General features: G+C 67.1%; 54 protein-coding genes and 1 riboswitch (2 of these 55 running past the window's edge). Of the genes, 26 read left to right on the forward strand and 28 right to left on the reverse strand.

All coding sequences use genetic code 11. The features are described from left to right. The 10 genes from sdhC to AC4AMJ_RS14960 all read left to right on the forward strand — a co-directional run. Positions 1-293: the 3' portion of a succinate dehydrogenase, cytochrome b556 subunit gene (gene sdhC / locus AC4AMJ_RS14915; RefSeq protein WP_489913023.1), read on the forward strand. 115 nt of this gene lie to the left of the window's left edge; 293 of the gene's 408 nt are visible here — the last part of the coding sequence; its start codon lies beyond the left edge, outside the window; the stop codon is at positions 291-293. Positions 294-303: 10 nt separating this feature from the next. Next, complete coding sequence (locus tag AC4AMJ_RS14920; protein ID WP_489900400.1) at positions 304-762, forward strand: succinate dehydrogenase hydrophobic membrane anchor subunit; 459 nt, start codon at positions 304-306, stop codon at positions 760-762. A gap of 16 nt (positions 763-778) precedes the next feature. Next, positions 779-2,533: a succinate dehydrogenase flavoprotein subunit gene (sdhA, locus tag AC4AMJ_RS14925; RefSeq protein ID WP_489900399.1), complete on the forward strand. Its 1,755-nt coding sequence runs from the start codon at positions 779-781 to the stop codon at positions 2,531-2,533. Further along, positions 2,533-3,321 (forward strand): succinate dehydrogenase iron-sulfur subunit, encoded by a 789-nt coding sequence (locus AC4AMJ_RS14930; RefSeq protein WP_489913025.1) that lies wholly within the window; start codon positions 2,533-2,535, stop codon positions 3,319-3,321. Before sdhA ends, AC4AMJ_RS14930 begins: the two co-directional genes overlap by 1 nt. Before the next feature lie 271 nt (positions 3,322-3,592). Further along, positions 3,593-4,963: an aspartate aminotransferase family protein gene (locus AC4AMJ_RS14935; protein WP_489913027.1), complete on the forward strand. Its 1,371-nt coding sequence runs from the start codon at positions 3,593-3,595 to the stop codon at positions 4,961-4,963. A gap of 2 nt (positions 4,964-4,965) precedes the next feature. Beyond that, positions 4,966-6,012, forward strand: a complete 1,047-nt coding sequence (locus AC4AMJ_RS14940) for an adenosine deaminase (protein ID WP_489913029.1) — start codon at positions 4,966-4,968, stop codon at positions 6,010-6,012. Further along, positions 6,009-7,235, forward strand: coding sequence for a PucR family transcriptional regulator (locus AC4AMJ_RS14945; RefSeq protein ID WP_489900395.1), 1,227 nt, complete (start codon positions 6,009-6,011; stop codon positions 7,233-7,235). The genes AC4AMJ_RS14940 and AC4AMJ_RS14945 overlap by 4 nt, the downstream gene beginning before the upstream one ends. Positions 7,236-7,485: 250 nt before the next feature. Beyond that, entirely contained in the window at positions 7,486-9,186 is a 1,701-nt protein-coding gene (locus AC4AMJ_RS14950; protein WP_489913031.1) for a PHA/PHB synthase family protein, read from the forward strand. A 10-nt stretch (positions 9,187-9,196) separates the two neighbouring features. Continuing rightward, a complete protein-coding gene (locus AC4AMJ_RS14955; protein ID WP_489913033.1) occupies positions 9,197-10,087 on the forward strand; it encodes an alpha/beta fold hydrolase in 891 nt (296 codons plus the stop codon). A 158-nt stretch (positions 10,088-10,245) separates the two neighbouring features. Next, a complete protein-coding gene (locus AC4AMJ_RS14960; protein ID WP_489918441.1) occupies positions 10,246-11,490 on the forward strand; it encodes a D-alanyl-D-alanine carboxypeptidase family protein in 1,245 nt (414 codons plus the stop codon). Between the two features lie 22 nt (positions 11,491-11,512). Here the strand turns inward: AC4AMJ_RS14960 and AC4AMJ_RS14965 are convergent, their stop codons facing one another. From AC4AMJ_RS14965 to AC4AMJ_RS14975, 3 genes are all read right to left on the reverse strand, one after another. Next, on the reverse strand, positions 11,513-12,565 hold the full coding sequence (locus tag AC4AMJ_RS14965) for a YhjD/YihY/BrkB family envelope integrity protein (RefSeq protein WP_489918442.1): 1,053 nt from the start codon (positions 12,563-12,565) through the stop codon (positions 11,513-11,515). Positions 12,566-12,613: 48 nt separating this feature from the next. Next, positions 12,614-13,648 (reverse strand): tryptophan--tRNA ligase, encoded by a 1,035-nt coding sequence (trpS, locus tag AC4AMJ_RS14970; RefSeq protein WP_489900390.1) that lies wholly within the window; start codon positions 13,646-13,648, stop codon positions 12,614-12,616. 98 nt (positions 13,649-13,746) lie between these two features. Beyond that, positions 13,747-14,583 (reverse strand): exodeoxyribonuclease III, encoded by an 837-nt coding sequence (locus AC4AMJ_RS14975; RefSeq protein WP_489913035.1) that lies wholly within the window; start codon positions 14,581-14,583, stop codon positions 13,747-13,749. A 114-nt stretch (positions 14,584-14,697) separates the two neighbouring features. Here AC4AMJ_RS14975 and AC4AMJ_RS14980 point away from each other — a divergent pair, with 114 nt between their 5' ends. Both AC4AMJ_RS14980 and bfr read left to right on the forward strand, forming a co-directional pair. Next, positions 14,698-14,880 (forward strand): (2Fe-2S)-binding protein, encoded by a 183-nt coding sequence (locus AC4AMJ_RS14980; RefSeq protein ID WP_489913037.1) that lies wholly within the window; start codon positions 14,698-14,700, stop codon positions 14,878-14,880. A gap of 102 nt (positions 14,881-14,982) precedes the next feature. Continuing rightward, positions 14,983-15,468 carry a bacterioferritin gene (gene bfr, locus AC4AMJ_RS14985; RefSeq protein WP_489900385.1) on the forward strand — a complete coding sequence of 162 codons (486 nt, stop codon included), beginning with the start codon at positions 14,983-14,985 and terminating at the stop codon, positions 15,466-15,468. A gap of 22 nt (positions 15,469-15,490) precedes the next feature. On the opposite strand, the gene AC4AMJ_RS14990 is transcribed toward bfr, so the two are convergent. Further along, entirely contained in the window at positions 15,491-16,738 is a 1,248-nt protein-coding gene (locus AC4AMJ_RS14990) for an MFS transporter (protein WP_489900383.1), read from the reverse strand. Positions 16,739-16,893: 155 nt separating this feature from the next. Next, a complete protein-coding gene (locus AC4AMJ_RS14995) occupies positions 16,894-18,861 on the reverse strand; it encodes a PE-PPE domain-containing protein (RefSeq protein ID WP_489913039.1) in 1,968 nt (655 codons plus the stop codon). Positions 18,862-19,108: 247 nt separating this feature from the next. Further along, positions 19,109-19,228: riboswitch (SAM riboswitch) on the forward strand. A gap of 62 nt (positions 19,229-19,290) precedes the next feature. Between AC4AMJ_RS14995 and AC4AMJ_RS15000 the strand changes: the two genes are divergently transcribed. Beyond that, positions 19,291-20,613, forward strand: coding sequence for a bifunctional o-acetylhomoserine/o-acetylserine sulfhydrylase (locus AC4AMJ_RS15000; RefSeq protein ID WP_489913041.1), 1,323 nt, complete (start codon positions 19,291-19,293; stop codon positions 20,611-20,613). A 44-nt stretch (positions 20,614-20,657) separates the two neighbouring features. Continuing rightward, on the forward strand, positions 20,658-21,809 hold the full coding sequence (gene metX / locus AC4AMJ_RS15005) for a homoserine O-acetyltransferase MetX (protein ID WP_489913043.1): 1,152 nt from the start codon (positions 20,658-20,660) through the stop codon (positions 21,807-21,809). 12 nt (positions 21,810-21,821) lie between these two features. Here the strand turns inward: metX and AC4AMJ_RS15010 are convergent, their stop codons facing one another. The 3 genes from AC4AMJ_RS15010 to AC4AMJ_RS15020 all read right to left on the reverse strand — a co-directional run bounded on the left by AC4AMJ_RS15010 (position 21,822) and on the right by AC4AMJ_RS15020 (position 24,673). Then, on the reverse strand, positions 21,822-23,312 hold the full coding sequence (locus AC4AMJ_RS15010) for an Hsp70 family protein (RefSeq protein ID WP_489913045.1): 1,491 nt from the start codon (positions 23,310-23,312) through the stop codon (positions 21,822-21,824). Between the two features lie 144 nt (positions 23,313-23,456). Continuing rightward, complete coding sequence (locus AC4AMJ_RS15015) at positions 23,457-23,798, reverse strand: DUF3017 domain-containing protein (protein WP_489913047.1); 342 nt, start codon at positions 23,796-23,798, stop codon at positions 23,457-23,459. Beyond that, positions 23,795-24,673, reverse strand: coding sequence for a bifunctional methylenetetrahydrofolate dehydrogenase/methenyltetrahydrofolate cyclohydrolase (locus tag AC4AMJ_RS15020; RefSeq protein ID WP_489918443.1), 879 nt, complete (start codon positions 24,671-24,673; stop codon positions 23,795-23,797). The genes AC4AMJ_RS15015 and AC4AMJ_RS15020 overlap by 4 nt, the downstream gene beginning before the upstream one ends. Positions 24,674-24,711: 38 nt before the next feature. Between AC4AMJ_RS15020 and AC4AMJ_RS15025 the strand changes: the two genes are divergently transcribed. Together AC4AMJ_RS15025 and AC4AMJ_RS15030 are read left to right on the forward strand one after the other, a co-directional pair. Further along, positions 24,712-25,683 carry a serine/threonine dehydratase gene (locus AC4AMJ_RS15025; RefSeq protein WP_489913049.1) on the forward strand — a complete coding sequence of 324 codons (972 nt, stop codon included), beginning with the start codon at positions 24,712-24,714 and terminating at the stop codon, positions 25,681-25,683. Positions 25,684-25,694: 11 nt separating this feature from the next. Further along, entirely contained in the window at positions 25,695-26,159 is a 465-nt protein-coding gene (locus AC4AMJ_RS15030) for a tRNA (cytidine(34)-2'-O)-methyltransferase (protein ID WP_489900370.1), read from the forward strand. Between the two features lie 20 nt (positions 26,160-26,179). On the opposite strand, the gene AC4AMJ_RS15035 is transcribed toward AC4AMJ_RS15030, so the two are convergent. The 5 genes from AC4AMJ_RS15035 to AC4AMJ_RS15055 form a co-directional block, all read right to left on the reverse strand. Then, the gene (locus AC4AMJ_RS15035; protein WP_489900369.1) at positions 26,180-26,407 is read right to left on the reverse strand and encodes a DUF167 domain-containing protein; all 228 of its coding nucleotides are present in this window, start codon (positions 26,405-26,407) and stop codon (positions 26,180-26,182) included. 18 nt (positions 26,408-26,425) lie between these two features. Further along, a complete protein-coding gene (locus AC4AMJ_RS15040; RefSeq protein WP_489913051.1) occupies positions 26,426-29,695 on the reverse strand; it encodes an error-prone DNA polymerase in 3,270 nt (1,089 codons plus the stop codon). A 129-nt stretch (positions 29,696-29,824) separates the two neighbouring features. Further along, positions 29,825-30,412, reverse strand: coding sequence for an isochorismatase family protein (locus AC4AMJ_RS15045; RefSeq protein ID WP_489913053.1), 588 nt, complete (start codon positions 30,410-30,412; stop codon positions 29,825-29,827). Positions 30,413-30,431: 19 nt separating this feature from the next. After that, positions 30,432-30,866, reverse strand: a complete 435-nt coding sequence (locus AC4AMJ_RS15050) for a MarR family winged helix-turn-helix transcriptional regulator (RefSeq protein WP_489913055.1) — start codon at positions 30,864-30,866, stop codon at positions 30,432-30,434. 60 nt (positions 30,867-30,926) lie between these two features. Continuing rightward, complete coding sequence (locus AC4AMJ_RS15055; protein ID WP_489913057.1) at positions 30,927-31,466, reverse strand: GNAT family N-acetyltransferase; 540 nt, start codon at positions 31,464-31,466, stop codon at positions 30,927-30,929. A gap of 101 nt (positions 31,467-31,567) precedes the next feature. Between AC4AMJ_RS15055 and AC4AMJ_RS15060 the strand changes: the two genes are divergently transcribed. Beyond that, a complete protein-coding gene (locus tag AC4AMJ_RS15060) occupies positions 31,568-33,526 on the forward strand; it encodes an SDR family oxidoreductase (RefSeq protein WP_489900359.1) in 1,959 nt (652 codons plus the stop codon). Beyond that, complete coding sequence (locus AC4AMJ_RS15065) at positions 33,523-34,599, forward strand: alanine racemase (protein WP_489913060.1); 1,077 nt, start codon at positions 33,523-33,525, stop codon at positions 34,597-34,599. The genes AC4AMJ_RS15060 and AC4AMJ_RS15065 overlap by 4 nt, the downstream gene beginning before the upstream one ends. A 27-nt stretch (positions 34,600-34,626) precedes the next feature. Here AC4AMJ_RS15065 and AC4AMJ_RS15070 read toward each other — a convergent pair whose 3' ends face one another. The 3 genes from AC4AMJ_RS15070 to AC4AMJ_RS15080 all read right to left on the reverse strand — a co-directional run bounded on the left by AC4AMJ_RS15070 (position 34,627) and on the right by AC4AMJ_RS15080 (position 38,331). After that, positions 34,627-36,234, reverse strand: coding sequence for a DNA polymerase Y family protein (locus tag AC4AMJ_RS15070; RefSeq protein ID WP_489913062.1), 1,608 nt, complete (start codon positions 36,232-36,234; stop codon positions 34,627-34,629). Further along, on the reverse strand, positions 36,234-37,151 hold the full coding sequence (locus tag AC4AMJ_RS15075; RefSeq protein ID WP_489913064.1) for a hypothetical protein: 918 nt from the start codon (positions 37,149-37,151) through the stop codon (positions 36,234-36,236). Before AC4AMJ_RS15075 ends, AC4AMJ_RS15070 begins: the two co-directional genes overlap by 1 nt. Positions 37,152-37,305: 154 nt before the next feature. Continuing rightward, the gene (locus tag AC4AMJ_RS15080; RefSeq protein WP_489913066.1) at positions 37,306-38,331 is read right to left on the reverse strand and encodes an Rv2578c family radical SAM protein; all 1,026 of its coding nucleotides are present in this window, start codon (positions 38,329-38,331) and stop codon (positions 37,306-37,308) included. 78 nt (positions 38,332-38,409) lie between these two features. On the opposite strand from AC4AMJ_RS15080, the gene AC4AMJ_RS15085 reads away from it, so the two are divergent. Beyond that, positions 38,410-39,618 (forward strand): serine/threonine-protein kinase, encoded by a 1,209-nt coding sequence (locus AC4AMJ_RS15085; RefSeq protein WP_489900351.1) that lies wholly within the window; start codon positions 38,410-38,412, stop codon positions 39,616-39,618. Positions 39,619-39,624: 6 nt separating this feature from the next. Here AC4AMJ_RS15085 and AC4AMJ_RS15090 read toward each other — a convergent pair whose 3' ends face one another. Continuing rightward, entirely contained in the window at positions 39,625-40,296 is a 672-nt protein-coding gene (locus tag AC4AMJ_RS15090; RefSeq protein WP_489913068.1) for a LuxR C-terminal-related transcriptional regulator, read from the reverse strand. Then, positions 40,296-41,570, reverse strand: a complete 1,275-nt coding sequence (locus AC4AMJ_RS15095) for a PspC domain-containing protein (protein ID WP_489900347.1) — start codon at positions 41,568-41,570, stop codon at positions 40,296-40,298. Before AC4AMJ_RS15095 ends, AC4AMJ_RS15090 begins: the two co-directional genes overlap by 1 nt. A gap of 116 nt (positions 41,571-41,686) precedes the next feature. Here AC4AMJ_RS15095 and AC4AMJ_RS15100 point away from each other — a divergent pair, with 116 nt between their 5' ends. Together AC4AMJ_RS15100 and AC4AMJ_RS15105 are read left to right on the forward strand one after the other, a co-directional pair. Further along, a complete protein-coding gene (locus tag AC4AMJ_RS15100; RefSeq protein ID WP_489913070.1) occupies positions 41,687-43,165 on the forward strand; it encodes a PspC domain-containing protein in 1,479 nt (492 codons plus the stop codon). Beyond that, positions 43,162-43,371 (forward strand): hypothetical protein, encoded by a 210-nt coding sequence (locus tag AC4AMJ_RS15105; protein WP_489900344.1) that lies wholly within the window; start codon positions 43,162-43,164, stop codon positions 43,369-43,371. Before AC4AMJ_RS15100 ends, AC4AMJ_RS15105 begins: the two co-directional genes overlap by 4 nt. 50 nt (positions 43,372-43,421) lie before the next feature. On the opposite strand, the gene guaA is transcribed toward AC4AMJ_RS15105, so the two are convergent. Next, positions 43,422-45,014, reverse strand: a complete 1,593-nt coding sequence (gene guaA / locus AC4AMJ_RS15110) for a glutamine-hydrolyzing GMP synthase (protein ID WP_489900342.1) — start codon at positions 45,012-45,014, stop codon at positions 43,422-43,424. 107 nt (positions 45,015-45,121) lie between these two features. On the opposite strand from guaA, the gene AC4AMJ_RS15115 reads away from it, so the two are divergent. Genes AC4AMJ_RS15115 through AC4AMJ_RS15125 form a run of 3 tightly spaced genes read left to right on the forward strand, consistent with a single transcriptional unit; the run spans position 45,122 to position 47,035 of the window. Continuing rightward, positions 45,122-45,733, forward strand: coding sequence for a biotin transporter BioY (locus tag AC4AMJ_RS15115; protein ID WP_489900340.1), 612 nt, complete (start codon positions 45,122-45,124; stop codon positions 45,731-45,733). Positions 45,734-45,761: 28 nt separating this feature from the next. Next, positions 45,762-46,436: an energy-coupling factor ABC transporter ATP-binding protein gene (locus AC4AMJ_RS15120; protein WP_489900338.1), complete on the forward strand. Its 675-nt coding sequence runs from the start codon at positions 45,762-45,764 to the stop codon at positions 46,434-46,436. Continuing rightward, the gene (locus AC4AMJ_RS15125) at positions 46,433-47,035 is read left to right on the forward strand and encodes an energy-coupling factor transporter transmembrane component T family protein (RefSeq protein WP_489913072.1); all 603 of its coding nucleotides are present in this window, start codon (positions 46,433-46,435) and stop codon (positions 47,033-47,035) included. Before AC4AMJ_RS15120 ends, AC4AMJ_RS15125 begins: the two co-directional genes overlap by 4 nt. Positions 47,036-47,150: 115 nt before the next feature. Here AC4AMJ_RS15125 and AC4AMJ_RS15130 read toward each other — a convergent pair whose 3' ends face one another. Then, on the reverse strand, positions 47,151-48,308 hold the full coding sequence (locus AC4AMJ_RS15130; protein ID WP_489900335.1) for a GuaB3 family IMP dehydrogenase-related protein: 1,158 nt from the start codon (positions 48,306-48,308) through the stop codon (positions 47,151-47,153). A gap of 74 nt (positions 48,309-48,382) precedes the next feature. Continuing rightward, the gene (gene guaB / locus AC4AMJ_RS15135; protein ID WP_489900333.1) at positions 48,383-49,894 is read right to left on the reverse strand and encodes an IMP dehydrogenase; all 1,512 of its coding nucleotides are present in this window, start codon (positions 49,892-49,894) and stop codon (positions 48,383-48,385) included. A gap of 131 nt (positions 49,895-50,025) precedes the next feature. On the opposite strand from guaB, the gene AC4AMJ_RS15140 reads away from it, so the two are divergent. Then, on the forward strand, positions 50,026-50,415 hold the full coding sequence (locus tag AC4AMJ_RS15140) for a DUF5319 domain-containing protein (RefSeq protein WP_489900331.1): 390 nt from the start codon (positions 50,026-50,028) through the stop codon (positions 50,413-50,415). A 64-nt stretch (positions 50,416-50,479) separates the two neighbouring features. On the opposite strand, the gene AC4AMJ_RS15145 is transcribed toward AC4AMJ_RS15140, so the two are convergent. The 3 genes from AC4AMJ_RS15145 to AC4AMJ_RS15155 form a co-directional block, all read right to left on the reverse strand. Beyond that, the gene (locus tag AC4AMJ_RS15145; protein WP_489900330.1) at positions 50,480-51,466 is read right to left on the reverse strand and encodes an anti-sigma-D factor RsdA; all 987 of its coding nucleotides are present in this window, start codon (positions 51,464-51,466) and stop codon (positions 50,480-50,482) included. Next, on the reverse strand, positions 51,450-52,037 hold the full coding sequence (gene shbA, locus AC4AMJ_RS15150) for an RNA polymerase sigma factor ShbA (RefSeq protein ID WP_489900329.1): 588 nt from the start codon (positions 52,035-52,037) through the stop codon (positions 51,450-51,452). The genes AC4AMJ_RS15145 and shbA overlap by 17 nt, the downstream gene beginning before the upstream one ends. Positions 52,038-52,105: 68 nt before the next feature. Further along, positions 52,106-52,852 carry a hypothetical protein gene (locus AC4AMJ_RS15155; protein ID WP_489900328.1) on the reverse strand — a complete coding sequence of 249 codons (747 nt, stop codon included), beginning with the start codon at positions 52,850-52,852 and terminating at the stop codon, positions 52,106-52,108. A 500-nt stretch (positions 52,853-53,352) separates the two neighbouring features. Here AC4AMJ_RS15155 and AC4AMJ_RS15160 point away from each other — a divergent pair, with 500 nt between their 5' ends. Continuing rightward, positions 53,353-53,649: a WhiB family transcriptional regulator gene (locus AC4AMJ_RS15160; RefSeq protein WP_489900327.1), complete on the forward strand. Its 297-nt coding sequence runs from the start codon at positions 53,353-53,355 to the stop codon at positions 53,647-53,649. 98 nt (positions 53,650-53,747) lie between these two features. Here AC4AMJ_RS15160 and groL read toward each other — a convergent pair whose 3' ends face one another. The 4 genes from groL to rimI form a co-directional block, all read right to left on the reverse strand. Next, positions 53,748-55,364: a chaperonin GroEL gene (gene groL / locus AC4AMJ_RS15165; protein WP_489900325.1), complete on the reverse strand. Its 1,617-nt coding sequence runs from the start codon at positions 55,362-55,364 to the stop codon at positions 53,748-53,750. A 99-nt stretch (positions 55,365-55,463) separates the two neighbouring features. Then, complete coding sequence (gene groES / locus AC4AMJ_RS15170) at positions 55,464-55,763, reverse strand: co-chaperone GroES (protein ID WP_006334733.1); 300 nt, start codon at positions 55,761-55,763, stop codon at positions 55,464-55,466. 185 nt (positions 55,764-55,948) lie between these two features. Further along, the gene (tsaD, locus tag AC4AMJ_RS15175; protein ID WP_489913074.1) at positions 55,949-57,001 is read right to left on the reverse strand and encodes a tRNA (adenosine(37)-N6)-threonylcarbamoyltransferase complex transferase subunit TsaD; all 1,053 of its coding nucleotides are present in this window, start codon (positions 56,999-57,001) and stop codon (positions 55,949-55,951) included. After that, positions 56,998-57,094: the 3' end of a ribosomal protein S18-alanine N-acetyltransferase gene (gene rimI, locus AC4AMJ_RS15180; RefSeq protein WP_489900323.1), read on the reverse strand. Its footprint extends 407 nt past the window's final position; only the last 97 of its 504 coding nucleotides appear in the window; its start codon lies off the right edge, out of view; it ends in the stop codon at positions 56,998-57,000. Before rimI ends, tsaD begins: the two co-directional genes overlap by 4 nt.

The raw sequence follows: 57,094 nt of genomic DNA on the forward strand, positions 1-57,094 counted from the left end.
TCTTCCTTTTCGTCCATGTCCTGGACACGGCGGTCATCCGCATCGATCCGAACAAGTACTCCGAGGTCATCGAGACCTACAAGACACCGATCATCGGCCTGATGGAGATCGCACTGGTCGCGTGCGTGCTCTATCACGCGTTCAACGGTGTGCGGATCATCCTGGTCGACTTCTGGTCCAAGGGCGCGAAGTACCAGCGGCAGATGCTGTGGGTGATCCTGACGCTGTTCGTGATCGTTTTCGGCGCAGGCGCGATCCGTCTGCTGCAGATCCTGATCAACAACTCGTTCTAGGAGGCACCTGATGACTGCATCGCAAGCAACTCCGGGTGTCGCCAAGACCCTGGGCACCCAGTACGACCGTCCGGCGAGCCTGGACAACCCGCGCGCTCCCCGGATGCGCAAGGGCGGCAACTTCGAGAAGTACGCATGGCTGTTCATGCGATTCTCCGGACTCGCCCTGATCATCCTGACCATCGGTCACATGTTCATCATGCTCGCCTGGGATAACGGCGTGCACCGCATCGACGCATCGTTCGTCGCAGCCCGCTGGCGCGAACCCTTCTGGCAGATCTGGGATCTGACCATGCTGTGGCTGGCTCAGCTGCACGGCGGCAACGGAGTCCGAACCGTCATCGCGGACTACTCGCGCAAGGACTCGACCCGTTTCTGGCTGAACGTCCTGCTGGGCATCTCGATGATCCTGGTGCTGGTGCTCGGCACCTACGCACTGCTGACCTTCGACGTGAACAGCGTCGGCTGAGGAGACTGACGAACATATGCAGGAACATCGCTACGACGTAGTCATCGTGGGCGCCGGCGGTGCCGGTATGCGCGCCGCGATCGAATCCGCCCCTCGCGCCCGAACCGCGGTGCTCACCAAGCTCTACCCGACGCGCAGCCACACCGGCGCGGCCCAGGGCGGCATGTGTGCGGCCCTGGCCAACGTCGAGGAAGACAACTGGGAGTGGCACACCTTCGACACGGTCAAGGGCGGCGACTACCTCGCCGACCAGGACGCCGTCGAGATCATGGCCAAGGAGGCGATCGACGCCGTCCTCGACCTCGAGAAGATGGGTCTGCCGTTCAACCGCACTCCCGAGGGCAAGATCGATCAGCGTCGCTTCGGCGGTCACACCCGCGACCACGGCAAGTCGCCGGTTCGCCGCGCCTGCTACGCCGCCGACCGTACCGGCCACATGATCCTGCAGACGCTGTATCAGAACTGCGTCAAGCACGACGTCGAGTTCTTCAACGAGTTCTATGCCCTCGACATCTGTCTCGGCGAGAACGAGAACGGAGAGAGCGTCGCCACCGGCGTGGTCGCCTATGAACTGGCCACCGGTGAGATCCATGTGTTCCACGCGAAGTCGATCGTGTTCGCGACCGGCGGTTCGGGACGCATGTACAAGACCACCTCCAATGCCCACACGCTGACCGGCGACGGCATGGGCATCATCTTCCGCAAGGGGCTTCCCTTGGAGGACATGGAGTTCCACCAGTTCCATCCGACCGGCCTGGCCGGGCTCGGCATCCTCATCTCCGAAGCCGTCCGCGGCGAGGGCGGCATCCTGCGCAACGCCGACGGCGAGCGCTTCATGGAACGCTATGCCCCCACGATCAAAGACCTTGCGCCACGTGACATCGTCGCGCGCTCGATGGTGCTCGAGGTCCTCGAGGGCCGCGGTGCCGGACCGAACAAGGATTACGTCTACATCGACGTGACCCACCTCGGCGAGGACGTGCTCAACGAGAAGCTGCCCGACATCACCGAGTTCGCGCGCACCTACCTGGGCGTCGACCCGGTGACCGAGTATGTGCCGGTGTACCCGACCTGTCACTACGTGATGGGTGGCATCCCAACCAACATCGAGGGCCAGGTACTCAAGGACAACGACACCGTGGTCCACGGCCTCTACGCCGCAGGCGAATGTGCCTGCGTGTCGGTCCACGGCGCAAACCGTCTGGGCACCAACTCGCTGCTGGACATCAACGTGTTCGGGCGCCGCGCGGGAATTGCGGCTGCCGAGTACGCGAACTCCGCCGATTTCGTCGAACTGCCCGACACCCCGACGAAGTTGGTCGACGAGTGGCTCGACCTGCTGCTCAGCGATCACGGGCACGAGCGGGTCGCCGACATCCGCACCGAACTACAGGTCACCATGGACAACAATGCCTCGGTGTTCCGCACCGAGGAAACGCTCAAGCAGGCGCTGACCGACGTGCACGCGCTCAAGGAGCGCTACAACCACATCCGCGTGCACGACAAGGGCAAGCGCTTCAACAGCGACCTGCTCGAGGCCATCGAACTCGGCTTCCTCCTCGAGATGGCCGAGGTGACCGTGGTCGGTGCGCTCAACCGCAAGGAATCGCGTGGCGGTCACGCACGCGAGGACTACCCCGATCGCGACGACGTCAACTACATGCGGCACACGATGGCCTACAAGAAGGGCACCGAACTTCTGGCGGACATCGAGCTGGACTACAAGCCCGTGGTGCAGACCCGCTACGAGCCGATGGAGCGTAAGTACTGATGACAGCAACCCTGGAGAACCCCACGCCGTCTGCCGACGAGCCTCCATTGCCGCCGGTACCCGACGAGGCCACCATGGTCACGTTGAAGATCTACCGGTTCAACCCGGAAAATCCGGATGCGCAGGGTTTCGAGAGCTTCCGCGTCCCGGCATTGCCCACCGACCGGCTGCTCAACCTGCTGCTGTACGTGAAGGGTTACCTCGACGGCACGTTGACCTTCCGTCGTAGCTGCGCACACGGCGTCTGCGGCTCCGACGCGATGCGGATCAACGGTGTGAACCGCCTGGCCTGCAAGCTGCTGATGAAGGACATGCTCCCCAAGGACAAGTCCAAGGAGATCACCATCACCATCGAACCCATCAAGGGTCTGCCGGTGGAGAAGGATCTCGTGGTCAACATGGAGCCGTTCTTCGACGCGTTCCGTGCAATCAAGCCGTTCCTCATCACCAGCGGCAACGAGCCGACACGTGAGCGCATCCAGAGCCAGTCCGACCGCGCCCGCTTCGACGACACCACCAAGTGCATCCTGTGCGCCTGCTGCACCACCAGTTGCCCGGTGTTCTGGAACGAGGGCAGCTACTTCGGTCCGGCAGCGATCGTCAACGCGCATCGGTTCATCTTCGACAGCCGCGACGAGGGCGCCATCGAACGGCTCGACATCCTCAACGATGTCGATGGGGTGTGGCGTTGCCGCACCACCTTCAACTGCACCGACGCATGCCCGCGTGGCATCCAGGTGACCCAGGCGATCCAAGAGGTCAAGCGCGCGCTGATGTTCTCGCGCTGACCGCACCCGGAACGCACCGAGCGAATCGACCACGGACGCTCACCCGCAGAACCTCTCTGCAGCCCCGACGACGTCCCTCCCACCCGGAGGGACGTCGTCGTTTCTGTGACGAACCGATCGGCATGTGGTGAAAGTCCGCGACCGGCAGGCACGTTCGGCGCACTCGGCGACCGCCTCCGGGCACTGACCTCGCCGGTCGAGGGAACAGACCACAGAGATGTGCCCCGCGGTTCTGGTTGCCGCCGGACACCGAATCGGCAACCATCGTGGCATGACCGACTCATCGCCACCGTCCCTCGGTGATCGCAGCGCCGCACACCTGTGGGGTCACTTCGCCAGGCACGGCGACCGCGTCCGACCACCGGTCATCACCCGCGGCGAGGGTGTGCGGATATTCGACGATCAGGGCCGCAGCTACCTCGACGCTCTCGCCGGGCTCTTCGTCGTCCAGGTCGGACACGGGCGTGTCGAGCTGGCGCAGGCGGCCGCCCGGCAAGCCGAGCAGCTCGCGTTCTTCCCGGTCTGGGGGTACGCGACGCCGCCGGCGGTCGAGCTCGCCGAACGACTTGCGTCCTACGCGCCCGGCGACCTCGACCGGGTCTTCTTCACCACCGGTGGCGGTGAAGCGGTCGAGAGCGCCTGGAAGTTGGCCAAACAGTACTTCAAGCTCGTCGGCAAGCCCGGCAAGCACAAGGTCATCTCGCGCGCGGTCGCCTACCACGGCACACCGCAGGGGGCGTTGGCGATCACCGGGGTGCCCGCACTCAAAGAGCCCTTCGAGCCCCTTACGCCCGGCGCCTTCCGCGTACCCAACACCAACATCTACCGGGCTGCCGACGACATGGCCGCCGACCCCAAGAAGTTCGGGCTCTGGGCCGCCGACCGCATCGCCGAGGCGATCGAGTTCGAGGGTCCCGACTCCGTGGCCGCCGTGTTTCTCGAGCCGGTGCAGAACGCGGGAGGGTGTCTCACGCCGCCGCCCGGCTACTTCGAACGGGTCCGCGAGATCTGCGACGACTACGACGTGCTGCTGGTCTCCGACGAGGTGATCTGCGCGTTCGGCCGCATCGGATCGATGTTCGCCTGCAACGACTTCGGATACGTACCCGACATCATCACCTGCGCCAAGGGGATGACATCGGGCTACTCCCCCATCGGCGCCATGATCGCCCGCGAGAAGCTCTTCGAGCCGTTCCGAGACGGGACGACCACCTTCGCCCACGGTTACACCTTTGGCGGACACCCGGTTTCGGCGGCCGTCGCGCTGGCCAATCTGGAGATCTTCGAACGCGAACGGCTCAACGACCACGTCGCGGCGAGCGCACCGGCGTTCCGGGCGACCCTCGAGCGTCTGCACGATCTGCCGATCGTCGGCGACGTCCGCGGCGAAGGGTTCTTCTACGCGATCGAACTCGTGAAGGACAAGACGACCAAAGAGAGGTTCACTCCCGACGAGAAACAGCGCCTGCTGGGCGGGTTCCTGAACACCGCCCTGTTCGAGGCCGGCTTGTATTGCCGCCCCGACGGTCGCGGCGACCCGGTCGTCCAGCTGGCTCCGCCCCTGATCGCCGGGCAGACCGAATTCGACGAGATCGAGCAGATTCTACGATCGGTGTTGGCGCAGGCCTATACGCTGCTCTGACGATGTCCAGGATCACCGAGTTACCCAAGGTCGAGTTGCACGTGCACATCGAGGGCACGCTGGAGCCCGAGCTCGTCCTGGAGCTGGCGCGCGACGGCGGAATCGATCTGCCGTATCGAGACGCGGCGGAGTTGCGCCGACGGTATGTGTTCACAGACCTCCAGTCGTTTCTGGACATCTACTACGCGAACATGCAGGTCCTGCGGCGGCGCCGCGACTTCGCTCGTCTCGCATATGAATACGCGATGCGCGCCCACGCCAGCGGCGTCGTCCACGCAGAAGTGTTCTTCGATCCGCAGGCGCACACCTCCCGGGGAGTCGCGATCGGCGATGTCGTGGGCGGCCTCACCGACGGCTTCGACCGAGCACGCGCCGACACCGGTTTCACCGCCGATCTGATCGCCTGTTTCCTCCGCGACCGTCCGGTGGCCGAGGCCCATGCGACGCTCGACGGGCTCATCGCCGTCGGCGCACCGATCGTTGGCGTCGGCCTGGACTCCGCAGAAGTGGGCAATCCGGCAGTCTTGTTCGCTGAAGTCTTCGCCCGCGCAGCAGATCTCGGTTTGCATCGGGTGGCGCACGCAGGCGAGGAGGCCGGTCCCGAATCCGTTCGGCAGGCCCTCGACGAACTCGGAGTCGAACGAGTCGACCACGGAATCCGCAGTGTCGACGACCCAGGGCTCGTGTCGGAGCTGGCCACCAGAGGGACGGCGTTGACCGTCTGTCCGCTGTCGAACGTACGGTTGCGGGCTGTCACCGACATCGCGTCACATCCGCTGCCCGAACTCATCGCCGCCGGTGTGCGGGTGACGATCAACTCCGACGATCCCGCCTACTTCGGCGGGTACGTCGAGGACAACTTCGCCGCGGTCGCCGACGCATTCGACCTCGACGACGCGACGTTGGCGCAGCTCGCACGAAACTCGGTGATCGCCAGCTTCATGCCGGAGGAACGCAAAGCCGAGTTGATCGAGCGCATCGACGCCTGGCCTGCGGATGCGCCGAATCGTCCCGCGGACACGTCATCGCGACCGACAATGGAGCCGTGACCACCCGACCGGCGACGACAGACGACGAACTCGACGACGAACTCGAGAAGGTCGCCGGACTGTTGTCGCGGCGCCTGGCAGGTCTCGCCGACGACGTGGCGGAAACGATCCGGGCGCAGGTGGATTTCTACGGATCGACCGACGTCGTATCGCGCGACGACATCGTGCACACGGTGCAGAGCAACTTTGCCCTGGTGATCCAAGGGCTGGCCGGGGACCGTGCGTTCGACACCTCGCCGGCCGCTGCCACCGGCGCCTCACGCGCCGACGCAGGTGTGCCGCTGCCGGCGGTGATGCACGCCTACCGCATCGGTTTCCAGATGGCCTGGAACGAGTTCATGACGATCGCCCAGGGGGATCTGGAATTGAGCCGCCACACCCTGCTGGAGGCGACCGCACGGATGTGGGAGGCGCAGGACGCGTTCATCGTCGCGATGGCCGAGGCGCATCGCGAACGCAGCACGACGATGATCCTCGACGATGCCAGCGAGCGCGCGGCGCTCACCCAGCACCTCCTCGAGGGCCGGGTCTCCTCGGAGAAGAGTCTGTGGGAAGTGGCCGAACTCCTCCGGCTACCTCACCGCGGCCCCTACGTCGCGGTGGCGGCCGAGGCGACGGTGGTCGGCAAGGCGCCGCTGCCGGGCATCGAGAGCCGGCTGCAGAGCCGCGACATGCGCTCGGCCTGGCGCCTGCTGCCCGACCAACAGATGGGCATCATCCACATCCCGTCACCGTCTGCTCGGCAGAACGCGCTCGACATCCTGGCCCGGCACGCCGGCGGCAGAGTCGGGGTGAGCACATCGTTCACCGACCTCGCCGAGACGGCGCGGGCACTGCGGTACGCCCGCGTCGCGATGGCCCGACGCGGAGACGGGGTCCGGGTGTTCGACGATTCGGTCCTGGGGGTGGCGGCCCTGGCCGCGCCGGAGGTGGCCGCCGACCTCGCGGACACGGTCCTCGGCCGGCTCTACGCACTGCCGGCCGAGGACCGGGAACCGCTGCTCGAGACGTTCCGCATGTGGGTCTGCGTCGGCGGCAACATCAACGACACCGCCGAGCGGCTGTATGTGCACCGGAACACCGTGCGCCATCGACTGCGTCGGATCGAAGAGCTCACCGGGCGCTCCACCACCGCGCCGCGTGACGTGGCCGAACTCTGCCTGGCATTCGAGGTCGACGAGCAGCTGCCGGTCGTCAACCACCGACCGCCGACCGCACCGTGATGCGTGCCGCCGACCAGCCCATTGTGCCTCTGCACACCTCGGGCGTGCCGACGTTAGACGTCGCACCATCGCGTTCGAGAGGTCACGCGGGCCACAATCAAAGGGCAACGTCGTTCGCCATCACCGTGCAGCCCCACCGGATTCGCCCCTCCCCGGTAAAGCACCACGTATGGCCATTCGAGTAGCCACCCACCGGTCCGACCGGAACGATCCGTAAGCGCGACATCTCCATCCCAGCAGAGGCAAGACCATGACAATCGCCCAGACAACTTCCGCCGCAAACGATATCGCCGCACCACTAGACCTCCTCCTGGTCAACTCGACCAAGTCGTTCGGGGGACGGATGACCCCCAACGCCGCGTGGGCGCGGTTCGGTGTCGAGCTGGCAAAGCAGCCCGGCACCGTCGCCGGGGAAAGCCTCGGCCTGACCCGCGAGCTCACCCAGATCGCGCTCGGCCGATCCGACCGCGCTCCCGAACGCCGGGACAAGCGCTTCTCGGATCCCGCCTGGTCCGGAAATCCGATCCTGCGGCGAGTCGAGCAGGCGTATCTCGCCGGCGCGGACACCGCAGAACGTCTGTACGCGTCGACCGACCTGGACTGGCGCGATGCCGAGAAGGTGCGCCTTGCGCTCGACAACATCATCGAAGGACTCGCACCCACCAACAATCCGGTGCTGAGCCCCCTGGGGTGGAAGGCGCTCATCGACACCGGCGGCCTGTCGGCGGTCCGCGGGCTCAAGGCGTTCGCCCGGGACATGGCGTCCAAACCGCGGGTGCCGGCGATGGTCGATCCGGATGCCTTCTCCGTCGGCGAGTCCGTGGCGGCCACCAAGGGCTCGGTGGTGTTGCGCACCAAGATGTTCGAGCTGATCCAGTACGCGCCGCAGACGTCGACGGTGCGTGAGGTGCCGCTGCTGATCGTGCCCCCGGTGATCAACAAGTACTACATCATGGACATCGCCCCGGACCGCAGTCTGATCGAACACTACGTGCGCGGCGGTCACCAGGTCTTCGCCATCTCCTGGCGCAATCCCAGCTCACGCCACCGTGATTGGGGATTCGACGCCTACGGTCAGGCCATCATCGACGCGGTGGACGCGACCCTGGCAGTGACCGGAGCACGCGCGGCCAACATGTTCGCCACCTGTTCGGGGGGCATCATCGCCGCGATGACACTCGCACATCTCGCGGCGATCGGCAAGGGTGACAAGGTCGCGAGCCTGACCCTCGGCGTGACGGTGCTCGATCAGAGCCAGGCCGGATTCGCATCCGCATTGACCAGTGAGCGTGCGGCCAAGGCGGCGATCCGCTCGTCGTCGAAGAAGGGATACCTCGACGGCAAGGCCATGGCCGAGATGTTCGCTTGGTTGCGTCCGACCGACCTGGTCTGGCGTTACTGGGTGAACAACTACATCCAGGGACGCTCACCGGCGCCGTTCGACGTGTTGTTCTGGAACGCCGACACCACCCGCATGACGGCGCGTCTGCACCGCGACATGGTGATGATGGGCCTGGGCAACGACCTGGTGACCCCCGGTAAGGCGACCATGCTCGGCACCCCGGTCGATCTCGGCTCCATCGAGTGCGACGCCTATGTGATCGGCGGGATCGCCGACCACATCTGCCCCTGGCAGGCCACGTATCGCAGCGCCACGCTGCTGGGCAGCAAGAAGAACAAGTACGTCCTCTCCACCAGTGGGCACATCGCCTCCCTCGTCAACCCGCCCGGGAACAAGAAGGCATCGTTCCGCACCGCCGAGGCCGACGCCGACGTCACGCCGAGCGCATGGCTGAAATCGGCTCAGAATCACAGTGATTCGTGGTGGCCGGATCACCTGGCGTGGCTCGACGAGCACGGTGGCGACGTGGTCGACGCGCCCGTCGTCCTCGGCGCACCCGGCCACGAGGCCCTCGCCCCGGCACCTGGTACCTATGTTCTGGCGAAGTGAGGGAGAGTAGATGACAACAGACGGCGGCAGCACCATCGACGACACCGACGAGGTGGACCGCCTCGTCACCGCGGGTGGTCAACGCCTTCGCGTGCGGTACCGGCCCGGGGTCGGCGTGCCCCTGGTGCTCTGCAACGGGATCGGCGCGAGCCTCGAGGTGCTCGACCCGTTGGTCGAACATCTCGACACCGATCGGCCGGTGGTCCGTTTCGACGTCCCCGGCGCCGGCGAATCCCCTGCTTCGCCATTGCCCTACGGGTTCCCGTATCTGGCGTGGACGCTGGGGAAGGTTCTCGACCGACTCGGGATCGGAGTCGTCGACATCCTCGGCCTGTCGTGGGGCGGAGCCCTGGCGCAGCAGTTCGCGTTCCAGAACCCGCGTCGGTGCCGACGACTGATCCTCGTCGCCACGGGTACCGGCGCATTGATGGTGCCCGGGCATCCGCGGGTCCTCGGCAAGATGCTCACCCCGAAGCGCTTCAGCGATCCCGCCTACGCCGCCGCGATAGCGGGCGACCTCTACGGCGGCTCGGTCCGGCAACACGGTGACGACGTGGCCGATCTGTTCGTCCGGCAACTCCATGCGGGATCGATGGTCGGGTACGTCCATCAGTTGATGGCCGGCGCCGCGTGGACCTCGTTGTTCGCGCTGCCGGCGATCCGGCAGCGAACCCTGGTCATCGCCGGGGACGACGATCCCATCGTCCCGATGATCAACGGTCACATCCTGCATCGGTTGCTGCCGCGGGCGCGACTGCACCGGCACGCAGGCGGGCACGTCGACCTCGTGCTGAAGGCCACCGAGTTCGGGCCTGCGATCGATGACTTCCTGGGCCCACCGCGGCCCGGGCGGATCAGGCCGCGCAGCGTTCGCGGCCGGCACCTCACCCCCGGCGGGTGATCGGCCCCGCTGCTTGATCGACAGAGCGTTTGATCGGCACGACGCTGATCGGTAGGGCACTGATCGACAGGGTGGCGGCTGATCGACAGGGTGGCGGTTGATCGACAGGGCGGGTCGCGAACACGGACTGATAGTCTCCTGCGGTGCGGCCACTCGTCATGCCCATCTGCGTCATCGCGGCCCTCCTGATCGCGGTTGTCGCCGCACCGTGTGCGACTGCCATTCCGGTACCCACACCGGTCACCGACCACTGTCCCCACCGGGTCGCACCACCGCCGCCCGTCGACGAGTCCGAGGTCGTGGCGCCGGGTTCGGCCACCCCGACCCCGCTCGAGGTTCCGGCACCACCGGTCGGCGGTGACGGGCTCGGTGGGTGTGGTGTCGTGGCGGACCCGGCGCTGGGTCCGGTGCCGCCACGGCTCACGTCGGCGGGATGGCTCGTCGCCGACCTGGACAGCGGCCGGGTGATCGCGGCGAAGGATCCGCACGGGCGATATCGCCCCGCGTCGACCATCAAGATCCTTCTCGCCCTGGTCGCACTCGATGAACTCGATCTGGACACCGTGGTGACACCGACGGTCGAGGACTGGAGCACCGAGGGTGACTCGTGTGGAATGGGCCCCGGTGGGCACTACACGAACCGCGACATCCTGACGGGGCTGCTGGTGGTCTCCGGGAACGATTGCGCCAACGCTCTCGCCCGCGAGCTGGGTGGCGTCGACGCCACCCTGGCCAAGATGAACGCCGAGGCGCGCTCCCTGCACGCGCTGGACACCCGAGCCGCATCTCCCTCCGGCCTCGATGCGCCGGGCATGTCCACGTCGCCCTATGATCTCGCGCTGATCTTTCGGGAAGCCATGCGCAACAGCACATTTCGTTCGATGATCGGGCTGGCGTCGTACCACTTCCCGGGCTATCCCAAGCGCCCTGACGTGCCGGGCGACAAGGACCACCCGGGCTATCTGATGCAGACCTCCAACCAGCTTCTGCTCGAGGGCTATCCGGGAATGCTGGGCGGGAAGACCGGCTACACCGACGACGCGGAGAAGACCTTCGTCGGCGCGACCGAACGCGACGGCCGGCGGATTCTCGTCGTGCAGATGTTCGGCCTGACCATCGAGTCCGACTCGTACTGGGACCAGGCGAAATCGCTGTTCGACTATGGCTTTCGCGCACCCGCCGATGTCCACGTGGGCGAACTGGTGGCCCCGCCGAACCCGACCGCCGCGCCGAGTGTCTCGCCCACGACCGCACGCCCGTCGCAGGCGACGAGCCAGGCGCAGGCGAACTCCGGAACCGATCAGCCCACCAGTTGGTCGATCCGGATCCTCGTCGGCCTCGTCGCCGCGCTCATCGCGATCGGCTTGCTACTGGTCGCGTTGCGGTTGTTCTCCAGGCGTTGATCGGGGTCCTACCACCGTCGATTCATCGACGTAGCAACCATCCCAGCAACGCGCTCATCACCGCACCGATGCCGGCCACCGCGACGAGTGTGGCCGGCCGGGGCACCGGACTGACCTCGTAGTTCGGCGAGACGACCACCGGCGGCACCGTCTCGGGTTCCTCGGCCACCTGGTATTGCTCGTTCATCGCATCGGTGGCACACCACGCAGCCGCGTAGAGGATGATGCGTGAGGCGAGGTACGCGAAAACCATGATGCCGAGGATCGGGCCGAACGCCGCGCCGGCCGGACTGCCCAACACCGATTTGAGATAGAACCCGCCGACCGTCTTGACGATCTCGAAAGCGACAGCGGTGAGCAACCCCGCCTTCAGGGTGTTGCGAAAGGGCAGTTTCACCAGCGGAAGGCGGGACATGACGAACGTGAAGAGCAGCCACGAGGCGAACACCGAGACCCCGATGGACGTAGCGCGAATGACCGTCGGCGCCCACGAGGTGTCGTCCAGCCCGACCCACGACAAGATCTGGTTGGGCAGGCCGGAGTTGCCCAGTGTCGTCAGCGCCATGGTCACGGTGAACGCGATACCGAGCAGGGCGAAGGTGACGAGATCCCAGACCTTCGACATCACCGGATTGCGTTGGATTCGACCGCCCCACATCTCGGTCATCCCCGCCCGGACGCCGGAGATCCATCCGATACCGGTGAACGCGGCACCGAGCAGACCGACCACACCCACGGTGGTGCGCGAGTCGATGGCCGAACGGATCAGGGCGGACACCTGATCACCCAACTCGCCCGGCATGTTCTTGACCACCGCGTCCTGGATCTGGTCGAGAATGTCCGGCTGATTGGCGAGGACGAAACCGGCGATGGCGAAGGCCACCATCAGGATCGGGATCAGGGCGAGGATCCCATTGAAGCTGATACTGGCCGCGTACAGGTTGCCGCGTCGGTCGTTGTATCGCTGCACCGTGTTGATCAGATGATCGAGCCACGCCCAGCGTTCCCGCGCGTCACCGAAACCCGTCTTCGCACGCTCAACCGCACCTTTGGCGGTATCCACCACCGAACTCACCTGCATCGCCTCCTCGGTCGACCACGGGTCGGTCCGACGAGGTACCGATCACCGTCCGGGCGCCAGGAACCCCACTCTGTCATAGACCGCGGCCAGTGTCCGCGACGCGACCGAGCGGGCGCGTTCGGCACCGCGCGCCAGGATGGCATCGAGTTGGGCCGGATCGTCCATGTACTCGGTGACACGCCCGCGCAGCGGCGTGACGAACTCGGTCAGCACCTCGGCGGTGTCAACCTTCAAGTCCCCGTAGCCCTTTCCCTGATATTTGTCCACCAGGACGTCGACCGGGGTTCCACCGAGGGCCGACTGGATGGTGAGCAGATTGCTCACCCCCGGTTTGGCGGCCGGATCGAATCGGATCTCGGTATCGGTGTCGGTCACGGCCGAGCGGATCTTCTTCGCCGAGCGCTTCGGTTCGTCGAGCAGGTTGATCAACCCACGATCGGACTCCGCCGACTTGCTCATCTTCGCGGTCGGATTCTGCAGATCGTAGATCTTGGCGAACTCCTTGACGATGTAGGCCTCGGGCACCTTGAGCACCTTGCCGAACCGTGAATTGAAGCGCTGTGCCAGGTCACGCGTCAGCTCAAGGTGCTGACGCTGGTCCTCTCCGACCGGCACCTGATCGACGTCGAAGGCCAGGATGTCTGCGGCCATCAGGATCGGGTAGGTGAACAATCCGACTCCGGCGGCATCCACCCCCTGTTTGGCCGACTTGTCCTTGAACTGCGTCATGCGGCTGGCCTCGCCGAAGCCGGTGATGCAGGACAGGACCCAGGTGAGCTGGGCGATCTCGGGGATGTGCGACTGCACGTAGATCGTCGAGCGCTCCGGATCGACGCCGACGGCGAGCAACTGCGCCACGCTGAGTCGGGTCCGTTCGGCCAGCGTCGCCGGGTCGAACTGGGCCGTGATGGCGTGCATGTCGGGGATGAAGTAGAACGCCTCGAAGTCATCCTGCAGCGCCACCCATTGACGGACCGCACCCAGATAATTCCCGAGGTGGAAGGAGTCGCTGGTCGGCTGGATGCCGGACAGCACGCGCGGCCGCGCCGCGTCCGGCCGGGAGACGTCACTGCTCATGTCACCAGTCTCTCAGACGCACGCGAGCCGAATTCCGCGAGAGTCACCTCCACGACGACGCCTCGAGGACGACCTCGACATCGTCGGGCCGCCGGCGCTCAGTCGTAGACCACGGTCATCGGTGCGTGATCGGACCAGCGCAGATCGTAGGCATCCGCGCGGTCGACCCAGGCCTTGACCGCGCGCTTCGCCAGGGACCCGTTGGCGAGCTGATAGTCGATCCGCCAGCCGGAATCGTTGTCGAAGGCCTTACCGCGCCACGACCACCAGGTATATGGCCCTTCCTCGCCGGGGGTGAGATCGCGCATCACATCCGACCAGCCGGTGTCGAGCCGGTCGGCAACCCACGAGCGTTCGTGCGGCAGGAAGCCCGGGCTCTTCAGATTGCCCTTCCAGTTCTTGATGTCGGCCTCGGCGGGCGCGATGTTCCAGTCCCCGCCGACCACCACATGGCGACGTCGGCGGCGCAACCGATCGAGATGGTCGCCGAACTCGCCGAGGAAGCGCACCTTCTCGTCGAACTTCGCGACCTCCTTGGGTGCCGACGTCGCCGCCGCCCCCTTCGGCAGATAGAGGCTCGCCACCGTTGTCGGGCCCGGGCCGGCGTCGAGATCCGCCTCGATATAGCGCCCGGCGGGGTCGAACTCGGCGCTGCCGAATCCGACCCGCACCGCGGTGAGCGGGATGCGACTCAGGATTCCGACCCCCGCGTGCCCCTTGACGACCGACGAGCACATCGCGAGCTCCCAGCCGTCATCGAGCGCGGGTGCCAGAGCGTCGCGGGCCTGCTGTTCATCGGCCCGGATCTCCTGCATCAGGACGACGTCGGCATCCGATCCGGGCAGCCATGCGAGAAGTCCGCGGTTGGCGTCCGAGCGATGCTTCACAGCGGCCCGGATGCCGTTGACGTTGACGGTGCTGACGGTGATCGACACGGACACGAGGGTAACGCCCACTGTGGTGCGCCCGTACCAGAGGTAAGGCAACCCTTGCCGGGGGGCATGCTTTATGTAATGCTTGCCTAACTGATTTGATTCGAGGTGAGAGCCATGTTCGTCTGCATCTGCCGAGCGGTGACCGAGGACGAGGTCCACGAGCACTGTTCGTCCGGCGCCATGTCGGTGGACGCCATCGGCGATCGCTGCGGTGCGGGCGAAGGCTGCGGGACCTGCCTCGAGCGGCTTCAGGAGATCATCAACGAGAGGACCGTCACCGCGACCACGGCAGCATGACGGACGACAGCTGAGCCCGCTGTCCACAACCTCGCGTCTTGAGCGGACGCGAGGTTGTCGTCATGTTAAGTTCGCAGTACCACGGCGAACGGAGGCTCGGTCATGCGCGGTGACGACGAAGTGATCGCTCTACTGAACGAACAGCTCACCAGCGAGCTGACGGCGATCAACCAGTACTTCCTGCACTCCAAGATGCAGGCGAACTGGGGCCTCACCGAGATCGCGAGCAAGACGCGCGCGGAGTCGATCGAGGAGATGCAGCACGCCGAACGCCTCACGGACCGAATCCTGTTCCTCGAGGCACTCCCCAACTATCAGAAAATCCTGCCGCTGCGCATCGGTCAGACCCTGCGCGAGCAGTTCCAGTCGGATCTCGCGATCGAACTCGAGGTCGTCGACCGTCTTCGTCCCGGCATCACGATGTGCCGCGGCAAGGGCGACGTCACCAGCGCCAAGATCCTCGAGGACATCCTCGCCGACGAGGAAGAGCACATCGACTATCTCGAGACACAACTCGAGCTGATGGACAAGATCGGCGAGCAGCTCTACCTGTCGAAGACGATCGCCACTCCCCCGACGATCGGCTGAGGCCACGTCGGTCGGCCGCCACTCACAGAGCACTCTCCACGACCTCGGCGGTCGGGTTCGCCACCCGGCCGCCGCTGTGTCGACTCGCGAGCAGCGCCAGCCCCAGGACGAGCACACCGGCGATCGCCAGCACCGAACCCAGCATCGACGGCGAGCGATAGCCGTGGCCGGCCGCGATCACCACACCGCCGAGCCACGCGCCCATGGCGTTGGCGATGTTGAGGGCCGAATGGTTGAGCGCGGCCGCCAACGTCTGCGCGTCGTCGGCGACGTCCATCAGGCGAGTCTGGAGTGCCGGAATCGTCGACGACCCGGACAGGCCGATGGCGAAGCTGAAGATCATCGCGGCCCACACGTTCTGCATCGTGAGCGCGAACAGCATCAGTGACGCTGCGGTGGCGATCAGACCGGCCAGGATGCCGATCGGCACGCTGCGATCGGCGACGGCGCCGCCGACGATGTTGCCGGCGACCATTCCCAGTCCGAAGAGCATCATCGCGATGGGCACGACCGACGTCGACACTCCGGTCACGGTGGTCAGAGCCGAGTTCAGATAGGTGTAGAACGCGAACATCCCACCGAACCCGACAACGCCGATGAGCAGCGTGAACCACACCTGTGGGCGCGCCAGCGCGCCGAGCTCGGTCACCGGGTTGGTGACCCGCATGTCGGAGAGGTCGGGCATGAAGCGGACCAGAGCGACGATCGTCGCGATGCCGATCACCACGACGAGTCCGAAAGCGACTCGCCAGCCGAGGGATTCACCGAGCCAGGTGGCCATCGGCACACCGAGCACGTTGGCCACCGACAGCCCCAGCATCACCTTCCCGACCGCCTTGGCCCGATCGCGCGGTCCCGCCAGGTGCGCGGCCACCAGCGCTGCGACACCGAAATAGGCCCCGTGCGGCAGCCCGGCGATGAATCTCGCGACGATCAGCAGACCATAGGTCGGTGCCAGGACCGTGAGGAGATTGCCGGCGGTGAAGGCGACCATCAGGCCGATGAGCAGGGCCCGCCGGGACACCCGGGCCGTGATCGCCGCGATCAGCGGGGCGCCGACGACGACACCGAGTGCGTACGCGGAGATGACGTGTCCCGCGGTCGGCTCGCTGACACCGACGGTGTCGGCGATGTTGGGCAACAGCCCCATCGCGACGAACTCGGTGGTTCCGATCCCGAAGCCGCCGAGCGCGAGGGCCAGGATCGCCCAGCGCCGGACGGATCGCGAGGATGGCGTGGCGGCGTCGAGGAAGGCAGGGGCTGTGGACACTCAGTCACCAACCTCCGCGAGCACCGGACCGATTCCGTGACCCTGGGGTGAGTTCGTTCACAAGGACCGCCCCGCACCGGACCGGTCTCACGGGTGACCGCGAAACGCCGCGGCTCGAACCGCCGAGCAGTCGATATCCGGTGGTGCCGAGTGGTCTATTCGGGCTCGCCCGACGCTGCTCCGTCGCCCGAGGTGGCCTCGCTCTTGCCCTGACCGGAGGATGTCCCACTCGTGGTGACACCGGGTCCCGATCCGCCGCCTTTGCTGTCGCCGTCGTCCCCGGTGCCTCCGTCGGCGACGTCGGTCGGTCCCGATCCGCCGCCCGGGCCTTCGGTGGTCCCCGTCGTCGTGCCACCGCTGTCATCCGCCGCCGGGGCACCGCCGTTGTCCTCCCCCGACGCACCGGACGGGATCGACGACTGCTCGGTCGGCGGGCTCGGCGGTACATACCCCGGGGCGTCGGTGGGCCCCGACTCGTACGACCCCTGATCATCGGCCGGTTGCTCCTCGACCTGGATGGACGACGATTCGACCGGAGGCGTCGTATCCGAGGCCTGACCGGCGGGCACCGTCTGCGTCATCGTCGGCGACGGGTCGACCGACTCTCGTTCAGCAGCGGAGCCGTCCACGGCGGGCTGGTGTGCATCGCCCGGATGCTCGATGACGGCCAGACGCTGCACGACGTCGTCGCGCTGGTCCGCGGACGAGTCCGACGAGAGGTCAGCGGTGGCGGCGAATGCCGAGACGGGAGTGGTGCCGGTGGTCGTGACCGGACCGATGATCTCTCCCGCCCAGTACTTGACGAAGTTGGCCGGTATCAGCACGATGCTCTTCGCACTCGCGGCCAGCGCCTGCACCCCTGCCTTCACCTCGTCGGGCGCGTTGTTGACGATGCCGTCCAGGATGTCCTCGAAGACGAAGACGTCCGGGAGGTAACCGCCGTAGCCCAGGTACGGCAACGGCGGCAACTGGTCCTGCACGAGCAAGACCAACGGCTGCAGATTGGCGAGTTTGGCCCCATAGGGCAGGTCGACCTTCCACCGGTCGGCGAGGAAGTCGGGGACCTGCGACCCGTCCAGTCCGATGGCATCGACGCCCTGACGGATCACGCCGACGATCGCGGAGTCCTGGTGAACCTCGCAGGTTGTGGTCGACGAACCGGCCGCCGTCTCACAGGTGGTGTCGCCCCACTTCGTACCGGTCGACGAACTGTAGGGGTCCAACCACATCTGATAGGGGTAGTACCCGTGCTTGGTGAAGTAGCCGACCAGCGCATCGATCGCGCCGATCGGGTCGTGAACCGGGTCGGGCACATCGCAGATGCCATCGCCGTCGACGCAGACGGTGGTGACCGGGACGTCTCCGAATCCGCCCTCGCGCGAGCCGCTCATCGTGAGCCCGGGGAAGATACCGGGTAGTGCCAGTTCGACACCTTCACCGTCGACGGTGCCGTCCCGGCGGGGGTCGGAATAGAGCTCCCCGGAGATGATCGGAATCGGGTGTCCGTCGGAGTCGAGGACCTGGTTGCCCTGATCGTCGAGGAGGTACTTCTGGATCTCGACGTCGTCCGACGTGTCGTCGGTGCCGTTGATGTCGACCTTTCCGACGCGGTCGTTACCGATGTCGGAGAGCACGTCGCCGGCAACGCGGGCTCCTTGCGAATAGCCGGTCACCACGACGGGCTTGCCCGGGCATTCACTCTGGTAGGTCGCGATCGCCTTCTTGGTGGCAGCCTCACCGTCTGCGACGCTCTCGTCGTATCCGAGAGCACCGAGTGGCCACAGTGTGGTCGGATAGTCGACCCGGATGACCTTCAAGGAGTTCTTCGCATCGGGGTCGTTCGGATCGTCGTAGTACGGGCTCGTCGGATCGTCGACGATAACGGTCTCACCGTCCTGGATGACCGGCTTGCGCCCCGTGTACCGCTGCTCGACCCCGACCATCGATGCGGCTTCCGGGTCATTCGTCCCGCCGACGACAACCACCGCACCGCCACCACAGTCGTCGGCCCGCGCCGATCCGACCGCGCCGGGGAGACAGAACGCGGCGACGACCGCGAGACTCGACCCCACGGCCACCAGCGTCGCGGAGTATCGGGCAGTTGCGCGGGGCGGCATGGACATGTGTCGTGGTCTTTCGTCCAAACGGCGACAACGCGTCAGGTGCGACGGGTTGGTCAGGGCTTGGGTCAGCGTAGATCCACTATCCGAAAACACGAATTGCTGTTAGTTATGCTAAAGATGCCTAGCAGGGGTTTTACCAAGACAAATACCGAAGTTCATCCTTTTGGATGACACCTGTCCTCACATCAGATCACCGCGATCGGGAGGGTTCTCGACCGGCAGGGGCCGTGCTATATCCTTGACGCCAGGTCATGAGCATCAGCGTCAAGCCCCGGCTTGCTGATCGGCAACCCTCCAACCGCGGTGGGGTGCTCCGGGTGATGACCGGGTTGAGGAACGCATACGCGTTCCGAGGCAAGCGCGGGTCCGAAGGTCGGACCCCACCAGGGTCGTTGCACCCTGCCGACCGTAGAAAGTGATGACACTGTCATGTCTGACGCCACCGAGGGCATCGATCCGACGGCCGCCTGGAGCTTCGAGACGAAGCAGATCCATGCCGGCCAAACCGCAGACCCAACCACCAATGCGCGGGCGTTGCCGCTGTACCAGACCACGTCTTATGTCTTCAACGACACCCAGCACGCGGCCAACCTGTTCGGCCTCGCCGAGCCCGGAAACATCTACACACGGATCATGAACCCGACGCAGGATGCGGTCGAGCAGCGGATCGCCGCTCTCGAGGGTGGCGTCGCGGCGCTGCTGCTCGCGTCCGGGCAGGCCGCCGAGACCTACTCGATCCTCAACATCGTGGAGACCGGTGGGCATGTGGTGTCCAGCCCCCGGCTGTACGGGGGCACCTACAACCTCTTCCACTACACCTTGCCGAAGTTGGGCATCGAGGTGTCGTTCGTCGACGATCCCGAGGATCCCGCCTCGTGGCAGGCATCGATCCGCGACAACACCCGTGTTCTCTACGGTGAGACGATCTCCAACCCGAACAACGAGATCCTCGACATCGCCGGCATCGCCGAGGTCGCCCATCGCAACGGTCTGCCGCTGATCGTCGACAACACGGTCGCCACCCCGTACCTGCTCAATCCCCTCGAGCACGGCGCCGACATCGTGGTGCATTCGGCCACCAAGTACATCGGCGGTCACGGCACCGCGATCGGCGGCGTGATCGTGGACGGCGGAACCTTCGACTGGCGCGTCCAGCGGGACGGAAAGGATCTGTTCCCCGGATTCACCACCCCCGACGAGAGCTACCACGGTGCCGTGTTCGCCGATCTGGGAGCGCCGGCCTACGCGCTGAAGGCGCGCGTCCAGTGGCTTCGCGACACCGGCGCGGCGATCTCGCCGTTCAACGCCTTCCTGCTGGCCCAGGGTCTGGAGACGCTGAGTCTCCGCGTCGAGCGCCACGTCGCCAACGCGCAACGGGTGGCCGATTACCTGGAGGCCCACGGCCAGGTCGAGTCGGTGGCCTACGCCGGCCTGCCCTCGTCCTCCTGGTACGACCGCGGCCAGAAGCTGTTGCCAAAGGGGCAGGGAGCGATCGTCTCGTTCGAGATCGTGGGCGGGGTCGACGCGGGCAAGGCCTTCGTCGACGCGCTCTCGCTGCACAGCCACGTCGCCAACATCGGCGACGTCCGGTCGCTCGTGATCCATCCCGCGTCGACCACACACAGCCAGCTGACGCCCGAGGAGCAACTCGCGGCCGGAGTGACGCCGGGGCTGGTGCGCCTTGCCGTCGGGATCGAAGGCATCGACGACATCATCGGCGACCTCGAACAGGGTTTCGCCGCGGCGAAGTGAGTACGGGACAACCAATCCGAGGTGCATTGCAGAGTGAGTGAATTGTGTCGGTGAGTATCGAACCGCGAACCCAGCCAGCAGACGAACCCGACTGGGAGCACATGCCGGACGGGGCGATGGCCCGTGTCGACATCGGCTCGGTCTCACTCGACAGCGGCGATCGGATCGACGACGTCACCCTGGCCTTTCAGCGCTGGGGGACGTTGTCGCCGACCCGCGACAACGTGATCCTCACCCTGCATGCACTCACCGGTGACTCCCACGTGACCGGGCCTGCCGACGATGATCAGCACCTGTCGGCCGGTTGGTGGGACGGCCTGATCGGTCCGGGCTGCGCGATCGACACCGACGAGTGGTGTGTCATCTCGGCGAACGTGCTCGGTGGGTGCCGAGGTTCGACCGGGCCGGCATCGACGGCGCCGGACGGGCGACCGTGGGGTTCACGGTTCCCGCAGATCACCGTGCTCGACCAGGTGCGCGCCGAGCGCGCCCTGATCGATCGCCTCGGTGTCACCGGGATCGGCGCCGCCGTGGGCGGATCGATGGGTGGGGCCCGCGCATTGGAGTGGGCCATCGAATACCCCGAGATGGTGCGCAGTGCGCTGGTCCTCGCCGTCGGGGCACGCGCGACGGCCGATCAGATCGGGACGCAGACCACTCAGATCGCGGCGATCAAGGCCGATCCCGATTGGCTGGGCGGCGACTACCACGCGACGGGACGGATCCCGACCGCAGGCCTGGGCGTGGCGCGACGCATCGCGCACCTCACCTACCGCGGCGAGGTCGAACTCGACCAGCGATTCGGGGATACCCCGCAGGCCGACGAGGAACCGCTGACCGGTGGCCGCTACGCAGTGGACAGCTACCTGCAGCACCAGGCCGACAAGCTGATCCGACGATTCGATCCGGGCAGCTACGTGGTGCTCAGCGAGGTGCTCAACCACCACGACGTCGGGCGCAACCGTGGTGGCATCGAAGCCGCACTGCGCGGCTGCCGGGTGCCGGTGATCGTCGGCGGAATCGCGTCGGACCGCCTGTACCCCTTGCGCCTACAGATCGAATTGGCCGAGCAGCTGGGCAACTGCGTCGGGGGGCTGCACGTGCTGCACTCCGACAACGGTCACGACGGTTTCCTGACCGAGTTCGACTCGATCAGCGACCTCCTCAAACGCACCGTCGAGATCGCGCGCGCCTGAACGTCTCCCGCATCACCGGGACGGCGTTGTCGTCGTCACCGTCCGCGGTGTCGGCGTTGTCGTCGACGGCGCCGTCGGTGTCGTCCGCTGTGGCGCGGCCTGCTGCGGCGCCGGCGGAGGTGGCGTCGGCTGAGTCGACTCCGGACGCAGACCGGGCGGCAGCAGTTCCGGCGGGATCGTCGGTGCGGGGTTGGTCCCCTGCGGCCACGGCAACGACGGAAGCGGATACGGCACGAGCGTGCGCGTCGGCGCCGAGGACGACGGATCCGACGGCATCGTCGGAGGGAGTTCGGTTGTCGCCCAGCCTGGGACGTCACCCCCACGGGGTTCGGTACGTTCGGTCGTCGGCAGAACCGGCTGCGCCTGTGCCTGCGGGATACGGGGTTGCGGCACCACCACCGACGTCGTCGTCGTAGGTGTCCGCTCTGTCGATGACGTGGCCGCCGACGTCGCCGAGGATGTGGTCTGCGGCGCGGTCGTCGACGGGGCGGGCTCATTGTGCCCGGCCAGCGATGAGCTGACGGCATAGATCGTCATCGTCGCCGCGGCGAGAATCGCGCCGACCACGGCCAGCGGGGTTGCGGACAGCCACTCCCGGTTGCGCCGCCCACCGATGAAGGCCAGCCGCGACGTGGAGGTCGGGGTGGTGTTCGCGCGCGCCAGGATGGCCCCACCGATCGACGCGGCCAACTCCGGCGCGTTCGGGACCACGACCTCGACCTTGACCTCGTCGGGGACGATCGCCCGTACCGCCGGAAGGTTCGCGATACCTCCGACCAGGACGACGGCCTCGGGACGGACTCCCCGCTCGGCGCTGTCCCACAGGTATCGCCGCAGGACCTCGCGCGCCTCGCCGACCATCGGCGCCACGGCCTTCTCGACGGTGCCCGCGGTGAGTGTGGTGTGCCCGCCGCCGTCGGCGAGCAGGATCGAACCGGTTCCCGCGGACGATGACGGTGCGGCGACCTCCTCCTTCGCGGCCCGGCACGCGCTGAGCAGAGCCGCGCGGCGCCCCCGCGCGACACGTGATTCCGCGGCGTCGTCGGCCGAGGTCAGCTGGGACACGATCGCCCGGTCGACGTCACGACCGGCCAGCGCACGTGATCGCTGCGGCGCGGAGATGCGGTTCATGGGCAACTCGACCGTGTACAGCGACATCCCGGTGTCGCCACAGTCGGCGACCACCACCGTCCCGAACCGATCGATCTGGCCGGTCGCGGACAGGTAGGCGACGACGGCCTCGTCGTCGTCGACGAGGTGGATCTGACGGCGCGGGCCGCTCCCTCGCGACCGGAGCTCGCGACGCTGTTTCGCGGTCCGGGCCGCGACCCCGATCGGTCCGACGCGACGACCGGCGCCGCGCGCCGCCGAGAGCATCAGGTCGATCCCGGCGTTGACCCGTCCCGCGACATCCAGACCATCACTGCGATCGACGTCGATGACCCGGGTGTCGACCACACTGCGCCCGGCGTCGTCGCGGGTCAGCAGGACGTAATGAATCATTCCGTCGCCTGCGGAGACACCCAGCGACGTCGATTCGTCGGGAATGGTCGAGTCCTCAGTGGTGATCGTCGAAGTGATGCGTGTTCCCCCGCTCCTCGGAGCCCTCTCTGGCCAGTTTAGGTCACGTGTTGGTATCTATTGTAATCAATCTGTGCCCAAAGGATCGATCGAGGTCGCCAGCCACAGGATCAGTGACCCTACCGATGCCATGACGGCGACATCAAACAATTTACTTCTGACCTGCAACAACCCAACTCTGGATGTGGGAATGAAGGCACGGAGCACGGCGCCGAGCAGCAACACGGAACCGAAAACGAAGGCACCCCGACGCCAACGATCGAACAACACCAGGATCGCGGCGGCCAGCAGACCCAGCAGCACGACGAAGTACGGGATCTGGACCACGTACCGCCGAACCCGGCGCGCGCGCCGTATCCGCTCGATCCGGGTGGGCGTACCGGTGTGTACGGGGTCGGGCGAGGTCACCCGACGGTTCCCGCCGCGGTTCGCTCGGCCAACTGCGCCTCGGCCCGCTCCACGACGTTGACGAGCAGAAACGCGCGGGTCAGCGGCCCCACGCCGCCGGGATTCGGCGAGACATGGCCGGCCACCTCCCAGACGTCCGGCGCGACGTCACCGGTCAGGCCGGCATCGGTACGGCTGACGCCCACGTCGATGACCGCGGCACCCGGCTTGACCATGTCCGCGGTGATCAGATGCGGTACACCGGCCGCAGCGATCACGATGTCCGCCCGCGACACCTCGGCCCCCAGGTCGCGGGTACCGGTGTGGCACAGGGTGACGGTCGCGTTCTCGCTGCGCCGGGTCAACAGCAACCCCATCGGTCTGCCGATGGTCACACCACGGCCCACCACCGTCACGCGGGCACCTGCGATCGGAATGTCATAGCGGCGCAGCAGGTGCACGATGCCGCGCGGCGTACAGGGCAGTGTCGACTCCTTGCCGAGCACCAGCCGTCCCAGATTGATCGGGTGCAGACCGTCGGCATCCTTGGCCGGATCGATCCGTTCCAGCGCCGCGTTCTCGTCGAGGTGGCGCGGGAGCGGCAATTGGACGATGTATCCCGTACAGTCCGGGTCATCGTTCAGGTCCTCGATCGCCGCATTGACCTCTTCGGTCGTCGCATCCGCCGGGAGATCCTTGCGGATCGACGCGACACCGATGCGCGCGCAGTCGGCGTGCTTGCCCTTGACATAGGACTGCGAGCCCGGGTCGTCGCCCACCAGGACAGTACCCAGGCCCGGCATGATGCCCTCGGCCCGGAGCTTTTCCACCCGGACCGCGAGGTCGGCGAAGATCTCGTCGCGAGTGGCCTTGCCGTCTAGTCGTATCGCGCTCACGAGAGTCCATTGTTCCATTCCCGCTACTGTGGCTCGACGTGGACACACTCCCGGGCCCGGACGGGGCCGCGACATATGCACACGTCGTCGCTGCTTCGGACCGGATCGCGGGCAGGCTGCGGCGCACGCCTGTGCTGGACACCACCGTGGACACCGCGACCGGGCCCCTCGACGTGGTGTTCAAGCTCGAGTATCTGCAGGTCGGCGGCTGCTTCAAACCGCGCGGTAGCCTCAACGCCGTGCTGCACGCACGCGAGGCGGGCCGGCTCGACGACGCCGGAGTGCTGGTCGCGTCGGGCGGCAACGCGGCGATCGGCGCAGCGTGGGCCGCCCGGATCGCCGGAACGACGTGCACGGTCGTGGTCCCGGAGACCGCGCCGCCGGTGAAGGTCGACAGCCTGCGCGCCCTGGGCGCGACGGTGCACCAAGTGGGCGACCGCTATCAGATGGCGGCCGACGCCGCCGCCGAGCTCGCCGAGCGCTCGGGCGCGCTGCTGCTGCATGCGTACGACCTGCCCGACGTCGTCGCGGGCGCAGGCACGATCGGACTCGAGCTCGCCGACGACGTCGACGGCGCTCTGACCACCGTCGTGTGCGTGGGTGGGGGTGGTCTGCTCGGCGGTCTGACCGCGGCGATGCGACCAGGTGATCGGATCGTCGCCGCCGAGCCGATCGGGTCGTCGTGTCTGCGCCAGGCCCTCGACGCCGGCCATCCGGTGCCGGTGGAGTTGGACAGCATCGCGTCCGATTCACTGGGTGCCACCCGCATCGGGGAGATCTGCTGGGCGACGATCGCGGGGCGCGAGGTGACCAGTGTGGTGGTCTCCGACGACGATCTGATCTCCGCCCGCCGCTATCTGTGGGAGCAGTTCCGCATCCTCGTCGAACACGGCACCGCCGCGGCGGTCGCCGCGGTGCTCACCGGAGGCGTTCGCCCGGAACCGGATTCGACGCTGTGCGTGGTGCTGTGCGGTGCCAACACCGCGCTGGGGCTCCAGAGCCTGGCCTAGACTTGCCCACCATGTTCCGCATCATGTTCTATCAGCCGTGCATCCCGCCCAACACGGGCAACGCGATCCGGCTCGCCGCCAACACCGGGTGCGAGTTGCACCTCATCGAACCGCTGGGTTTCGATCTGTCCGACGCACAGGTCAAGCGCGCCGGCCTCGACTATCACGAGATGGCCACGGTGACAGTACATCCCAACCTGGTCACGGCGTGGACGACGCTCAAGCCGGAACGGGTGTTCGCGTTCACCGCGCATGCGTCGCGCTATCACACCGATGTCGACTATCGGCCCGGCGACGTCTTGCTGTTCGGTCCCGAACCGACCGGGCTACCGGCCGAGGTGCTCGACGAGCCGGAGGTCACCGATCGGGTGCGGATACCGATGCTGGCCGGGCGACGCTCGCACAATCTGGCCAACGCCGCCAGCATCGTCGTCTACGAGGCCTGGCGGCAGAACGGTTTTGCCGGCGCGGTGTGAACCCCGATGTCGACTGGACGTCAGCTGACCCGGAAACGTTTGGTCCGGGCGGTCGCGCCGCCCACCAGCGCGATCCGACTCTTGGGCACGCCGAGATGTTTGGCCAGGATCTCGGCGACGGCCTTGTTCGCCCGCCCCTCCGCGGCGGGTTCACGCACGTAGACGGTCAGCGAGCCGGCCGGATTGGTCTCCACCAGCGGCCCTTTGCGGCTGCCCGGCTTCACCGTGACCACGATCTGCTTCGGCATGGCGGTTTCCCCTTTTCGTCAATGCCAGTCCCGGGAACGAGTTCCCACACGAAGATCCAAGCGCTGCAAGCGCTCCGCCACCACTGTCACCGCCCCCTCGGCGTTCTGCACAGTGCCACGGATCAGCAAGGCCGACGCTGAGTGTGCCAGACTTCGGTGCTTTGTCCACAACCCGACGGAGCATACGACGTTGACCATGCCGGTTTCGTCCTCCAGGTTGATGAACGTCACACCGGAAGCGGTGGCCGGTCGCTGTCGATGAGTCACCGCACCGGCGACCGTGACCCGCGATCCATCGGCGACCGACAACAACCCATCCGCCGGGATGACTCCCATCGCATCCAATCGCGGCCGCAGGAATTGGGTCGGATAGGACGACGGGGTGATGCCGGTCGCCCAGGCATCAGTGGCTGCCAGCTCGACGTCGGACAGTCCGGGCAGGGTCGGCGTCCGCGTGGACGGCTCGAGCGGCAGCTGGTCCGATCGCACCGTCGCAGCGGCCCCCGCCTCCCACAACGCCTGCCGCCGGCTCACGCCGAAGCAGGAGAAGGCACCCGCGCCGGCCAAGCCCTCGAGTTGGCGTGCCGTGAGCTCGGCGCGGCGGGACACGTCGATGACATCCCGGTAAGCACCGTCCCGGTCACGGCATTCGACGATCCGCTCGGCGACGTCGTCGCCCATCCCCCGCACCCCGCCGAGGCCCAACCGGATCTCCATGCCCTCCTTCTCCAGCGTCGCGTGCACCAATGAGACGTTGATGTCGGGGCGATGGATCACCACACCGTGCCGGCGCGCGTCGGCGACCAGCGACTGCGGGGAGTAGAAACCCATCGGCTGTGCACGCAACAGGGCTGCGCAGAATGCCGCCGGATGGTGCAGCTTGAACCACGACGAGTAGAACACCAGCGAGGCAAAACTCTGCGAATGACTCTCCGGGAATCCGAAATTCGCGAATGCCGCCATCTTCTCGAAGATGCGGTCCGCCGTCTCTCCGGTGATCCCGTGCAGCTCTTCCATCCCGGCATAGAACCGCTGACGCAGTCGCTCCATCCGTTCCGGTGATCGCTTCGATCCCATGGCACGGCGCAGCTGATCCGCCTCGGCGGCATCGAACCCGGCGACATCGACCGCGAGTTGCATCAGCTGTTCCTGGAACAACGGCACGCCCAGAGTCCGGTCGAGAGCCTTGCGCATCGACGGATGCTCGACAGCCGGCTTCTCGGTGCCGTTCCGGCGCCGGATGTAGGGATGTACCGAGCCGCCCTGGATCGGGCCCGGCCGGATCAGCGCGACCTCGACCACCAGGTCGTAGAAGGTCCGCGGTTTCAGTCGTGGCAGGGTCGCCATCTGCGCCCGGGATTCGACCTGGAAGACGCCGACGGAATCGGCGCGGCACAGCATCTCGTAGACCTCTGGTTCGGTCAGGTCCAGCTTCGCGAGGTCGACCTCGATCCCCTTGTGCTCGGCCACCAGATCGATCGCATAGTGCAGTGCCGACAGCATGCCGAGCCCGAGCAGATCGAATTTGACCAGACCGATTGCGGCACAGTCGTCTTTGTCCCACTGCAGGACACTGCGGTTCTCCATCCGCGCCCATTCCGTGGGGCACACATCGGCGATCGGGCGATCACAGATCACCATTCCCCCGGAATGGATGCCCAGATGTCTCGGCATTCCCAGGATCTCGCTCGCCAGATCGGTGACGTCGTCGGGCGCCTCGTCGGGCGCGCGACTCCAGGCGTCCTGCTGGCCGGTCGCATACCCCAGCGCGCGCGCCATGTCGCGGATCGCGGATTTCCCGCGATAGGTGATCACATTGGCGACCTGCGCACTGTAGTCACGGCCGTAGCGGCGATAGACGTACTGGATGGCCTCCTCACGCCGATCCGATTCGATGTCGACGTCGATGTCCGGCGGTCCGTCGCGCTCGGGCGAGAGGAATCGCTCGAAGAGGAGTTTGTTCGAGACCGGATCGACGTTGGTGATCCCCAGCGCGTAACACACCGCGGAGTTGGCCGCGCTTCCGCGACCCTGACACAGGATGTCATTGCTCTTGCAGAAATCGACGATGTCGGCGACCACGAGAAAATACCCCGGGAAGGTCAGTGTCTCGATGATGGCGAGCTCATGTTCGATCTGCCGGTATGCCTGCGGATGCGCACCAGGCGACCCGTAGCGGCGCAGCGCCCCGGCCATCGTCTTCTCCCGCAGCCAGCTGATCTCGGTATGCCCGACCGGGACGTCGAACGGCGGCAACTGCGGTGCGATCAGCCCCAGCTCGAAGGAGCAGTCCGCCGACAGGGCAACGGCGTTGTCGATGGCGTCCGGGTGACCAGGCAGCAAACGGGCCATCTCGTCACCACTGCGCAGATGTGCGCCACCGACCCCGGGCAACCAGCCGTCGATGGTCTCGATGTCTGTCCGTGCACGGACGGCGGCGACGGCGGTGGCCAGTCGGCGGCGTCGGGGACCCGCGAAATGCGCCCCGGTGGTGGCCACCGTCGTCAGCCCGAGTTCACCCGCCAGTCCCGCCAGGATCGCGTTGCGCTCGTCGTCGTCCGGCAGACCCTGCGCGGTGAGCTCCACCACCACGTCTTGCCCGTACCGATCGACCAACTCGACGAGTGCCCGGCGTGCCGCAGGCCGACCACCTCGATCGAGTGCCCGACGCACCGCACCCTTGCGGCACCCGGTGAGGATCAGCCAGTGACCGTCGGCATTGTCGGGCAAGGCGTCCCGGTCATATCGCAGCAACCCCTTCTCGCCGGCGACCATGTGGGCGTCGGCGATCGTGCGGGACAGCCGGCGGTAGCCCTCGCTGCTGCGGGCGAGCACGAGCAGATGCTCGCCCACAGGATCGGGAATCCCGGTCCGCGCGACGTCGGGCTCGAGGGACAGTTCGGCCCCGAACACGGTCGGCATGGCGAACTCGCGCGCCGCCTCCGCGAACCGGACGAGGCCGTAGAAGCCGTCGTGATCGGTGAGGGCCAATGCTTTCAGATCGAGACGCTGCGCCTCTTCGACCATCTCCTCCGGCATCGACGCACCGTCGAGGAAGCTGTAGGAGCTGTGCGCGTGCAATTCGGCGAACGCGACCGACGATCGTGTTCGCTCCACACCTTCGGGCCGGTAGGCACCGCGTTTGCGAGACCAGGCCGGGCTGTCGTTACCGTCGCCGGTGTTGTCCCCCGGACCGAACGCCTCCCCCGGACGCCCCGGCCCGGGCGCACGACCGGAGAGCACGCGCTCGAGCTCCGACCACGTCGGCGGTCCCTGATCCCATCCCACCGATCGATCTTATCGAACACCCGTTCGACACTCAACCGCCACGTCCCACCCCGCCACTCACACCCGGTTCGCGGTATCAGACCCTCGTTCGCGAGCGAGCACGCGATACCAGTGAGACGAACCCGGTCGCTACCTCGCCGCCGAAATCGACCGCCGAGTCGCGTCGAGTAGCTCGAGAAGCTCTGCGGTCGAACCGGTCTCGGCGATCCGGCCGAACACGTTGTCCAGGCTGTGTCGATGACGGGCGCCATCCGAGTCGGTCATCGCGTCTATGGGCAGCGTCACATTGAAGCCCGCCTCGTGCGCATCGCGTGCCGTCGATTCCACCCCGGCGCCGGTCGCGATTCCGACCACGACCACCTGGGTGACCCCACCCTCACGCAGATCGTCGGCGAGTCCGGTACCGGTGAACGCACTGACCGAGTGCTTGGTCACGACGATGTCGTCGGCAGCCGGGGTGAACTCGTCGATGAGCTCGTCCCATCCGACGGGAAAGCTCGGCGTGGAGCCGTCACTCAGATCGGTCCGACCCGGCGGCCTCCCGGACACCGTTACGAACACGATCGGGAGACCGTGGGTGCGGAAGCGGTCGACGATCTCGACCGAACGTTCGACGACGTGCGACGACGAGTGCGGCGCGAGGTCCCGTCCGACGATGCCACGCTGTAGGTCGACGACGACCAGAGCGGTGTTCGGATCCAGTGTGGTCATGCTCATTTCGTGATCCTCTCGATCATCAGGACTCGGCAAGTCGTTTCAGCAGCTCGGTCGCCGTCGCCAGCTGACGGATCTCGTCGCCGGTCATCAGCGCGTCCAACCGTTGGGCGAGCCAATCCTCACGGGCGAGCCGGCCGGCCCCGAACTCGTCGCGCGCCCGCTGCGACAGGCCCAGAATGGTCTTGCGCCCGTCATCGGGATCGCGCGCGCCGACGACCATGTCGGCCGCGAGGAGCGCGGAGACGATCGCAGCCATCGATTGGGGACGCATGCCCTCGGCCCGGGCGAGGTCGTTTGCGGTACATGGACCATCACGATCGAGGCGGCCGAGCACATTGAGTTGCGACCGGGTCAGGTCAGCGGTGGGCACCTCGTGGCGCAGACGACGAGTGAGTTGCCCGAGCGCGATCCTGAGATCGGCGGCGAGCGCGCCTGTGCCGGACTTCTGCTCCACACCGCAGACCGTAGCAAATAGTCAGTCAACTGAACAGTTGGCTGATCAGTTCAACCGTCGTCAGACCCCGAAGGCCGGCGGGTACCCGATCACACCGGCCGGGATCGGCCTGGCCGGATCGAGCGCGAGAAACATCAGGGCGTCATCGGGCGCCTCGAAGGTTGCGGAGATTCCGGCGTCGGAGGCACGTCGGAAGCCGAACCTCGGGTAGAACTCCGGGTGCCCCAGGACGACCACGAGATTCTCCCCCGCCGCCCGACCCGATGCACGGACGCGAGCGCGGTCGAGCACGTGGCCGGTGACCGCGGTGCCCACTCCGCTGTTCTGCAGTTGCGGCGACACCGCGCAGGGCGCCAGAGCCAGCGCAGGGCGTCCACCCACCCGACACCTGGTCAGCAACGCGTATCCAACGACGTTCCCGGTAACGTCCTCCGCGACGACCGACAGGTCGTCGATCCACACCCGTGGGTCGACGCGCAGCGCGTCGACGAGGTCCGCTTCGTCCGGTCTGCCGAACGCAGACACCACGACGCGGCGAATCGCCTCGGCGTCGCCGTCCGTCTCGGCCCGACATGCGATGAAAGGTATGTTGCCATCCATCAATGTAAGTGTCACCCTGGGTAGAAACTACTTCTTACCGAGCAGTAAGAAGCATCTCACGCTGGTCCAGACTGCCTCACGAGATCGGACAGACCGACGCCATGACGACCTACTTCATCACCGGCGGCAACGGGTTCATCGGCCGTCGGGTCATCGAGCGCCTCCTCACCGTCGAAGCCGATGCCCGGATCATCGCCCTGACCCGCACGAAGACTCTCTCCACGTTCAGCGAGTTCTTGTCCGAGGTCGACACCAGCGGCACCGTGATGCCGATCGCCGGCGATCTCACCGAACCGGGCCTGGGCCTCGAGACCGACGACCTGCCCGACATCGACCACGTGATCCACCTCGGCGCCATCTATGACATGACGGCCGACGCCGACGTCCAGCAGGCCGCGAACGTCGACGGCACCGCACGCGTCGCCGACTTCGCACTCACCACCGGTGCGCTGATGCATCACGTGTCGTCGATCGCGGTGTCCGGCGACCACCGGGGCACCTTCACCGAGGACGATTTCGACCTCGGCCAGGGCTTCCCGTCGCCCTATCACCGCACCAAGTTCTCCGCCGAGCGGGTCGTCCGGGAACGAGACGGCCTGCGGTGGCGGATCTACCGCCCCTCGGTGGTCGTCGGCGATTCCCGGACCGGTGAGATGGACAAGGTCGACGGTCCGTACTACTTCTTCGGTGACCTCAAGTTGCTCGGGCACCTCCCGTCCGCGCTGCCGCTGCCGATGCCCGACCTCGGCTACACCAACGTCGTCCCGGTGGATTACGTCGCCCATGCGATCGTCGCGCTGTGTACAGCCGACCCGCACCGCACCGGTCTCGTCCACCACCTCGCCGACCCGCGCCGCCGCACGATCACCGACATGTACAACGCGCTCGCGCCTGGCTTCCGAGGACCGAAGGGCCACAACGTCATTCCCAACGGATTGGTGGCTCCGGTCCTCCGGATCGCCGGAACTGGTCCGTTCCGGATCGGCCGCGACCTGTTGGCCGCCCAGCACGGCATCCCGCCCGCCCTGCTCGACACGGTCTCGCTGCCTGCCGACTTCCGCTCCGACGACACCGTCCGGACGCTGCGCGATCTGGGGATCACTCTTCCCGACCTCGACGACTACGGACCTCGACTATGGGCCTACTGGTCGGAGAATCTCGATCCCGGCCGATTCCGCCGGGACGATCCGCGTGGACCTCTCGTCGGCAAGAACATTCTGATCACGGGAGGTTCGGCGGGAATCGGCAAGGCCACCGCCCGGATGTGCCTCGCCCGCGGCGCGAATGTCATCATCGTCGCGCGCGGCGCCGACGGCCTGGACGCCGCGGTCGCCGAACTGAGTGCGACCGGCAGCAAGCACGGCGTACCGCCCGGCCGCGTCTACGCGTACCAGTGCGACATCACCGATGAGGAAGCGGTGTCCCGACTGGTCAAAACCGTTCTCGTCGAACATGATCACGTGGATGTCCTGGTCAACAACGCCGGCCGGTCCATCCGCCGGGCGAGCATCAACGCGACCGACCGACTGCACGATCACAAACGACTCATGGCGGTGAACTATTTCGGTGCGGTCAACCTCATCCTCGGACTGCTGCCGCACATGGTGGAACGACAATCTGGCCACATCGTGAACGTCACGTCGATCGCCGTTCAGTCGCGTACGGGTCGGTTCGGCGCCTATGCCGCGTCGAAAGCCGCACTGGAGGCGTTCAGTGACGTGACGAGCACCGAGACCCTGTCCGACCATGTCACATTCACCAACGTGAGGCTCCCCCTGGTCCGCACTCGCATGATTGCGCCGACCGAGGTGTATGACAACCAGGCAGGCGTGTGGGGCGTCGACAAGGCGGCATCACGCGTCCTGCACGGCATCCTCGATCGGCCCCGGCGGGTCGGTTCGGCGGCGGGCACGCTCGCCGACCTCGGACATCGGTTCGCTCCCGGACTCACCACCCGTGTGCTGCATCAGGAGTATCTGATGTTCGGCGAATCAGCTGCTGCGCTGGGGAAGTCGAGACCCACCGACGACGCCGACACCGACGACGCCGACGACACGTGATCGACACCCCGTATCTCGCCGTCGACGTCGCACAACTCGACGACAACATCGGCAGGGTGGCACAGCGCGCTCGAACCGCAGGGCTCGATCTGCGTCCACACGCGAAAACCCACAAATGCGCCGAGATCGCCGCACGACAGATCTCCGCCGGCGCGATCGGGCTGACCGTCGCCACCATCGGCGAGGCCGAGGCCTTCGCGGCGGTCATGCCCGCCGTGCCGGACCTGTTCATCGCCTATCCGCTCTGGGTGACCGCGGCCAAAGGTGCTCGACTGCGGGCCCTTGCCGAACGCGCGATGCTGCGCCTGGCGGTCGATTCCCCGGACGGTGCACGTCAACTCGCGTCCGAACTGGATGGCGCGGCCGTCGAGATCGTCATCGAGGTCGACTCCGGCCAACATCGCACGGGCGTGGCGCCGGAGGCTGCCGGCGCACTGGCGCGCACCGCGGCCGGTCACGGCCTGTCGGTGGTGGGCGTGTTCACGTTCCCGGGACACGGATACGGACCGGGCGATGCCCGTCGTCGCGCCGCCGAACAGGAGGTCACGGCGCTGTCGACGGCTGCGCAACGATTGCGGGACAACGGAATCGACCCGCGGGTACGCAGCGGCGGATCGACTCCGACGATCGAGTTCGCCGGATCGGATGTACTCACCGAGATCCGACCCGGCGTGTATCCGTTCAACGATGCCCAGCAGGTGGAACTCGGCTCATGCGGCTTCGGCGACGTCGCACTGTCCGCCGTGGCCACCGTGGTGCATCGCACGGGATCGCGGGTCGTGGTGGACGCGGGAAGCAAGATCCTCGGCGCCGACCGCCCGCCCTGGACGACCGGTTTCGGACGGGTGCCCGGCGAACCGGCCGCCACCATCACCTCGCTGTCGGAACATCACGCGGTGATCGAATTCCCCTCGGGCACCTCTGATTTCGTGATTCCGCGCCTCGGCGACCGGGTGCGGGTGGTACCCAACCACGTGTGCACCGCCGTCAACCTGGTGGACGAACTGATCGCGGAACGCGCGGACGGCACCGTTTCCCGGTGGTCGGTGATCGCCCGCGGGGCGAACTCGTAGCGGTGGACATGGAGAGGAGCCACCCGGTCACTCGTACACCCCCTCCACTGCCCACTTCTCCGCCCGATAGCTCAGCAGAAGTGCACGTGAGTCGTCGAGCAGGACCTGTGCCCGGGCGGTGATGCCACCGGCATCACCGCCGGTGGTCCAGGGACCGGCCCACCACCGCAGTTCCCACGTCCGGTGCTGTCGGCCAGAGCGTTCCATACATATCGTCGTCGGTTCGGCGGAGAAGCAGCCCCGGCCGGTCACCTCCACCGGACGGCCGGTCATGTCGAGCACCTGGATCGGGGTGTCCACCAGGACCGCTGGTGTCGGTTGCGGCAACCGGCCCGGCCATGGTGCGTCCGGGTCACGCGCCGGGGTCCGCTCATCCCCGAGCGCCACCATGGTGATCTGATCGCCCGGCCCACGTCCGCCACTGGGGATCGGTAGTTGCACTGCGTCACCTCCGAGCAGGCCCTGGACTCGGACCAGCGATCGACGGGCCCGCTCATCGACCTCTGGATCTTCGGGTAAACCATTGCCGCTCAGGGAGTATTGCAACGCACCGGCGGCGACCACCTCGATCGGCTCGAGCCGCAGCACACCGATCGGCGAATCCGGCCTGCCGTCCGCACCTGCCCGCCCGCCGGTCAGCCACCCCTCGAGTTGCCAGCGAATCCGGTCCGCGGTGGCCTCCGGGGTCAACGGTTGGGCGCATCGCCACGTCCGCGCATGACGCTGTCCCCGTTCGGTGATTGCCTCCACGGTGAGGCGTGTGCAGGCCGCGGACGCCGCGGCCAGTCGCTGTGCCAGTGCGTCGGCCAGCCGTCGACCGAGAAAAGCCGCGGCATCCACACGGTCGATCGGCGGATCACACTGATGCTCGACCACCAGATCCACCGGGGAGATCTGGCCCGACGGGGGCCGACCCGGAACGGCATTGGCAAGTCGATGGGCGACCACGGCGTCGGCGGAGAAACGGGTGGCGACGTCGCGGACCGGCAGTGCGGCAAAAGCGCCGATCGTCGACATCCCCAGACGACGGAGAAGATCTACCAACTCCACCCTCGTCGGATCACTCATACTGGGCTCGATCGCGAGATCGGCGACCGGCCGGCCGGCCAGAAAGGCGGCATCACCGCCGGGCTCCACGTGGCTGCCGTGCCGGGCGGCCAGTACCGCGGTGAACAGTTCGTCGGCCACCCCAACCTGCGCTTCGACGCCGGAAGCGGCCACCGCATCGATCAGCTTCTCCGCCAGCGCATCCTCACCACCGAAATAGCGGGTGGCGTTGCCCGAAGGCACCACCAGAAGACCCGGACGCAGCACCTCGACAACAGGCACCAGGTCGGCCACCGTCGCGACGACCGGGTCGAAGTACCGGCCGTCGCGATGATCATCGGTCGTGACCACGGTCATCTCCGGACAGGCGGACTGAGCCTGGCGTTTCCGCATCCCCCGCCGCACCCCCGCACCACGAGCCGGCGCCGAGCAGGCGACCACACGATTGGCATGCAGCACCGCGATCGGATGCTGAGGTGGGAGGTCGCCCGCGATCGCGGCGGCCGTCGCCGGCCAGTCCGGGCACCACAGGGCCAGCACCCGGCCGGCGGTCGAGGCCGTCATCGGCGACGTCATCGGCGCGGCCATCAGTTGGCCACCGCCAGAGGAGCCCGCTGTTGCGACCGCACCAGCTCCACATGCCTCTCGGAACCGAAACCGCTTGTCATCACGTCGATCTCGCCGGACACCTGACGATGACCGCGATCGGTGACAGATACCTGCAGCGACATCCCGCCGATCCGGCCGTATCCAGCCCGGGCCGTGGCAAGGTCGACCGCACCGGCGTCACCCGGCAGGTGACGATACGTCACCACCTCCGCATCCAGACGCAGCTGTGCGCCCGGCCAGATAGCGCCGCCGACACTCGGCCCGCTCACCCTGCTCCCGGCGCCGCCCCGACTCGGCCCGCTCACTCCGTTCCCGGCGCCGCCCCGACTCAGCCCGCTCACCCCGTTCCCGGCGCCGCCGACACTCGGCCCGCTCACTCCGTTCCCGGCGCCGGCAATGATCAGTGTCGACAACTGTTTGCGCACCCGCCCCATCACCACCCTCGTCCGCGACGGTGGCACCGCGACACCGCCCAGACCCAGCACCACCAGATCCATCCCGTCCAGGAGCACCCCGGCAACCTCGACCGGATCGACCCCCGGATTCGGCACCGTGGCGATCCGCGACAGGTCGCCACCGAGTTCCATGACACCCCCGAGATTGAGCTGCGGGAGACCGACGATCCCCACCTGACCACCCGAGCCACTCACCGACGCGATCACCGACAACAAGATCGAGCGAGCACCGGAGACCACGACCACACTGCCCCGCGCCAGCCCACGCCGGGGCAACAGATCGGCCAAGGCATCCGGGACCGCCAACACACCCGCCGACCGATCGGCCATCTCGACAGATCGGTGGTCGGGACGCCCGGACATCGCCGCGATCTGCCGACGGAGACGGTCCAGTTCGTGACCATCGGCCCCGCTCGTGAGCGCTTCCACAGACGTACTCATACACCCTCCTGACCTGCGGCTTTCCGCAATCAGCGCGCAGGGAAGGTGCATGCTGTTCGAACACGTTTTCGATTTATTTCATCCTAGGACGGCCCACCGACAACCGTCAACGCAGCAGGTCGGAGCACTTTCGACGCGCCCCGAACAGACGGCGTCAGAAGAGGGTGAGAGCAGAGCGCAGCTCGGGCGTGGCGATCGGTGCCGCGGGTGGCACCGCCGCCCCACGCAGACCCTGCGCGCCCGCGAGACCGTACTGCTGCACCAGTGGTCGCATCCGGTCACGCAGCCACGCCGAGTACTCCGGCGTCACGTAGGCACCTCGGCCGTACAGACCCCGGTACCGGCGCACCAGAGCCGGATGGTGTTCTGCCAGCCACTCCATGAACCACGGCTTCGTCGCTCCACGCAGATGCATCGGGAACGCGGTCACACCGGACGCCCCCGCCTCGGCGAGCGCCGCCAGCAATGCCTCCAGCTGCGACGTCGAGTCACTCAGGTACGGGATCACCGGTGCCACCATCACATGCGGGGCGAAACCCACATCGGCCACCGCTCGGATCAGCTCCAGACGGGCTTTCGGCGACGGCGTACCCGGCTCCAGCGACTTCTGCAACTCGGCATCGTGCATGGCCAGCGATACCGCGATACTCACCGGCACCTTGGCCGCCGCCTGCCGGAGCAACGGCAGATCCCGCCGCAACAAGGTCCCCTTGGTCAGGATGGAGAACGGCGTCGCCGACTCCGCGAGCGCCGAGATCACCCCGGGCATCAAGCGATACCGGCCTTCGGCCCGTTGATACGGGTCGGTGTTGGTCCCCAGCGCGACCGTCTCGCGATTCCACGATCGCCGACGCAACTCTTTGCGCAGGACCGCCGCGACGTTGAGCTTGACCACCACCTGGCTGTCGAAATCCACGCCGGCGTCGAGATCCAGATACTCATGGGTCGGCCGCGCGAAACAATACCGACACGCGTGGGTACACCCACGAAAAGTGTTGACAGTGAACCGAAACGGCAGGTTCGCCGCCTCGGGAACCTGATTCAGCGCACTCTTGGCGAGCACCTCGTGAAAGGTCACACCCTCGAACTCCGGGGTCTGCACCGAACGCACCAGACCCGCTTTTCCCAGACCGGGCAGAGCACCATCGTCGACCTCGACCCCCTGGTCGGACCACCGCATGCATCGAGTCGAACATACGTGCGAGAAGTTGTCAAGCGCGATGGGCCCCCCGAGCCCCATCCGACTATCATGCAGCCTATGCCGACCACCCCCGAGAACCGACGCACGCCGGGTCCACAGCACCTGATCGCCGGGCGCTACCGGTTGCGCTCGCGCATCGGCGGTGGAGGCATGGGCGCGGTGTGGCTCGCCAAAGACCAGTTGTTCGATCGCGAGGTCGCCGTCAAGCAGGTCGTCTCCACCGAGGGACTCAGCGACGAGACGGCCGACAACATCCGGCAGCGCGCCATGCGAGAGGGCCGCATCGCCGCCAGACTCACCCACCGCAACGCCATCGCGATGCACGACGTCGCCCTCGACAGCGGCGAACCATGGCTGGTGATGGAATACCTACCCTCCCGCAGTGTCGCCCAGATCCTTTACACCACAAAAACTCTCGGCGTCGAACCGGCAGCCCAGATCGGCGCCCAGGTGGCCGACGCGATGACCGCGGCACATGCCGCGGGCATCATCCACCGCGACATCAAACCGGGCAACATCCTCATCACATCAACCGGGCGCGACGCCGGCCTGGTCAAGATCACCGACTTCGGCATCTCCCGGTTGAAAGACGATGTGAGCCTCACCCAGTCCGGCGTGATCACCGGCACTCCTGCTTATTTCGCACCCGAGGTGGCGCGTGGTGCCGAGCCCGGCGAGGCGTCGGATGTCTACTCCCTCGGCGCCACCGTATACACCCTCATCGAGGGTCAACCGCCGTTCGGGGTGGATGACGACTCGCTGGCGTTGCTACACAAGGTCGCCCGCGCACAGATCACCCCGATGACCAAGGCCGGCGATCTCGAACCCGTGCTGTTGCGCCTGCTGGAACCGAGCCCGGCCAAACGACCCACCATGGCGGAGGCCCGTGACCTGCTCGCCGCCGTCGCTGCCGGTGATCGTCGATCGATTTCGCAGGTGTTGTCCGGCCCGATCACCACGCCGGACGGCGGTGTACCGACCTGGGCCCAACGATCGCCCCGGCCGCCTCGCACGCATTCGACCGGCGCCCACCGGCCCGTCAGCGGCCCCGGCCCGAATCGTCCCGACCAACCGTCGTCCGCCGCATCTGCCCTTCACTCCCGGGCATCGACACTGCCGACGAACCCGGCCACGCTGAGCTCCCGTCTGCCACACCCCGGTCCGTCGAGGTCTCCGTCACCGTCCAGAACCACTCTGACCCTGGCCATCTCCGCGCTTGCGGCGATCCTGCTGGTCATCGTGCTGATCGTGGTGATCGTCAGCTGAGGACGACTATCCGATGTGCCGGGTCGCGGCCCAGCGGGTGAGTGCATTGCGGTTGGACTGCTGCGTCTTGCGCAGCACGTTCGATGCGTGGGTCTCGACGGTCTTGATCGAGATGAACAGTTCGTCGGCGATCTCGCGGTAGGTGTAGCCACGGGCGAGCAGCCGCAGCACCTCCAGTTCCCGTTTGGTGAGGGAGTCGAGCTCGGGGTCGAGGGGAGGCTCCGGCGCCGCTGACTTACCCGTGAAGGAATCCAGCACGAACCCCGCCAGCCGTGGACTGAACACCGCGTCGCCGTCGGCGACCCGTCGCACCGCGTCGGCGAGCGCCTTTCCGTCGATCGTCTTCGTGACGTAGCCGCGGGCGCCCGCCCGGATGGTCGCGATGACGTCCTCGGCCGCGTCGGAAACGCTGAGCGCCAAGAAGACCGGCACCGATCCGTCGACGATTGCGTCGGTCACCCCACGCAGCACCGCGACCCCACCGCCCGACGGCATGTGCACATCGAGCAGCACGACGTCGGGCCGCAGAGCGACGATGCCGGCCACTGCCTCGGACACGGTGCCCGCCTCACCGGCGACCTCCAGTCCCGGTTCCGAGGCCAGCTCGGCACGGACACCGGACCGGAACACGGCATGGTCGTCGACGAGAAAGATCCGGCAGACCGCCGCCTCTGTCATCACTGCGCTTCCTCTTCCTGTGCATGGTCTTCTGTCACAGTCGATTCTGACACCGCCGATTCTGCCTCCACCTCGACCTTGCCGACATCACCGCGCCGCATGGTCAGCCGGACGTTGGTGCCACGGCCGGGCGACGAGTCGACCGTGACCTCTCCGCCGGCCCGATGCATCCGCGCGGTGATGGACCGTGCGATGCCCTGCCGGTCGCCGTCGACGAGATCCGGGTCGAAGCCGACGCCGCGGTCGCGCACGAAAACCTCGACCTGGTCATCGGTCACCTCACCGTAGACGTCGACCTTGCGTTCCCCGGAGTGCTTGGCGGCGTTGATCAACGCCTCCCGGGTGGCGGCGACCAGTGCCGCCCACCGGCGACGTGCCGCAGCGGGTTCGTCGTCCGGACGCAGATCGCCGACCGTGATCACCTCGACCTCGATACCGTAGTGATCCTCGACCTCGGCTCCGACCGCCTGCAGACTGGCCGACAACGATCCCGCGCGCTGGGCGGGATCGCCGAAGAGCCAGCCACGCAACTCGCGTTCCTGACTTCGGGCCAATCGGGCGACCTCTTCGGGTTTGCCGGCCTGCTTCTGGATCAGCGCAAGGGTCTGTAGCACGGAGTCGTGCAGGTGTGACGCGATCTCCTCGCGTTCTGCGTTACGGATCCGCGCCGCACGTTCCTCGTTGAGAGCGCGCCACATCCGCATCCAGAGGGGCACGCTGAGCAGCAGGGCTCCGAACAGTGTCGCGACGACCGCGAGCAGCGTGGTGGACAATCCGCCGAAGGAGCGATCGCCGGCGAGCACGATCACCACCAGCCCGCCGATCACCAGGAGCGTCCCGCCGATCAGCCGGGTCCAGGTCAATACCGGTGTCCGCGGGGAGGCGCGCGAGGTGTCGAACTCCCGCCAGACCAGGCTCGCGCCGACCACGACGAACACGAAGGGCACGAGATAGGCGGCCGGGGTGCCCGAGGCCGCGAAACCCACCACCGACATCGCCACCAGACCGACGAGCGCAAGTCCGTACGCCTGCCGTCGTTCTCCCGGAGCGGGCGGCGCGGTGTCGTGGCCGGGCGGGCAGAAGAACCAGAGCAGTCCGTAGGCGAGAACACCGGCGCCGGCGAGCGCGGCCAACACCATGAACACGACTCGTACCCGGAACACGTCGACTCCGAGATGATCGGCCAGACCGCCCGCGACACCGGCGATCACCCGGCCACCGTCGCGCCGCACCAGTCGCGGCGTCTCCGACGGCGCGGTCGGCGTCACGGACACGGGCACACCACCACTCACACCTCGATAGTGGCACGCCCAGACCACACCGCACATCAGGGACTTTCTCAGGGTATGTCCCGATGTGCCGAAGCTCCCGGGCCGACAGGATGGGGACCATGGACACGAAGCAGTTCGAAAGCCTGTGGGCGACGCGGCCGGTCCGGCCGAACGGCAACCGGACGGTCGCGGGTGTGTGCGCGGGATTCGCGGCACGATATCGGGTCGATCCGACCCTGGTGAAGATCGCGTTCGTGGTGGCGACGCTGTTCGGCGGGAGCGGTCTGGTGCTCTATATCGCCGCGTGGATCGCGCTGCCGAGCGAGGACAACGCCGACCGGGTGGGTCCCGGATTCTCGGGATCACGCACACGGCGCCATGACGGCCGCGCGCACATGCCGCACCGCAACGGCAAGATCGTGCTGCTCATCGTGTTGGCGATCATCCTGCTCACGTCGTTCGGGCCGAATCGCACCTGGAGCTCCGGCGGACTTCTGGGCGCCGCACTGATGCTGCTCGGCTGGTGGCTGCTGTATCAACGCACGCCGGAGGCGCCGGCAGGCACCGGTGTCGACTCCCGCCGTCCGAGCCAGGTCGGTGTGGCGAGCGGTACCGGCGACGCGCTGCAACCGTGGATTCCCCGGGCGATGATGAACACGCCCGCGCCGACGACCTCCCCGTCGTGGCCACATGCTGAGCCGCCGACACCGCAACCGGCCACCGACGACGGGCCCCCGGTGCCCGGCATCCCCCCCGATGTGACAGCTCCGCCGACCACGTATGACTCCGGCGAGCATGGACCGAGTGGGTACGGTGCGAGTGGGTACGGACCGAGTGGGTACGGTGCGAGTGGATACGGGCCGACCCCGTACGGGCCGAGCGCCTACGACACCGGCGCGGCGGACGAGCTCAGGACCACCCCACCTGCGTGGGATCCGTTGGGCGCGGCGCGATTCGCGTGGGACCTGCCCGAACCCGCGGCGGACAACAGCCCGGCGACGCCCCGCGAACGTCGCTCACCGCTGACCCTCATCGTGATCGGGGCCGCCGTCATCGCCGCCGCGACCGGTGCCGCCCTGCATCAGGCCGGTGTCGACTGGTTCACCCCGGTCCGGATCATGTCGATGTCGCTCGCGGTCGTCGGTGTCGGACTGATCCACGCCGGCCTGCGCCGGAGGCGGGCCGGCGACCACAGCTCCGGTCTGGTTCCCATCGCCCTGCTGCTCGGGGCCGCCATCGTGCTGACCAGCGTCATCGGACATCTGAGCGCCCTGCCGTCGGGTGGTGTCGGCGAGCGGACGTACACACCGCTCAGTGAGGCCGACATCAAGAGCGACTACTCGCTGACCATGGGCAAGATGGTGCTCGACCTCCGCGACGTCGACATCACGTCGGACCGGACGGTGAACCTGAGGAACGGGGTCGGCGAGATCCAGGTCCTCGTGGACGAGAACACGAACGTCCGCGCGAACTGCGAGGCCAAGGTCGGCGACTATGACTGTCCCGACGGCGTGTCGGGTGGGCGCGACGGCACCGACGGTCCGATCCTGACAATCGACGCACAGACCAACGTCGGACATGTGGAGGTGGCCCGATGAGCCAGGAGACGACCGACCGCGACACCCGGCATCGCGCCCCCGGGCTGACCATCCTCGGATTCGCGGCGCTGCTGGTGGCGGCATGGGGACTGGCCGGCGGGCCGAGCCTGCCCTCGGCCGCCGACCTCGGCTGGATCGCCGTGGCCGGCGGCCTGACCATCGGCCTGATCCTGATCTTCACCGGAGCACGGTCGACGCGGCGCTGACCGGAGCGATCACCGACGGCGCGGCGTCCGGTTCCTCTCGGCCGGCCGCCTCACTCCCACTCGATGGTGCCCGGCGGCTTGCTCGTGACGTCGAGGACCACGCGATTCACGTCCGGGACCTCGTTGGTGATCCGCGTCGAGATCAGCTCGAGAACCTCGTACGGTACGCGCGTCCAGTCGGCGGTCATCGCGTCCTCGCTGGACACCGGGCGAAGCACGATCGGATGACCGTAGGTGCGGCCATCTCCCTGCACACCGACGCTGCGGACGTCGGCGAGCAGAACCACCGGACACTGCCAGATCTGACCGTCGAGTCCCGCCGCGGTCAGTTCCTCGCGGGCGATGAGATCCGCTTTGCGCAGGGTCGTCAACCGATCCGCGGTGACCTCGCCGACGATCCGGATCGCCAGGCCCGGACCCGGGAACGGCTGGCGGCCGACGATCTCCTCGGGCAGGCCCAGTTCACGCCCGACGGCACGAACCTCGTCCTTGAACAGCAACCGCAGCGGCTCGACCAGAGAGAACTCGAGATCGTCGGGCAGACCGCCGACGTTGTGGTGGCTCTTGATGTTGGCTGTACCGCTGCCGCCACCCGACTCGACGACATCGGGGTACAGCGTGCCCTGGACCAGGAACTCGACCTTGTCCCCGGCGGATGCCCGGTCACCGAGGACGTCGCTCACCGCACCCTCGAAGGACCGGATGAACTCGCGGCCGATGATCTTGCGTTTGGTCTCGGGATCGCTGACGCCGGACAGCTCGGACAGGAAGGTGTCGGCGGCATCGACGGTCACCAGTTTCGCGCCCGTGGCCCCGACGAAGTCGTGCTGCACCTGCTCGCGCTCACCCGCCCGGAGAAGTCCGTGGTCGACGAACACACAGGTCAGACGATCGCCGATGGCGCGCTGAACCAGGGCAGCGGCGACCGCGGAGTCCACCCCGCCGGACAATCCGCAGATCGCGAGGCCGTCACCGATCTGGTCGCCGACGGCGTCGATCAACGAGTCCGCGATGTTCGCGGGCGTCCAGGTTGCCTCGAGCCCGGCGATCTCATAGAGAAAGCGGGTGAGCACCTGCTGGCCGTGCGGGGTGTGCAGGACCTCGGGGTGATACTGCACCCCGGCCATCTGTCGTTCGACGCATTCGAACGCGGCGACCGGGGCGCCAGGGGTCGACCCGGTGACGATGAAACCCTCCGGAGCGGTCTGCACGGCGTCGTTGTGGCTCATCCACACCGGCTGGGTGTCGGTGAGGCCCTGATGTAGAAGGCCTTCGCCGTTGAGCGACAACGTCGTCCGGCCGAACTCGCGTCCGCCGGTGTTTGCCACCTCTCCCCCGAGTTCGGCAGCCATCGCCTGGAATCCGTAACAGATCCCGAAGACCGGCACACCGAGATCGAAGACCCGGGGATCCAGCGCCGGTGCGTCGTCGGCGTAGACCGAGGCGGGCCCGCCCGACAGGATCAGCGCCAGCGGTTTGCGGGCCTCGAAGTCGGCGAACGGGGCGTCATGTGCGATCACCTCCGAGTAGATCCGCGCCTCGCGGACCCGCCGGGCGATCAGTTGCGCGTACTGCGCGCCGAAATCGATCACGAGTACGGGACGAGGACCGTCGATGAACGAATCGCCAGAAGAATCTGTCACGCGCCCAAGTCTAGAGCCGTCACGACCTGCGAAGGTCATCGGGAGACACGGCCTGGTGATGACACCCGGTAAACCGGCCGTGACCTCCACCCGACATAATGCTGTGCATGTCCGAGACCACCGACCACCGCACGTCGTCGCGGCGATTCTCGCTCTCGGTGGCCGATCTCACGCAGGCCGCGGTGTTCGCGGCCCTCATCGCCGCGCTCGGTCTGCCCGGCACCATCACCATCGGGTCGTCGGGTGTACCCATCACCCTGCAGACCCTGGGTGTGATGCTCGCCGGCGCGATCCTCGGGCCGCGCAAGGGCACGCTTGCCGTGGTGATCTTCGCCGTCCTGGCGATCGCCGGCCTACCGATCCTCGCCGGCGGTCGCAGCGGCCTCGTGGCGCTGTCGTCGCCCACCGCCGGCTTCTTCGTCGGATTCCTGCCTGCGGTCGTCGTGATCGGCCTGGCCACCGCGCTGATGATGCCGAAGTACCGGATCCTCTGGGGCATCGTCATCAACATCGTCGGTGGCATGGTGGTGATCTACGCGTGCGGGATCGTCGGGCTGCTGTTGCGCACCGACCTCACGCTCTGGGCGGCGATCTCCACCAACGGCACCTACATCCCCGGTGACATCGCGAAGGCGGTGGTGACCGCTCTGGTCGCGTCGCAGGTCCACCGCGCCTACCCCGGATTGATCACGCCGATCCGGCTGCGCCGCATCCACTGATCGGCCCGTCGGTGATCCAGTGCGCCCCATGATCGTGTTCCGGGCTGTCGGGCATGCGTTCGACGACCGGGTGGTGTTGCGCGACATCGACCTCGAGCTGACCGAACGGCGCATCGGCATCATCGGCGCCAACGGGAGCGGAAAGTCGACGCTGGCCCGGATGATCAACGCCCTGGTCACACCCGATCAGGGGTCGGTGATCGTCAACGGAATCGATGCCACCCGGGAGAAACGGAAGGTCCGACGCGAGGTCGGTTTCATCTTCAGTGACCCGGACCGACAGATCATCATGCCGACGGTCGCCGAGGACATCGAACTGTCCCTGACCCGGACTGTGTCCGACCGCGTGGAGCGTCGGGCCAGGGCCGCGGAGGTCTTGGCCCAGTTCGGTCTCGCAGATCACGCCGACCATCCCGCGCATCGCCTCTCGGGTGGCCAGAAACAACTACTCGCACTGGCATCGGTGATGGTCACGGGTCCGTCGGTGCTGGTCGCCGACGAACCCACGACGTTGCTCGATCTCCGCAACAGCCTGATGCTGCAACGGGTGTTCGCCGGACTCGACGAACAACTGATCGTGCTCACCCATGACCTCGACATGGTCACCGACTACGACCGGGTCATCGTGCTCGACGACGGACGTGTGGTCGCCGACGACACGCCCGCCGCGGCCGTCGCCGCCTACCGCGAGCTGATGGCGTGACCGCGCTCGGCGTCTACCGCCCGGGCCATTCACTGCTGCACCGGCTGCCCGCGGGTGTCAAGCTGCTCTCACTAGGCGCGGCGATCCTGGCCATCAGCTTCACCGTGCGCACCCCGGCGGCGGTCGGTGTGCTCGCCGCCGGTGTGGCAGGGGTGTTCGCGTTGGGCGGCATCGGTCCTCGCGAGGCCTGGCGACAGTTGCGGCCGGTGCTGTGGGTGCTGCTGTTCGTCGGCGTCTTTCAGGTGATCTTCACCGATTGGCAACGCGCACTGGTGGTGTGCGCGGTGCTCGCGGCGTCGGTCGCACTGGCCGCGGCGGTCTCGTTGACGACTCGCACATCTGCCGTGCTCGACGCCATCGTCGGTGCGCTGGGCCCACTTCGTCGCTTCGGGGTGCGCACCGACCTCATCGCGCTCACCCTCGCACTGGCCATCCGGTCGATCCCACTGATGGTCGACGTCGTCGGTCAGGTCGACGAAGCCCGCAAGGCCCGCGGATTACGGCCCGGCGCAAGGATTCTGGTGGCACCCGTGGTGATCGCCGCACTGCGCACCGCGGACGGGTTCGCCGAGACACTCATCGCCCGCGGACTGGACTGACCCACTACCGGGTTCGTCCCCCGGGTATCGTCATCTCCCCCATGGGCTTGTGGAGGGTCTGGCGATACCCGGGGGACGAACGCAGGTCACGGAAGCGTGGGTGTGCACTGCGATGTCAGGCGTGCAGCGACAGGCCGACCTTCTGGAACTCCTTGAGGTCACTGTAGCCGGCCTTGGCCATCGAACGACGAAGTGCGCCGACCAGATTCAGCTCACCGAAGGGATCCTGGGACGGTCCGTTCAGCACACATTGCAGACTCGGTCGGTTCTGCTCGGTGGCGACCTGCAGCAGCGCGCCCCGCGGCGTGTCCGGATGTGCGGCGGCCGACGGCCAGTACCACCCGCGACCCGGCGCCTCGGCCGAGGCGGCGAGCGGCGTGCCGAGCACCGCGGCGTCGGCCCCACAGGCGATCGCCTTCGCGAGGTCGCCGGAGGTGTGGATGTCACCGTCGGCGATGACGTGCACATATCGTCCGCCGGTCTCGTCGAGATATTCGCGACGCGCGGCGGCCGCGTCGGCGATCGCGGTCGCCATCGGCACCCCGATACCGAGCACCTCGCCGGTCGTGGTCGCACCGGCGGCCGAGCCATACCCGACGATCACACCGGCAGCACCGGTACGCATGAGATGAAGCGCGGTGCGATGGTCGTGCACACCACCGGCGATCACCGGCACGTCCAACTCCGCGATGAACGTCTTGAGGTTCAGTGGCTCTCGCGCCACCCCGTCGGCGTCGGTCTGGGCGACATGCTCGGCCGAGATGATGGTGCCGTGCACGACGAGGATCTCGACACCCGCCTCCAGCAGGGCCGGCGTCAGTTCCGGAGCGTGTTGCGGACTCACGCGCACGGCGGTGGTGACCCCGGCGTCGCGCACGGCAGCGACCGCCGCGCCGAGCAGGGCGGGGTCCAACGGCGCCGAATGCAGTTGCTGCAGCAGCCGAACTGCCGCGAAGGGATCGGGGCTCTCCGCCGCGACCGATGCCAGCTCGACGAGCTTGTCGTCGACGTCGCGGTGCCGCGCCCACAGGCCCTCGCCGTTGATCACGCCGAGCGCGCCGAGCCTGCCCAGTTCGATGGCTGTCGCCGGGGACACCAGCGCGTCGGTCGGATGGCTCAGGATCGGCGAGCTGAACCGGTAGGCATCGATCTGCCAGGCCGTCGAGACATCCTTGGACGATCGCGTCCGACGGGACGGCACGATGCTGATGTCATCGAGTTCGAACGTCCGGCGGGCCGTACGCCCCATACCGATGTCCACAAGGTCACGCACCGTTGCGCCTTTCTGCTACGCGAAGGAGTTCGCCGATCGACCCCGACCCGATGTGGTCGGGGACCGAACGAGCTTCAGCGGGAATAGTAGTTGGGTGCCTCGGCGGTGAGCGTGATGTCGTGCGGATGCGATTCTTTGAGACCTGCCGCGGTGATCTGGACGAACCGCGCCTGGTGGAGATCGGTGATCGACGTCGACCCGGTGTATCCCATCGCTGCGCGCAGGCCACCGACGAGCTGGTGGATCACCTGTGCGAGCGGTCCACGGAACGGGACGCGGCCTTCGATGCCCTCGGGAACGAGCTTCTCCTCTTTGAGGACGTCGTCCTGGAAGTAGCGGTCCTTGGAGTAGGACTTCGCCTGACCGCGGCCCTGCATCGCGCCGAGCGACCCCATGCCGCGGTAGCTCTTGAACTGCTTGCCGTTCACCAGGATCAATTCGCCGGGCGCTTCGGCGGTGCCGGCGAGCAGCGATCCGAGCATCGCCGTCGACGCCCCCGCGGCCAGAGCCTTGGCGATGTCACCGGAGTACTGCAGTCCGCCGTCGGCGATCACCGGCACGTCGTGCTGCTTGCACACCGCCACGGCCTCCATGATCGCGGTGATCTGCGGCGCTCCGACACCGGCGACGACCCGGGTGGTACAGATCGAGCCGGGACCGACGCCGACCTTGACGGCGTCCGCCCCTGCCTCGACGAGAGCCAGGGCCGCCTCACGAGTGGCGACATTGCCGCCGACGATCTGGGCACGGTCCCCCACCTCGGCCTTGAGTTTCGCCACCATGTCCAGCACGAGCCGGTTATGCGCGTGCGCGGTGTCCACGATGATCACGTCGGCACCGGCGTCGGCCAGCGCCATCGCACGATCCCATTGCGGGTCACCGGTTCCCACCGCCGCACCGACCAGCAACCGGCCGTCGGCGTCCTTGGTCGCCAGCGGATGCTGCTCGGTCTTGACGAAGTCCTTGACGGTGATCAGACCCGTCAGCTTCCCGTTGCCGTCGACGATCGGCAGCTTCTCCACCTTGTTGCGGCGCAGCAGACCCAACGCGGCCTCGGCGGAGACACCTTCCTGTGCGGTGATCAGCGGAGCCTTGGTCATCACCTCGGAGACCGGTCGCGACTGGTCCACCTCGAACCGCATGTCACGGTTGGTGATGATGCCGACGAGCTCGCCGGTCGCGTCGACCACCGGCAGCCCGGAGATGCGGTAGCGGGCACACATGGTGTCCACCTCGGCCAGCGTGTTGGTCGGCGAGCAGGTCACCGGGTCGGTGACCATGCCGGCTTCCGACCGTTTCACTGTCTCGACCTGACCTGCCTGATCCTCGATCGACAGGTTGCGGTGCAGCACACCCATCCCGCCGGCACGGGCCATGGCGATCGCCATCCGTGCCTCGGTGACCGTGTCCATCGCCGAACTGACCAGGGGCACCTTGAGCGTGATGTTCTTGGTGACCCGGGACGACGTGTCCGCGTCACTGGGAATGACGTCGGAAGCCGAGGGCAGCAACAGGACGTCGTCGAAGGTCAGGCCGAGCATCGCGACCTTGCCGGGGTCATCTCCACCGGTGCGAACGTGCGTCATCTCTCCATGGTATCGGCACCCGTGCAGTGTTCGGGCTCACCCCGCACCGTGCCGTCGGGCACACCGGGCGAACCACGCGGCCTGTGGAGTCCTCACGCCACCGAGGCCGGTGGATCCGTTACCGTGGAAGTGTGCGTGACCACCTTCCCCCCGGCTTGCCGCCCGACCCCTTCGCCGATGATCCCAGCGACCCGGCATCGGCGCTGGACTCGGTCGAGCCAGGGATCCCGCTCGACGAGAACGAGCGGATGGCGGTAGAGGAGGACCTCGCCGACCTGGCGGTGTACGAGGCGCTGCTCGCACATCGCGGCATCCGCGGCCTCGTCGTCGTGTGTGAGGACTGTCACGAAGACCATTACCACGATTGGGACATGCTGCGAGCCAACCTCCTGCAGCTGTTGATCGACGGAACCGTGCGACCTCATGAGCCGGCCGTCGATCCACGGCCCGATTCCTATGTCACGTGGGATTACTGCCGCGGCTACGCGGATGCGCGCAGCCACATCGACGACGAACGCTGAGCCGCGGGCGCGGTAGCACAGACACCTCAGAGACCGAGATGTCCTGAGGTATCGACGATCGACGTCACCAGAACCAGCCGGCAGGCGCAGGCGTGGTCGTGGTCGACAGATCCGGCGCGCCCTGTCCACCCGACGGCACGGGAAGGTCGGCCGGAGACGACGTCGGCGTCGGAGTCGTGGTCGTCACGGTCGGCGGAGCCGGCTCCTGTGGCTGCGACGTACCGGTGTTGTCGGTGCCGGTCTGACCGGTCGTGTCGTCGGGAGGATTCGGCGTGCCCTGCGTCGGATTGGGGTTCTGCGAGGTCGGTACGGTCACCGTGACCGAACCGCCACCGGTCTCGCGACGCAGGTCCCGGGGAGGCGTGCTCGGGCCCGTACTCTGATCGGTGCTCGAACCGGCGGCCGGCGCCTTGGATGAGGCGGACGATGAGGCCGCGGAGGACGACTTCGCCGAACTGGCATCGGCCTCCAGCCGCTTGATCCACTCGTTCATGCGATCCCGGGTCGCGGAGTCACGGACCGGGTCGAGATCCTTCTGCGCCTTGGCGATCAGCTCGGCAGCCTGCGCCGTGTCGCCACCGGCCATCGCGGCCTCGGCCTTCTCGAGGTTCGACTGCACATCCATTGCGGCCTGCGTCTGGCTCGCGGCCTCGGAGAACACGACACGTTTGACGCCCCACAGCGGATCCCCGGGAGACGAACCCTCGGCGAGCACGGTCAATCCGGCACCCGCGATCACGACGATCGCCGCGACGCCTGACGCCACCCTCAGATGACGGACGACTCCGCGACCCCGCTGCACACGCTCGGTGGCGGCGATCGCCGCCTCCACCTCGTCGACCGTGGGCAGGTCCGGCATCGGCGTCTCGAGGACCTCGTGCCGCCAGCCCGACATGAGCTCGGCGAGCTGATACTCGGCGTCGTCGCGCGTCGGCACCGGATGATCCTGCGACAGCGCCTCGATGAAATCGTCGTCGACATGTACAGAGGTCATGTCGATCGGCTGGTTCAGATCCCAACCGACCTCGGCAGGGTCACGCTCGTCGCTCATCGACCTCACCTGCCTTCCTCAGTGTGTCTTTCAATTTCGCCAGTGCGCGGTGTTGGGCCACCCGCACCGCACCGGGCGTGCTGCCGATCGCGTCCGCGGTCTCCTCGGCCGACAGTCCGACGACCAATCGGAGGACCAGGACCTCTCGCTGCCGCTCGGGCAGGATCGTGAGCAGCGCCCGCATCCGCCGGCTCGCATCGGCGTCGAGAGCCATCTGCTCCGGGCCACCGGCGAATGTCCCGGTCTCCGGGAGTGTCTCCACCGGATCTGCCTTGACCCGGCCGGCCACCCGCATCGCGTCGGCGACCTTGTGTGCGGCAATGCCGTACACGAAGGCCATGAACGGCCTGCCCTGGTCCTGGTACCGGGGCAGCGCTGTCATCACCGCCATCAACGCCTCCTGCGCGATATCGTCGGCGGAGAACAGATGGCGCTCTCCGACTCCAATTCGCCCTCGGCAGTAGCGCAGGATCGCGTCCTGCACACTCTCGAGAACTGACGTGAGCGCGGCACGATCGCCCTGCCCTGCGGCACGGACAGCCTCGTCCAGCTCAACACCCGTCAGTTTCATCGTCAGCTGAGATCCCCGTGTTACATGTGTGTGGTGGTGTTGCCAGTGCGCCGTGTACCACCGTCACCTTATCCACCTCCGGCCACAGACCGATCACCCACCGGCACCCACGGGAACGGAACACCTCGGCGGACCAGTTCGGCCCGCGTCCGGGCCAAATTCTCGGCCAGCCGGCGGTCGCCGGGATCCAGACCGACCCGCAATGCCAGGGAGGCCCACGACAGCGGCAGCAGCCCCGCACCCTGAGCGCGCTCGGTGACCTCTGTCGCGAGTTCGGCGGCTCGCCGTCCCTCCCCACCGGCGGCCACGGCCGCAGCGGCGATCAGCGCGGTCTTGACCCGGTGTCGCTCAGGGGTCCCGTCGACAAGAGCCAACCGTGTTCCTGCCTGCGCATGCGCCGCGGCGCCCGCCGGGTCGCCGGAATAGATCGCCAACTCGGCCGAGACCCACTCGATCCGCAGTGCGGGCCGCCGTCCACCGAGCCAATCGTCCTCATCTACCACCACCAGCGCGCGGGCACGGGTCAGCAGTCGAGCGCTCGACCCGAGGCGAAGCTGCCCGAGATGATCGGCGGCCAGACCGACGAGCCCGTCCAGGATCGCCGCCCGCTCCACCGGCGTCCGCCCCGGCCGGGCGCACCCGAGCAATGCCAATGCCCGTCCGTCGAACGCTGCCGCGTCGGTGTGGCGACCCGCCTGCCGCAACAGCGACGCCCGTGTCGACAGAGCGAGCGAGACAAGGGGTGCGTCGTCGACGGCCGCCCCGAGCCTCACGACAGCGTCCAATACCGTGAATGCGGCCGCAGTGTGACCCATGCCTCCCTGTTCGACGGCACGCGCCCACAGCACATACCCGCGCGTACATTCCCCCATTTCAAACCCTATTTTTCGACTCCGTGGCAGCCCGCCGAAACGAGTGTAACCTGTTCCAGTTTTCCTGAATTTAACCTGCCGTCACAAACATTAATCCGCGCTGCACATCACGCCCGAATAATCGTGGCGTTTCCGTGGTGTTAATCGACCGTTGTGGTGTCACGCTGCTGTCACGCGGCGAAACGAGCCCCGAAATGCCACCTCGCGCAACGAAACTTGCAGGTCAACGGGCACTACGATCACCTCCGGAGGGGCCACACGCATCACTCTCGGGACGTATGGTACTCGCCGTTCCATAGTCAACGCAGCGTTAACAATTTCGGAAATTTCACCATCGTTGACCCTGCATTTGGCGGGATTGACTCGATTTCTTTTGCTTGCCTACTGTGTGAATGCGCCGCTGAATACGAGTGCCACACTCTGACGACAAGGAGTTCGCTGTCATGCCTCAGCCCAATCATCTCCCTGGTCCGAACGCCGACATCTGGGATTGGCAAATGGAGGGTCTGTGCCGCGGTGTGGACTCATCGATGTTCTTTCATCCTGACGGCGAGCGCGGACGGGCCCGCGCCCAGCGGGAACGGCGCGCGAAAGAGATGTGCCATCAGTGCCCGGTGATCGCCCAGTGCCGCGAACATGCTCTGGCCGTGGCCGAACCGTACGGAATCTGGGGCGGTCTCTCGGAATCCGAGCGCAGCATGCTGATGAAACGCGGCGTCGGCCGCCGTATCGCCAGCTAGAGGGTCTCGACCGCAAGAAACGCTTCGACGCCAATGGGGGCATCGATCCATCCGGATCGATGCCCCCATTGTGTGTCGGGACCTCGGGTGGTCAGGCGTCAGTGCGCGTGACCGTGTCCGTGGCCGTGGGCCGGAGCCTCTTCGGGCCGGTCGACGATCGCGGTCTCGGTGGTGAGCACCATCCGCGCCACCGACGCCGCGTTCACCACGGCCGACCGGGTCACCTTGACGGGATCGATGATCCCGTCGGCGAGCAGGTCGCCGTAGGTCAGCGTTGCCGCGTTGAAGCCCTGACCGTGCTCGGACTCGGCCACCCGGGCCACGACGACAGCACCGTCGACACCGGAGTTGCCGGCGATCCAGTACAGCGGCGCACGCAGTGCGTCGCGCACCACGCGCACGCCGAGCGCCTCATCGTCGGACAGATCGGCGGCAACCGCGTCGAGGACCTTCGAGGCCTGCACGAGCGCCGACCCGCCCCCGGTGATGATGCCCTCCTCGACCGCAGCCTTCGCCGCCGCCACCGCGTCCTCGACGCGGTGCTTGCGCTCCTTGAGCGCAGTCTCGGTGGCGGCACCGACGCGGATCACCGCGACGCCGCCGGCCAGCTTCGCGAGCCGCTCGGCGAGCTTCTCACGGTCCCAGTCGGAATCGCTGGCCTCGATCTCCCGGCGCAGCTGGTCCGAACGCTTGGCGATGTCCTCGGAGGTTCCTGCGCCCTCGACGATCGTCGTCAGGTCCTTGGTGACCACCACCCGACGCACCGAGCCGAGCAGGTCGAGGTCGGCCTCGGCGAGGGTCAGCCCGATGTCGGAGGAGATGACGGTTCCGCCGGTGACCACGGCCAGATCCTCCAGGAACGCCTTGCGGCGGTCACCGAAGAACGGCGCCTTCACGGCGACGGCCTTGATGGTCTTACGAATCGAGTTGACGACCAGCGTCGAGAGCGGTTCGCCCTCGACGTCTTCGGCGACGATGAGCAGCGCCTTGCCGGCGCCGGCGACCTTCTCCAGCAGCGGCAGGAAGTCCGGCAGCGAGCTGATCTTGTCGCGATAGAGCAGCACAAGCGCGTCCTCGAGCACAGCCTCCTGGCTGTCGGCATCGGTGACGAAGTACGGGGACAGATAGCCCTTGTCGAACTGGACGCCCTCGGTGATGTCGAGGTCGGTGGACAGGCCGGAGCCCTCTTCGACGGTGACCACACCGTCGACCCCGACACGGGTCATGGCCTTGCCGACCATGGTCCCGACTTCCTCGTCACGTGACGACACGGTGGCGACCTGGGCGATCGCCTTCTCGCCGTCGACCGGGGTGGCGACACGCAGCAGTTCTTCGCTGATCGCGTCCGCCGCCTTGCCGATGCCGATCCCGAGCGCGATGGGGTTGGCACCGGCGGTCACGTTGCGCAGGCCGGCGGTGACCATCGCCTGAGCCAGGACGGTCGCGGTGGTGGTGCCGTCACCTGCGACATCGTTGGTCTTGGTGGCCACGGACTTCACCAGCTGGGCGCCGAGGTTCTCGAACGGATCCTCGAGGTCGACGTCGCGGGCGATGGTCACACCGTCGTTGGTGACGTTCGGCCCACCGAAGGCCTTCGCCAGCACGACGTGCCGGCCACGCGGCCCGAGGGTGACCTTCACGGTGTCGGCGAGTTGATTGATGCCGCGCTCGAGTGCGCGGCGCGCTACATCGTCGAATTCAATCTGTTTGGGCATGGGTCTCTTTCACAGTGCGGGAGAGCAGTGGAGAAATGGCACCGCCCCGGGGCCCGACGAGGGCACCGGGGCGGACAGACACACGAGAAGTCGTGGGTCTTACTTGCCGATGACGGCCAGCACGTCGCGTGCCGACAGGATCAGGTACTCCTCACCGGCGTACTTGATCTCGGTGCCGCCGTACTTGCTGTAGATGACGGTGTCGCCTTCTTTGACGTCGACCGGGACGCGGTTGCCCTGCTCGGTAACCCGACCTTCGCCGACCGCGATGACGGTGCCTTCCTGCGGCTTCTCCTTGGCGGTGTCCGGGATGACCAGACCGGACGCGGTGGTCGTCTCTGCCTCCACGGCCTGCACCAGGATCTTGTCCTCAAGCGGCTTGATGTTCACGCTCGCCACGATGTGGTTCCTCAACTTTCGTACTGAGTTGTTGAACGATGAATCGAAATTGTGCACGTTCATGGCCCTGACCGAATCCTCGCCGTCGCGGGTGAACGAGGCTTCTCACAGTGCCGACTAGCACTCTATACATGCGAGTGCCAGCACTCAAGGGCGGAGGCTGCAAAAGTCGCACCCGAGTCGTCCTAGAGCTGACTGACCTGTACCGACATCCCCGGATCGGTCGCGACGGTGAGCGGCGACGGCGCCGCTCCCCCGCCGATGACATGCGCACCCAGGGTCGCGATCATCACTCCGTTGTCGGTGCACAGGCGGGGTTTCGGCACCCGCAGGGTGATTCCGGCCGCGGCGCAGCGCTCTTGGGCGAGCGAACGGATCCGGGAGTTCGCGGTCGCACCACCACCGAGCACCAGGGTGTCGACCTCGAGATCGGTGCAGGCGCGGATCGCCTTCATCGTGAGGACGTCGGCGACGGCCTCCTGGAACGACGCCGAGATATCGGGTATGGGCACGTCGACGCCCTCGCGCTCGCATTTCTCGACGTAACGCGCGACCGCGGTCTTGACGCCACTGAAGGAGAAGTCGTAGCGGGCATCGCGTGGGCCGGTCATGCCCCGGGGGAAGGCGATCGCACGCGGATCCCCCTGGGCTGCGGCCCGGTCCAACGCGGGACCACCCGGGAAGCCCAGGTCGAGCAACCTTGCCACCTTGTCGAAGGCCTCTCCGGCCGCGTCGTCGACCGTCGTACCGAGTTCGGTGATCGGCTCGGCGAGATCGGTGACGTGCAGCAGGTGGGTGTGGCCGCCGGAGACGAGGAGGGCGACACATTCGGGCATCGGGCCGTGTTCGAGGGTGTCGACCGCGACATGACCACCGAGATGGTTCATCGCGAACAGTGGCACATCCCAGGCGAGTGAGTACGCCTTCGCCGCCGCGACCCCCACGAGAAGGGCGCCGGCGAGACCGGGACCGATGGTCACCGCTATCGCGTCCGGCCGGTCGACACCGGCGGCCTCACGGGCGCGTTGCATGGTCGGCACGATGGCCTCCAGGTGCGCCCGGGACGCGATCTCCGGGACCACACCCCCGAATCGCGCGTGCTCGTCGACGCTGGAGGCCACCTCGTCGGCCAACAACGCGGCGGTTCCCCGCCCGCCGTCGCCGACGCCGTCGCGTTCCCACCGGACGATGCCGACACCGGTCTCGTCACATGAACTCTCGATACCCATCACGATCACGAGTTGCCCCCGGACTGCAGTGCCGACGTCGTGGCCGGCCGGATCATCGTGTAGGCGTCGGCGCCCGACGGCTGGTAATAGTTGCGACGAATC

This window comes from Gordonia sp. LMA484, assembly GCF_058129505.1.

Excerpts from the sequence above, each read along its gene's own strand:
- AC4AMJ_RS14940 (WP_489913029.1), top strand. The coding sequence starts at position 4,966 with ATGTCCAGGATCACCGAGTTACCCAAGGTCGAGTTGCACGTGCACATC.
- AC4AMJ_RS15055 (WP_489913057.1), bottom strand. The coding sequence starts at position 31,466 with ATGGATGGCAACATACCTTTCATCGCATGTCGGGCCGAGACGGACGGC.
- AC4AMJ_RS15000 (WP_489913041.1), top strand. The coding sequence starts at position 19,291 with ATGTCTGACGCCACCGAGGGCATCGATCCGACGGCCGCCTGGAGCTTC.
- AC4AMJ_RS15085 (WP_489900351.1), top strand. The coding sequence starts at position 38,410 with ATGCCGACCACCCCCGAGAACCGACGCACGCCGGGTCCACAGCACCTG.
- AC4AMJ_RS14950 (WP_489913031.1), top strand. The coding sequence starts at position 7,486 with ATGACAATCGCCCAGACAACTTCCGCCGCAAACGATATCGCCGCACCA.
- AC4AMJ_RS15060 (WP_489900359.1), top strand. The coding sequence starts at position 31,568 with ATGACGACCTACTTCATCACCGGCGGCAACGGGTTCATCGGCCGTCGG.
- AC4AMJ_RS15115 (WP_489900340.1), top strand. The coding sequence starts at position 45,122 with ATGTCCGAGACCACCGACCACCGCACGTCGTCGCGGCGATTCTCGCTC.
- AC4AMJ_RS15090 (WP_489913068.1), bottom strand. The coding sequence starts at position 40,296 with ATGACAGAGGCGGCGGTCTGCCGGATCTTTCTCGTCGACGACCATGCC.
- AC4AMJ_RS15080 (WP_489913066.1), bottom strand. The coding sequence starts at position 38,331 with ATGCGGTGGTCCGACCAGGGGGTCGAGGTCGACGATGGTGCTCTGCCC.
- trpS (WP_489900390.1), bottom strand. The coding sequence starts at position 13,648 with ATGAGCAGTGACGTCTCCCGGCCGGACGCGGCGCGGCCGCGCGTGCTG.
- AC4AMJ_RS14930 (WP_489913025.1), top strand. The coding sequence starts at position 2,533 with ATGACAGCAACCCTGGAGAACCCCACGCCGTCTGCCGACGAGCCTCCA.
- AC4AMJ_RS14955 (WP_489913033.1), top strand. The coding sequence starts at position 9,197 with ATGACAACAGACGGCGGCAGCACCATCGACGACACCGACGAGGTGGAC.
- AC4AMJ_RS15070 (WP_489913062.1), bottom strand. The coding sequence starts at position 36,234 with ATGGCCGCGCCGATGACGTCGCCGATGACGGCCTCGACCGCCGGCCGG.
- AC4AMJ_RS15120 (WP_489900338.1), top strand. The coding sequence starts at position 45,762 with ATGATCGTGTTCCGGGCTGTCGGGCATGCGTTCGACGACCGGGTGGTG.
- AC4AMJ_RS15105 (WP_489900344.1), top strand. The coding sequence starts at position 43,162 with ATGAGCCAGGAGACGACCGACCGCGACACCCGGCATCGCGCCCCCGGG.
- AC4AMJ_RS15145 (WP_489900330.1), bottom strand. The coding sequence starts at position 51,466 with ATGAGCGACGAGCGTGACCCTGCCGAGGTCGGTTGGGATCTGAACCAG.
- AC4AMJ_RS15010 (WP_489913045.1), bottom strand. The coding sequence starts at position 23,312 with ATGATTCATTACGTCCTGCTGACCCGCGACGACGCCGGGCGCAGTGTG.
- AC4AMJ_RS14995 (WP_489913039.1), bottom strand. The coding sequence starts at position 18,861 with ATGTCCATGCCGCCCCGCGCAACTGCCCGATACTCCGCGACGCTGGTG.
- sdhA (WP_489900399.1), top strand. The coding sequence starts at position 779 with ATGCAGGAACATCGCTACGACGTAGTCATCGTGGGCGCCGGCGGTGCC.
- AC4AMJ_RS15045 (WP_489913053.1), bottom strand. The coding sequence starts at position 30,412 with ATGAGCATGACCACACTGGATCCGAACACCGCTCTGGTCGTCGTCGAC.
- AC4AMJ_RS15155 (WP_489900328.1), bottom strand. The coding sequence starts at position 52,852 with ATGGGTCACACTGCGGCCGCATTCACGGTATTGGACGCTGTCGTGAGG.
- AC4AMJ_RS15030 (WP_489900370.1), top strand. The coding sequence starts at position 25,695 with ATGTTCCGCATCATGTTCTATCAGCCGTGCATCCCGCCCAACACGGGC.
- AC4AMJ_RS14980 (WP_489913037.1), top strand. The coding sequence starts at position 14,698 with ATGTTCGTCTGCATCTGCCGAGCGGTGACCGAGGACGAGGTCCACGAG.
- AC4AMJ_RS15100 (WP_489913070.1), top strand. The coding sequence starts at position 41,687 with ATGGACACGAAGCAGTTCGAAAGCCTGTGGGCGACGCGGCCGGTCCGG.
- AC4AMJ_RS15035 (WP_489900369.1), bottom strand. The coding sequence starts at position 26,407 with ATGCCGAAGCAGATCGTGGTCACGGTGAAGCCGGGCAGCCGCAAAGGG.
- AC4AMJ_RS14920 (WP_489900400.1), top strand. The coding sequence starts at position 304 with ATGACTGCATCGCAAGCAACTCCGGGTGTCGCCAAGACCCTGGGCACC.
- AC4AMJ_RS14960 (WP_489918441.1), top strand. The coding sequence starts at position 10,246 with ATGCCCATCTGCGTCATCGCGGCCCTCCTGATCGCGGTTGTCGCCGCA.
- groL (WP_489900325.1), bottom strand. The coding sequence starts at position 55,364 with ATGCCCAAACAGATTGAATTCGACGATGTAGCGCGCCGCGCACTCGAG.
- guaB (WP_489900333.1), bottom strand. The coding sequence starts at position 49,894 with ATGACGCACGTTCGCACCGGTGGAGATGACCCCGGCAAGGTCGCGATG.
- AC4AMJ_RS15075 (WP_489913064.1), bottom strand. The coding sequence starts at position 37,151 with ATGAGTACGTCTGTGGAAGCGCTCACGAGCGGGGCCGATGGTCACGAA.
- shbA (WP_489900329.1), bottom strand. The coding sequence starts at position 52,037 with ATGAAACTGACGGGTGTTGAGCTGGACGAGGCTGTCCGTGCCGCAGGG.
- bfr (WP_489900385.1), top strand. The coding sequence starts at position 14,983 with ATGCGCGGTGACGACGAAGTGATCGCTCTACTGAACGAACAGCTCACC.
- AC4AMJ_RS15160 (WP_489900327.1), top strand. The coding sequence starts at position 53,353 with ATGCCTCAGCCCAATCATCTCCCTGGTCCGAACGCCGACATCTGGGAT.
- AC4AMJ_RS14935 (WP_489913027.1), top strand. The coding sequence starts at position 3,593 with ATGACCGACTCATCGCCACCGTCCCTCGGTGATCGCAGCGCCGCACAC.